Source organism: Duganella aceris, assembly GCF_011090165.1.
Classification (GTDB): Bacteria; Pseudomonadota; Gammaproteobacteria; order Burkholderiales; family Burkholderiaceae_D; genus Rugamonas; species Rugamonas aceris.
This window is the reverse complement of record NZ_JAADJT010000018.1, coordinates 2,254-59,486: the sequence shown is the minus strand read 5'-3', so window position 1 is coordinate 59,486 and position 57,233 is coordinate 2,254. Positions and strand designations below refer to the sequence as shown.

Here is a 57,233-nt window from a genome sequence, read left to right as displayed (position 1 = left end):
GCCGACGTATCGACGCGGATCGCATTCAGTTCGGCGCCCACGCCGCCCATGGCGCGGCGCAGCTGATCCAGGCCGCCGGCTTCGTCGGCGAAGGCCTGCTCGTGATAGAACAGCACATTGCCGTTGCCGACCGCGATCACGTCATTGTGGAACACACCCTGGTCGATCACGTCCGGATTCTGCTGGATATAGACGGTGCGCCCGGCCGACAGGCCGTGCAGGCGCGCGACGGCCTGGGACGCTTCCAGCGTCTGGCGGGCCGGATATTTTTTCGGCGCGCTGGCGGAGGCATCGAACTCGGTGCGGCCGTAGACGAACATCTCGACCGCGGCGCTGCCGTGGTCCTTGCACAGGCGCGTGTGATTGGCCGCGCCCTCGTCGCCGAAGGCCGGCGTGCCGGGCAGCGCGTCGTGCACCGCGAAGTGCTGCTCGTCCTTGAAGATGGCGCGCAGCGAACGCGCCGACTGCGCGTGCTCGAAAGCGCGGTGCAGCTTGTTGTTCAGGTTGGCGGCGGTGAAGTGCGCGCGGCCGTCGGCGCTGTCGGCGGACGGGCTGACCGTCGCCGCGTTCGCGGTCCACATCGGCGAAGCCGAATACGCGCAGGCCAGGATCACCGGCGCTTCCTTGGCCGCCTTGGCCAGCACCTCGGCATCGCTGCCGGTGAAGCCGATGCTGCGCAGCAGACGGAAGTTCGGACGATCCTGCGGCGGCAACAGCGCCTGGCCGAAACCGCGCGCCGCCAGCGCACGCATCTTGGCCAGCCCTTGCAACGCGGCCAGCTTCGGATTCGAAGCGCTCTTGACGTTGCTGAACGAGGCCACGTTACCGAACGACAGGCCGGCGTAGTTGTGCGATGGGCCGACCAGGCCGTCGAAATTGAATTCGCGTGCGCGCATGAAGCTATCCTTAGAAGTGCATGCCCGGCGACAGCTTCGCGGGCATTTCAAGTACGTTGTTTTCGATCGATGCCACCGGATAGGCGCAGTAGTCCGCCGCGTAGTAGGCGCTCGGGCGATGGTTGCCCGACTTGCCGACGCCGCCGAACGGCGCGCTGCTGGCGGCGCCGGTGGTCGGACGGTTCCAGTTGACGATGCCGGCGCGCGCGCGCACCTGGAACATCTTCCACAGGTTCTCGTCGTTGGAGATCAGCGCGGCGGCCAGGCCGAATTCGGTGGCGTTGGCGGCCTTGATCGCGCTGTCGAAATCGGCGACGCGCAGCACTTGCAGCAATGGGCCGAACCACTCTTCATCCGGAATGCCCTGCGCCTTGGTCACGTCGACGATGCCGGCCGAGACGAAACCGCTGTCGGCGTGCAGGTGCGTCATTTCCAGCAGCAGCTTGCCGCCCTTGGCGACCAGGTCGGCTTGCGCCTGCACCAGGCGCCTTGCGACCGCCGACGACACCACCGGTCCCATGAACGGCGCGGGTTCGGCGTTGGATGCGCCGATGGTCAGGCGGCTGGCCACATCGACCAGGCGCTTGACGATCGCATCGCCCTCGGCGCCTTCGCGCACGATCAGGCGGCGCGCGCAGGTACAGCGCTGGCCGGCCGAGATGAAGGCCGACGAAATCGCCATGAACACGGCGGCGTCGATATCCTTGACGTCCCACACCACCAGCGGGTTGTTGCCGCCCATTTCCAGCGCCAGCATCTTGCCCGGCTGGCCGCCGAACTGCTTGTGCAGCGCGGTGCCGGTCTGGCAGCTGCCGGTGAACAGCACGCCGTCCAGCAGCGGGTTCTGGCCCAGCGCCACGCCGGCGTCGCGGCCGCCGTTGACCAGGTTGATCACGCCTTTCGGCAGGCCGGCTTGCTCCCACAGCTGCACCGTCTTGACGGCGGTGCGCGGCGCGTACTCGCTCGGCTTGAACACCACGGTGTTCCCCGCGATCAGCGCCGGTACGATATGGCCGTTCGGCAGATGGCCCGGGAAGTTGTACGGACCGAACACGCCGAACACGCCGTGCGGACGATGACGCAGCACCGCCTCGCCGTCGGCGACCTTGCTCTGCGTCTCGCCGGTACGCGCGCCGTGGGCCTGAACCGAGATGTCGATCTTGTTGGCCATGGTGGTCACTTCGGTGCGCGCTTCCCACAGCGGCTTGCCGACTTCCTCGGCGATCAGCAGCGCCAGCTCCTCGGCGTCCTGCTTCAGCAGATCGCGGAAGCGGGTGCAGACGGCGATGCGCTCGGCCAGCGGCGTCAGCGCCCAGGCCTCGAACGCGCCACGCGCGGCGGCGCAAGCCTGGCCGACATCCTGCGCGGTCGACTCGTTGCTGCTCCAGGTCTGCTTGCCGTTCGACGGATCGATGGTCACCAGTTCGGCGCCGCTGCCGGCGAGCCATTCGCCGCCAATGAAATTGCTGATGTTAGCCATTGTTTTTCCTCGGGTTGAGAGTCAGTGTGCGCACGGTATCGCCGGTGTGGCAATGCAGGAGCTTCTGCTCCGCTTCCGGCAGCGCGACGGCGCCGGCGACCGGCATCGACTGCGACAGGATCATGCGAAAATCTTTGAGCGTGGTGTTCGACACCAGCATCGGCTCGGCGGCGACGCTCTCCGGCGCGCAGGCCGAATCCCAGTCGGTGGCCGGGCCGATCTCGGCCAGCGTGCTGTCGCGCATGGCGCGCAGCTCGGACACGCGCGCCTGCAGCACCGGGCCGGCGTCGAAGATGTCGACATAGCCTTCGAAGTACATGCCCTCCTGCTCCAGCAGGCGGCGCGCCGGCGCGGTCGAAGTGTGGACCTTGCCGATCACTTGCTGCGCGTCGTCCGGCAGGTAAGCCACGTACAGCGGCTGGCGCGGCATCAGCTCGGCGATGAAGGACTTCTTGCCGACCGCCGTCAGGTCGTCGACGTGGTCGAAATCCATCTTGAAGAAGTGCCGGCCCAGTCCTTCGTAGAACGGCGAACGTCCGCCCTCCTCCTGGTAGCCGCGCATTTCGGCGATCAGCTTTTCGGTGAACAGGTGCGGGAACTGGGCGATGAACAGGAAGCGGCTCTTCGACAGCAGCTTGCCGTTGTTGCCGGTGCGGTAGTCGGGATGCAGGAACAGCGAGCACAGTTCGGTGCTGCCGGTCAGGTCGTTCGACAGGTACAGCGTCTCCATGCGGGTGAACACATCCAGCTCGCGGCTGGAGTGCACCAGGGTGCCGATGCGGTAGTTGTAGAACGGCTCGTTCAGCCCCACCGCGCCCTTGATGGCGCACACGCCGGCCAGGCGGCCGCTGTCGGTATCCTCCATCACGAACATGTAGTCGCGCTTTTCCGGCGCGATGGTTTCGGCGAACGAGGCGACCGCGATCGCCAGGCGGTCGCCCATCATCTTCATGTCCGGCTTGAGGGTGGTCATGCCGCTGCCGACCTGCGTGGCCATCACGTACAGGGCGTCGAGGTCTTCGGCTTGGATTGCGCGTACTACTAGCATAGGGTGTCCGTTCTTAGATTCTGACGCAGATGACGGTATCGCCTTCGGCCACTTGCAGCGCTTCCTGTACGTCGACCGGCAGCGCCACGCTGAGTTGCGATTCCAGCGACGGGCAATGCGTGATCACGGCGCGGAAATTGTGTTCGGTGCCGGACGACACGGCGTAGCGCAGCTGCGGTTCGCGGCCCCGGTCCGGCTGTTCCACCGAGGTCGCGACGCGGCGCTGCAAGGCGCCGGTGAAGGTGCGCAGCGAATTCTTGTGCGCCTGCAAGATCGGGCCGCCGTCGAATATGTCGATGTAGTCGTCGGCCTCGAAGCCTTCGGCGGTCAGCAGGTTGAACGCCAGCTCGCCGGAAGGATGGATCTGGCCCATCGCCGCCTGCGCGTCGCCCGGCAGCAGCGGCACGTAGACCGGATAGTGAGGCATCAGCTCGACGATCAGCGTGCGGTTGCGCGCGCCGCCGATGACGCGTTCGGCGTCGAGGAAGTCCATCTGGAAGAATTTGCGGCCCAGCGCGTCCCAGAACGGCGAGCCGCCGTCGCCGTCGGTGACGCCGGCCAGCGGCACGAAGAAGCGGTCGGCGAAGCGGTGCGGCGCCAGCACCGCGAACATCAGCCGCGCGCGCGACAGCAGCGCCGCTTCCGGCGTGCCGTATTCGCGCTCGCCGACGTAAAAGCTGGACAGCTGTGAATAGCCGGTCAGCTCGGAGCACAGCGTCAGCGCGTGCACGCTGTGGCTGATGTTCAGGTCGCGCGAGACCTGCTGGATCACGTCGTTGCGGAAGGAGAAATAGGTGCCGTTGGAGCCGGCGGCGGCGAACATCGCGGCGGTGCCGGCGATGCTCTTGTCGGCCAGCGATTCGAGCACCAGCACATAGGACTCTTCGCTGGGGATGTCGACATGGGCGGCGAAGGACGCGATCGAACGCTCGATCATGGCGAGGATTTTCTCGCGCGTCTTCGGCAGGGTATGCACTCCCGGCATGGGCACGGCTGCCAGCGCTTCGAGGGCAGCGATATCCGCAAGTTCGACCGGACGGACTACATACATGTGGACTCCTTGAAAATGCGACTGGCCCGGCGGACGCCGGGCCAGAGTAACAACGGGGAAGCTTATGCCGCGTTGATCAGACCATCCAGCGACAGGCGCAGGATGCGGTCGGCTTCGCCGATCTGCGCGTCGGTGACGATCAGCGCCGGCGCCAGGCGCACCACATCCATGCCCGCGATCAGCACCATCATGCCGTTGCCTTCGGCGGCCTTCTGGATATCCTTCGAACGGCCCTTCCACGCGTCGGTCACGACCATGCCCAGCAACAAGCCGGCGCCGCGCACCTGCGCGAACACCTGCGGGTAGTCGGCGATCAGCTGTTCCATCGTCGAGCGCAGCTTGGCGCCGGCTTCCTTGACGCGCGCCAGGAAGGCCGGCTGGTTGATGGTCTCCAGCACCGTCAGCGCCACGGTCGCGGCCAGCGGGTTGCCGCCGTAGGTGGTGCCGTGCGAGCCGACGCTCAAGGTGGCGGCCAGTTCGTGCGTGGTCAGCATCGCCGCGATCGGATAGCCGTTGCCCAGCGCCTTGGCCGAGGTCAGCACGTCCGGCACGATGCCGTAGCTCATGTAGTTGAACAGATCGCCGGTGCGGCCCATGCCCGACTGCACCTCGTCGAAGATCAGCACGGCGCCGGTCTTGTCGCACAGGTCGCGCAGCTCTTGCAGGAAGGCCTTATCTCCAGGCACCACGCCGCCTTCGCCTTGCAGCGGTTCGACGATCACGGCGCAGACATCGTCGCCGATGGCGGCGCGCGCCGACTCGATATCGTTATAAACGATATGGTCGATCGACGGCGGCAGCGGCTCGAAGCCTTCGGTGTACTTCGACTGGCCGCCGACCGACACGGTGAACAGCGTGCGGCCGTGGAACGACTGGTAGCACGACACGATGCGCGACTTGTGCGGACCGAACTTGGTATGCGCGTATTTGCGCGCCAGCTTCAGCGCCGCTTCGTTGGCTTCGGCGCCGGAGTTGCAGAAGAAGGCGCGGTCGGCGAAGGTCGCTTCGGTGATCGCCAGGCCCAGACGCAGCACCGGCTCGTTGGTGTAGCCGTTACCGAGGTGCCACAGGGTGTTGGCCTGGCGCGTCAGCGCCTCGACCACGCCCGGGTGGCAGTGGCCCAGCGCCGCGACCGCGATGCCGGAGGTGAAGTCCAGGTAATGCTTGCCATTCTGGTCCCACAGGTCCAGGCCAGCGCCTCGGACCGGAACCATCGCCGCAGGTGCGTACGTAGGCACCAGGACGTCGTCGAAGGTCTGACGAGTCACAGGACGGGTGGCGGCGGTCGTATCGAGCTTGGCGTTCATGGCATTCCCTATCAATGTTGGGTACGTGCGGCACAGCGCCGCGGTGACCCATTATAAAAAGCGGCATGCTAAAACTCTTTTCTAATGGCGACAAGGATTTTCACTTTTAGCCGCGCCGCAACCTTGCCTGAAAGGCCATGCAATCGAGCAACAGTTAGCTTGTCATCATGCTCACTTGTCTTTATCCTATCCAAACACTCTGCAATTAATTGCCAGGAGAACTATGCGATACGGTGGACTGGTTCGGATGGCACGAATGCTCTGCGGCCTGCTGCTGGCGGCGCTGTGCGCGCCCGCGCCCGCCGCGTCGGGCCAGGGCCAGGTGTCGCTGACACCGGCCGAACAGGCCTGGCTGCAAGCCCATCCCGTCGTCACACTGGCACTGGACCAGAACAACCCGCCGCTGAACTTCCGCCGCAGCGACGCCGAAGGCGCCTCGTTCGCCGGCGTCTCGATCGACTACGCCAACCTGATCGCGGCCAAGACCGGCCTGACCATCCGCTTCGCCGGCAGCACGTGGGAAAAGGCGCTGGAGCAGGCGATGGCGCACCAGGTCGACGGCCTGCTGTGCGCGAACGACCGGCCGGAGCGCCGCGACAAGCTGGCGTTCTCGCTGCCCTACCTGGAATTGCCGATCGCGCTGGCGACCCGCCCCGGCCAGCAGGACATCCACACACTGTCGGCGATGGCCGGGCGCCGCATCGCCGTCATGCGCGACACGGCACGGGTGCCGTTGCTGCGCGCGCGCTGCCCGGACTGCGTGCTGGTCGAAGTCGACGACCCGCCGCAGGCCATGGCGCGCATCCAGGCCGGCATGGCGGACGCCTTTTTCGACGACCTGCCGGTGGTGCAGCGCGCCATCGCCGCCAGCGGATCGCGGCTCAGGATCGCGCTGCTGTACTACTACTCGGAGGCGGCCGCGACCCGCATCGGCCTGCGCAACGACGCGCCCGAACTGCTATCGATCGTCAACAAGGGCCTGGCCGCGATCACCGCCGCCGAGCAGGAACAGATCCACACCCGCTGGCTGTCGACCGCCAACGGCGTGCCGGTCGAGCGCGACCTGCAGTTGACGGCGGCGCAGCGGGCCTGGCTGGCCGCGCATCCGGTGATCCGGGTCGGAGTCGACGCCGCGCGCGCGCCGATCGAATCGGTCGGCGACGACGGCAAGCCGCGCGGCATCTCGCAGGAATACCTGCGCCGCGTCGAAGAGATGCTGGGCGTGCGCTTCGAGCTGGTGCCGATGCGCGATCCCGAATTGATACTGGGCCGGCTGGAACAGCACGAGGTCGACATGTTGTCGGCGATCTCGCAAACCGAGAGCCGGCAGCGTTTCATGACGTTGAGCGATCCCTTCCTCACCTCGCCGATCGTGATCTACACCGCCACCAGCGCGCCGCCGGCGCCCGGCCTGAGCAACCTGAACGGCAAGCGGGTGGCGGTCAGCACCCGCGCCGGCGTGGCCGAAATGCTGCCGCGCGACTGGCCCTCGATCGTGCCGGTGACCGCGATCAGCTTCAAGGTCGCGCTCGACCTGCTGCACCGCGACGAGGTCAGCGCGGTGGTGGCGCCGCTGCTGACCGGCACCCACCAGCTGGTCGAGCTGGGCACCAGCGACATCCGCGTCTCCGGCGAGACCGAATACAACTACAAGGTCGGCTTCGGCGTGCGCAACGACTGGGCCGAACTGCCGCCGATCCTGAATCTGGCGCTGGCCGCGATCCCGAAATTCGAGCGCGACGGCTTCAAGCAGAAATGGACCGTGGTGCGCTTCGACCACGAGACCGACTACCGCCCGCTGGGCGCGCTGCTGTTGGCGATCGCGATCGCGCTGGCCTTCATCTTCCAGCTGCGGGTGATGGTCAAGCGCCGCACCGCCGAACTGCAACAGGAGGTGAGCGCGCGCCGCGCCCGCGAAGCGGACATCCAGCGGCTGAACGCGGCGCTGGAACTGCGCGTCGAACAACGCACCGCCGAGCTGCGCCGCGCCAACGACGACCTGCGGGTCGCGGCCGACCAGCTGGTGCAGACCGAGAAGGTGGCGTCGCTGGGGCGGCTGGTGGCCGGCATCGCGCACGAGCTGAACACGCCGCTGGGCAGCACGCTGACGGCGTCGACCACGCTGAAGGCGCACCTGGTCACCTTCGGCCAGGCCGCGCTGGAAGGCAAGCTGAAGCGCTCCTCGGTGGAGGACTTCGTGGTGCAGAGCAAGCTGGCGTGCGAGATCATCGAACGCAACGCCCACCGCGCCGCCGGGCTGATCGACAACTTCAAGGAACTGGCGGTGGACCAGGCCAGCGCGCGGCGGCGCTTGTTCCCGCTGCGGCGCACGGTCGAGGAAGTGATCGCCAGCCACCACAACGCATGGAAGGCGACGCCGCACCGCATCGAGGTCGACATCGCGGAGACGCTGCAGATGGACAGCTTCCCCGGTCCGCTGGCGCAGGTGCTGTGCAATCTGCTGGAGAACACGCTGGTGCACGGTTTCGCCGGCAAGGATGCGGGGCGGGTGCGGATCAGCGCCAGCCTGCAGGACGAGCGGGTCGACATCCAGTACGCCGACGACGGCGCCGGCATCCCGCCCGAGCATCGCGGCAAGATCTACGATCCCTTCTTCACCACGCGGCTGGGCCAGGGCGGATCGGGGCTCGGCTTGTACATTGTGCAGACCATGGTCAGCGGCGTGCTGGGCGGCAGCATCGTGGTGCAAAGCAGTCCCGGCCAGGGCACCACCTTCCAGATCGCGCTGCCGCGTTCGGCCCCGCGCCTGACCGCCAGCACCGTCGCCGGCGCGCACGGCCTCGCCCCGCTACCCAGCTAACCCCACAGGTGTCAGTGCCGACATTCGGACACGAGCTCAACCGTGATGAAGCACCACGGTTGAGCTCGTGTCCGAATGTCGGCACTGACACCGAAGGTAGCTAACCGGCCGGTGGCATCAGCTTGCGCTGGCGTTCCTCGCGCGGCGTGTTGCCGAACAGCGCGCCGAAGGCGGTGGAGAAATGCGAGCCGGACGAGAAGCCGCACATCAAGCCCACCTGCACGATCGAATGATTGGTCTCCAGCAGCAGCTGGCGCGCGCGCTGCAGGCGCAGCTCCAGGTAGTAACGCGACGGCAGGCTGCCCAGGTATTGCTTGAACAGCCGCTCCAGCTGCCGCCGCGACAGCCCGACCAGGTTGGCGATGTCGTCGGTCGACAGCGGTTCCTCGATATTGGTCTCCATCAGCGTCACCGCCTCGGACAGGCGCGGCTGCAAGGCGCCGAAGCGCGCTTGCAACGCGACCCGCTGCCGCTCCTCCGGGCCGCGCACGCGCTCGATGCACAGGCCTTCCTTGATGTCGGCCTGCACCCCGGCGCCGAACAGGCTCTCGATCAGCGTCAGCGAAAAGTCGATCGACGCGGCGCCGCCGCAGCAGCTCAGGTGGCGGCCATCGAGTTCGAACAGATGCGGGGTCAGCAGCGCGCGCTCGGTGATGCTTTCGGTGTCGGCGTACAAGGCCCACGGCAGCGCGATGCGCACCCCGGCCATCAAGCCGGCGGACGCCAGCCACAAGACGCCGGCGCCGACGCCGCCCCAGTATTCGGCGGATCGGCAACGCTCGATGACGGCGCGCGCCAGCTCGGGCGCCAGCGGCGTCTGGTTCTCGTCGGCCACCAGCAGCGCGATGTGCCAGCCCGGCTGCGCCAGCACCACTTGCGCCGGGGTCATGGTTTCCAGGTGCAGCACCTCGCGGCCGAGCGCGGCAGCGGCCAGGCGCAGCGGCTGCACCAGGCCGGCCCAGGTGATCGCGTCGGCCTCGCCCGCGTTCACCAGCAGCAGGCGCAACGGTCGCTGCTGGGCGAGAGCGGAAAGATTAGCGAAGGACATCGGGCGGCAGGCGATCTTTATGATGATTAAGCGGGCCGGCTATTCCGGCGCCAGCGCGGCGGCGGGACGCTCGGTGCTCCACTGGCTCACTATCATACCGGAGATCAGCAAGGCCGCGCCGAGCAGGCCGTTCCAGGCCAGCGTCTCGCCCAGCCAGAAATACGCGAAGATCGCCGCGCAACCCGGCTCGAAGGCGTAGATCACCGCCGCCTCGTTGGCGCTGCTGTGGCTCTGGCCCCAGGTCTGCAGCGAGATGATGGCCGCCGTCGCGATCACGCCCAGGTAGACCAGGTTGACGCTGTACATCCGCAAGCCCTTGGAGATATAGGCGATGTAATCCGGCAGATCCTGGCTGCGCTCGGCCAGGCCCAGCGGCACTTCGCGGATCAGCAGCCACGCCGCCGCGCACAGCGCCACCGTGACGATCTGCGACGCGGTCAGCACCATCAGTTTGTCGGTCTTGCGGGTGAAGGTCTCCATCAGCTTGACGTAGAGGCCGAAGAACAGCGCGCACAGCAGCGCCAGCGTATCGCCGCGTCCCCAGTTGAAGCTGCCTTCCCAGCACAGCGCGAACAGCCCGGCCAGCGACAGCAGCAGCGCGACGAAGATGCGGCGCTCCAGCTTCGCCCCCAGCAGGATGCCCAGCAGCGGCGGCACCAGCACGTTGAGGCCGGTGATGAAGGCGTTGCGGTTGGAGCTGGTCAGCGCCAGCCCTTCGATCTGAAATACGTAGCACAGGAACAACACCACTCCGGCGACGATGCCCCAGCGCAGGTCTTGCCAGCGGGCGCGCCACAGGAAGGGCAACAGCAGCACGCTGGCCAGCGCGAAGCGGCACAGCACGATCCAGCTCGCCGACAGGTAGCCGGTCATATCCTTCATGGCGGGGAAGGTGGTGCCCCAGACGAGGGTGACGATCAACAGTGCGGCGATGCCGCGCAGGTGTGAAGGCATGGGTTTTCTTATCAATATTGTAGTTTGCCGTATCTTAACCCGGCGGGACGGCTGTGGCGAACCGGCTATAATCACGGTCTATGGGTGAACGATTCTTGAAAAGTATCCGGCTGCTGGCCGAATGCATGCAGGGCTACGAACGGCTCTCCGGCGAGTACGTGCGCCGGAGCGGCTTGACGCATCCCCAGTTCGACATCATCGCCACGCTGGGCAATACCTCCGGCATGTCCTATAAAGAACTGGGCGACAAGACGCTGATCACCAAGGGCACGCTGACCGGCGTGATCGAGCGGCTGGAACAAAAAGGACTGGTGGAACGTCAGCGCAGCGACTGCGATAAACGTTCCTTCTTCGTGCGCTTGACCAAGGAAGGCGAGCGGGTGTTTTGCACGGTGTTCCCGCATGTCATCGCGGAAAGCGGCAAGGCGTTCGCGGCATACAGCGACGACGATTTCGCCGACCTTGAAAAAAACCTGTCCAAGCTCAAAACTGTGATCATGGCCGGCGCTTCCGGATACCCGTCCACTCCCGACCCAACCAAGGAAATCATTTGAAAACCACTCTGCTCGAAGGCAAAAAGCCTGCCAAGTTCGACAAACACATTGTCGGCAACATCCTGCTCAACGTCGCGACGCCGGACGAAGTGCGCCAGGAAAAACTGCTGATCGGCGTCCGCAACGAAGCCGGCGAAATCTATCGCCTGATCGGCGCGACCAAGCACAACAGCTTCATGAATGCCATCGAAGAATTGTTCGACCTGGGCCTGGTCGACGAGCTGCAAGACACCGACGCCACCCAGGACGGCTGCGACGCCATCTTCAGCGAGCAGTAATCCCGCGCCGGAAGGCGTGCGTTGCGACACAAGAAAGTATTTTCTGGAAAAGTGCCCTACGGCAATATTCGGAGTATAATTTTTGGCAATGGACAGACTCGACGCCTTCAAGAACATCGCTGCTCAAGCGAGCCGGGGTGAACTGACGTTCCCGGCCAACGTCAATGCCTCGCTGCGCCTGCAACAGGCGCTGAGCGATCCCGATTGCCACGTCGAAGCGGCCGCCCGGCTGATCCAGGCGGACCCGTTGCTGGCGGCGCGCAGTGTCGCCATCGCCAACTCGGTGGCCTACAACCGTTCCGGTACTGAAATCTCCAGCGTGCGCGCGGCGGTGCAGCGGCTCGGCGTGCGCACCTTGCAATCGCTGGTCGCGGCGCTGATCGTGCGCCAGATCGGCAGCCAGGTCACCGACCCGGCGCTGCTGGCCAAGGTCAATCAATTGTGGGAACACACGGCGCATGTGGCGGCGCTGTCGCAGGTCATCGCGCGCCGCGTCACCCACGTCGATCCGGATACGGCGCTGTTCGCCGGCATCGTGCACGAGGTGGCGGGGTTCTACATGCTGTCCTGCGCCGGCGAGTATCCGGAGGTGATGGAGGGCGAGCCGGAGGATTGGGTCGAGCATGGCGAGATCGACATCGGTCGCGGCGTGTTGACCAAGCTGGGCGTGCCGGAGGGCGTGTACAAGGCGATCGAGGCGATGTGGATCGGCCTGCGCGCGCTGCCGCCGGAGACGCTGGGCGATACGCTGTTGCTGGCCAACGATCTGGCGCCGGTGCATTCGCCGCTGTATCAGCGGCCCGGCGCGACCACGCTGCAAGGGGCGCGCACCATCGACTTCGTGGTCGGCGAAGGGACGCTGCATGCGATCATGACCGAGTCGGCGCATGAGGTGCAGTCGCTGTATGCGGTGTTGATGTTGTAAAAAAAAGCCCGCTTGGTAGCGGGCGAAGTCCAAAACTAGGGATCTCCTCCAGAGGAGACAAGTACAGAATAGCCGCTGCCTCCCTTTTTCTCTGTGCGCCAGTTCACATAGCAGGCCATGCTCTCACTCCAGCAGGAAGTTACGCTGCGGCGCGTCCAGTGCGGCGCTTTCGTCTTCGGTTTCGTCTTTCAGGGCGACGCCGGATAGTTGGCGTTGGCGCGATTCGGCGAGCAGGTAGTGCAGCTTGAAGGCGGCGGCTTCGCAGGGCAGGCCGGCCGGGCGCACGTTCGAGATGCAGTTGCGGGCGGCGTCGGTGAGGCCTGGTTGTGGCGCCCAGGTCAGGTAGAGGCCCATGCTGTCCGGGGAGCTGAGGCCGGGACGTTCACCGATCAGCACGACGACGGCGCGCGCGTTCAGCAGGTACGCGATTTCGTCGCCGATCGCGACGCGGCCTTGCTGGACGATGGCCAGTGGCGCGATGCTCCATTGTTCCGCCGACAGCCGCGCCATCAGCGCGCGCAGGAATGGCGCCGCGTTTTGTTCGATCGCCAGGGCGGACAAACCGTCGGCAATGACAAATGCGAGGTCGTACTGCAGCGACGGCGCACCATCCGGCCGCAGCGCCTCCAGCGCTTGCCGCGACGCCTCATCCAGCCTACGGCCAAGGTCGGGGCGTTGCAGATAAACGTGACGATTCTCCGCCGCGCTGTGCAGGCTAAGACAAGCCAACGCGCGCGGCTGGCCGTCGGCCGGGGCGGCGGCCTGGGCATCGGAGGCAGGGGCCAGTGCGGCGGCGGCGGCCGGGGCGGCGGCGGCAGCCGGGGCGGCGGCGGCTGGGGCGGCGGCAGCGGCGGCTGGGGCATCGGCGACGGCAGCCATCGCGCCGTTGGGGGCGCGGGTCGGCTTGCACGCCTCGCGCAACTTGTCGGCCAGCGCTTTGTGGTCCAGCGCCAGGTGCACCGCGTCGCGCGCCTGGGCGTGGGCCAGCTGGAACGCCAATTGCGAATCGGTCGGCTGGCTCACGCCGCTGCGCCCCAACGCGATGCGCGCAGCGGTGAACCGGCGCAGCGACTGCCAAGGATTCTCCGTGACGCCCGCCGGCGCCGGTGCTGCCGCTGCTGCCGCCGTCACCGCGCCATCCACGCCCTCGCCCGCCGGCACGCCGCTACTCATGCGCCGCCAACCGCAACAAAGCATTGCTAAACGCCGTTGGCAGCCTGCCGCTCGGCGCATCGCCATCGAAGATCCCCATCGTCCGCAGCCAAGCCTCGAACTCCGGCGCCGGCCTCAAGCCCAGCGCCCGCCGCGCATACAGCGCATCATGAAACGACGTGGTCTGATAATTGAGCATGATGTCATCCGCCCCCGGCACCCCCATCACAAACGTGCACCCCGCCGCACCCAGCATGGTCAGAAGCACATCCATATCATCCTGATCCGCCTCCGCATGATTGGTATAGCAGACATCGCACCCCATCGGCAAACCAAGCAACTTCGCGCAGAAATGATCCTCCAGCCCCGCGCGCATGATCTGCTTGCCGTCATACAGATACTCCGGCCCGATAAACCCCACCACCGAATTCACCAACAGCGGCTGAAAGCGCCGCGCCACCGCATAAGCCCGCGCCTCGCAAGTCTGCTGATCGACGCCATGATGCGCATTGGCCGACAACGCACTACCCTGCCCCGTCTCGAAATACATCACATTGTCCCCGACCGTGCCACGCTTGAGCGACAACGCCGCCTGCCGCGCCTCCTCCAGCAGCGACAGCGTCACGCCGAAGCCCGCATTGGCCGCCTCGGTGCCGGCGATCGACTGGAACACCAGATCCACCGGCGCACCACGCTCGATGGCCGCGATGGTATTGGTCACATGCGTCAACACGCAGGACTGCGTCGGAATGTCATAGCGCGCAATGATCTCGTCCAGCATGGAGACGATACGGATCACCTGCGGCACATTGTCGGTCGCCGGATTGATACCGATGACCGCATCACCGCTGCCGTACAAGAGGCCATCGAGCAAACTGGCCGCGATGCCGCTCGCATCGTCGGTGGGATGATTCGGCTGCAAGCGCGTCGACAACCGCCCCGGCAGGCCGATGGTATTGCGGAAGCGCGTCGTCACGCTGCACTTGCGCGCCACCAGCACCAGATCCTGAATGCGCATGATCTTGGACACCGCCGCCGCCATCTCCGGCATGATCCCCGGCGCCAGCGCCGCCAGCGCGGCCGCATCGACCGCGTCGGACAACAGCCAGTTGCGGAAATCGCCGACCGTCAAATGCGCGACCGGCGCGAACGCCGCCGCGTCATGCATATCGACGATCAAGCGCGTCACCTCATCCTGCTCATACGGGATCACCGACTCGTTGACGAAGGTGGTGAGCGGCAGCGCCGCCAGCGTCATCTGCGCCGCCACCCGCTCCTCCGCGCTGGCCGCGCCAAGGCCGGCCAGGTAATCGCCGGAGCGCGCCGGCGTCGCCTTGGCCATCAAGTCCTTCAGATCGCGAAACTGATACGTCCTGTCGCCGACCATATGCGAAAAACTGCCCATCATTCCCCTTTCGACTACGCCACCAAGTGCTCCAGACGCTTGCTCTTGGTGGCGAGGAAGAACCCATAGCCACAAGCAAGGAAGGTCGCAAACAAAGCGAAGATCAGAGGATTGTAATAGATCATGGTCGCCATGCAGACCACGGCGCCCAACAGTGCGAAGGCCGGAAAGAAGGGAAAGAGCGGCGCGCGGAACGGCCGCACCATCTCCGGCTCCGCACGACGCAGCTTGAAGAGACTCAGCATGCTGATGATATACATCGTGATCGCACCGAACACCGACATGGTCACGATATTCGCGGTCAAGGTCTGGCCGCCGATCTTGATCAGCTCATCGCTGTAGATCGCCGCGATGCCGACCACGCCGCCGGCCAGGATGGCGCGATGCGGCGTCTTGAAACGCGGATGGATCTTGGCGAAGTACGGCGGCAGATAAGCCTCGCGCGCCAGCGCATAAATCTGCCGCGAGTAGCCGAGGATGATGCCGTGGAAGGAAGCGATCAAGCCGAACAGCCCAAGCCACACCAGCATGTGCAGCCAGTTGCTGTTCTCGCCGACGATGATCTTCATCGCCTGCGGCAGCGGATCGTTGATGTTGGCCAGCTTGGTCCAGTCGCCCGCGCCGCCGGCGAACACCATCACGCCCACCGCCAGCAGCACCAGCGTGATGATGCCGGCGATGTAGGCGATCGGGATCGAACGCTTCGGATCCTTGGCCTCCTCCGCCGCCATCGCCACGCCCTCGATCGCCAGGAAGAACCAGATCGCGAACGGAATCGCCGCGAACATGCCCGGCACCGCCGCCATGCTGAAATGATCCTGCCCCGACCAGCCGCCCTTGACGAAGTTGGCCGTCGAGAAGCCCGGCGACACCACGCCCATGAACACCAGCAGCTCGAAGATCGCCAGCAGCGTCACCAGCAACTCAAAAGTCGCCGCGACCTGCACGCCGAGAATATTCAGCGTCATGAAGACCAGATACGCGCCGACCGCCGCCAGCTTGGGATCGACCGTCGGGAATTGCACGTTCAGATAAGCGCCGATGGCCAGCGCGATCGCCGGCGGCGCGAAGACGAATTCGATCAGCGTCGCCGCGCCGGCGATGAAGCCACCGGTCGGCCCGAAGGCGCGCTTACTGTAGGCGAACGGCCCGCCGGCATGCGGAATGGAGGTGGTCAGCTCCGTGAAGCTGAAGATGAAGGTCGCATACATCGCCGCGATGAACAGCGCGGTGACGGTGAAGCCCAGCGTGCCGGCCGACGCCCAGCCGTAACTCCAGCCGAAATACTCGCCGGAGATCACCAGCCCTACCGCGATGCCCCACAGTTGAAACGTGCCCAGCGTTTTCTGCAAAGTTGGTGTCATAGTCCGCTCCTCCGAAGTATTAACCATTATGCAAGCAACATGCCAGCCAACGCCAGGGGCACACGCCAGCGCGGCCGCACGCGATTGGTGCAGCCGGGCCTACAACTGCGCCATGCCCAGTGCCGCGCCGACGGCGATCAGCAACACGGGATTCAGTTTGGTGCGCAGCAGGATCAGGGCGGCCAAGGCGGTCAGCACGTCCGCGCGCCAGTCCGGATTCGACATCCGCGCGAACAGCCAGCCGGTGGCGGCCAGGAAGCCGATCGATATCGGCGCGAAAGCCACGCCCAACGCCGTCGACAGCCGGCCGCTGAAGCGGGAAGTATTCATGCGCACCACCGACAACGTGAGCAGCGTCGATGGCACCAGCACCGCCAGCGTGGTCAGGATGGCGCCGGTCCAGCCGGCGATCAGCCAGCCGACCAGTGAAATGAACAGCAGGTTGGGCCCGGGCGCGGCCTGCGCGATCGCATACGCGGCGGCGAACTGCCCGCCCGTCAGCCAGTGCTGGACTTCAACCACGTACTGGCCGACCTGCGGACCAAGCAGCACCACGCCGCCGCCGACCGCCATAAGGGACATCACCGCGATGTGCAGCGACAATTCCCATACCGGTGATTGCTCATCCATTTTTTTCTCCGATCAGATATGCGGCGGCGGTGCCCAACGGCGCCAGCAGGCAAAACACCACCACCAGCTTCCACTGCAAGACGCCCAAGCCGACAAAGGCCAGCGCCAGCAACGCCGCTTTCAGGCGATAACGACGGTCGCGCCAGTCGGCCTTGGCGAACAGCGACTTCGCCATCTTCAGCGCCGTCGCCAGAATCAGGCCGGAGGCCACGGCGGCCATGCCGCTGATGGCGTTGCGGAACAAGGGCAACTCGCCGAACTGCTGGTAGAGGATGCCCAAGCCGATCACGATGAAGAACGGGCCGACGATCAAGCCGCCGACGGCGGCGAGCGCGCCGGCCACGCCCGCGTAGCGGTTCCCCACCATCAGGGAGACGTTGCAGATGCTGGGCCCCGGCAGCATCTGGCTCAGGGCGAGGTAGTGTGCGAACTCCTCGGCGGTCAGCCACTTCTGCTGCTCGACCAGCGCGCGGTAGGCGAACGGCATCACGCCGCCGAAGCCCATCAGCGCCAGCTTGGAGAAGACCAGGAAAATCGTAGTGGGTGTTGGCGTGTTCATGGGAAGAATTTTCGCCCTGCGACAAATATAAGTAAAATGAGTTTATTTAGACCATTCATTCATATTTCTGATGAAAATCGACATCCTCGGCGTACAGGCATTTGTCGCCATCGCGGACCACGGCGGCTTCCAGAAGGCGGCGGAAACGCTGTACGTGACGCAGACCGCAGTGACGCAGCGGCTGCGCAACCTGGAGGATTTTCTCGGTGTGAAGCTGGTCGAGCGCACCACCCGCTCGATCGCGCTGACCAGCATCGGCAAGGACTTCCTGCCGCAGGCGCGGCGCCTGTTGCTGGAGCTGTCGTCGACGCTGAACGAGATCCGCGAGACCGGCAAGGCGCGGCGCGGCGACGTCACGCTGGCCTGCGTGCCGACGGTGGGGATCCAGTATCTGCCGCAGATCATCCAGGAATACTCTGCGCTCTATCCGGACAATCGCATCAAGATTCTCGACCACGCGTCGGCGAGGGTGGCGGAAACGGTGTTGCGCCGGGAAGCGGAATTCGGCATCAACCTGGCCGGCACCAATCACCCGGAGCTGACCTCGGTCCCGCTGATGGACGACCAGTTCGTGCTGGTGTGCCGCGACGACCATCCGCTGGCGCGCCGCCGCTCGCTGACCTGGGCGCAGATCCAGCCCTATCCGCTGATCTTCTCCGGCGACGTCAACGGCAACCGCGCCGTGCTCGATAGCTACCTGGGCAGCAAGAGCCTGAACCTGACGCTGCACTTTCAGTACGAAGTGCAGCGCAGCTCCACCGCCGTCGGCCTGGTGGCGTCCGGCATCTCGGCCGCCATCGTGCCCAATCTCGGCATACAGAAAGGCAGCTACCCGCGCCTGCGCATCATCAAGCTGAAAGAGCCGGTGATCTCGCGCCAGCTGGCGCTGATCACACGCAAGGCCGGCCACCTGTCGCCGGCGGCGCAGGCGCTGTACGACATGATCCTCCGCGCCAAATGAAAAAATCCCGCCCGGCGCGAACGCGGGGCGGGATCTGTTGAAACCGGAGACGCTTAAACCACCGCGCCGTCCGTTTCGTCTTTTTCCTTGATCGGCTTGATCAGGTCTTCGCGCTTCACGCCCAGCCACATGGCCACGGCGGCGGCGACGAACACCGACGAGTAGATACCGAAGCAGATACCGATGGTCAGCGCCATCGCGAAGTAGTGCAGCGTCGGACCGCCCAGGAACAGCATCGACAGCACCATCATCTGCGTGCAACCGTGGGTGATGATGGTACGCGAGATGGTCGAGGTGATCGCGTTGTCGATCACTTCATGCACCGACGCCTTGCGCTGCTTGCGGAAGTTTTCGCGGATACGGTCGAAGATAACCACCGACTCGTTGACCGAGTAACCCAGCACCGCCAGCACGCCGGCCAGCACCGTCAGCGAGAATTCCCACTGGAAGAAGGCGAAGAAGCCCAGGATGATCACCACGTCGTGCAAGTTGGCGATGATCGCGGCGACCGCGAATTTCCATTCGAAGCGCACGGCCAGGTAGATCATCACACCGATGATCACCATCACCAGCGCGTTCAGGCCGTTCTGGGTCAGCTCATCGCCGACCTGCGGGCCGACGAATTCCACCTTCTGCAACGCCACCAGCTCGCCGCCGGCGGTGTCGGAGCAGGATTGCTTGACCACGTGCTCGCCCTTGGCGGTCACGGTGTCGATCTGCTTCATGGCGCCGGTTTCGGCCTTGCACAGCGCGTCGAACACCAGCGCCGATGCATCCTTGGAGCTGACGTTCTTCACCACCGGCAGACGCAGCATCACGTCGTGCGCGGTGCCGAAGCCGGTGGCTTCAGGCTGTTCGTAGCCGATGGTCTCCAGCGTGTGGCGTATCTTTTCCAGATTCGCCGCCTGCTGGTATTTCAGCTCCATCACGGTGCCGCCGGTGAACTCCACCGACAGATGCAGGCCACGGTGGAACAGGAAGAACACGGCCGCCACGAAGGTCAACGCCGAAACGACGTTGAACACCAGCGCGTGGCGCATGAACGGTATGTCTTTTTTGATGCGGAAAAATTCCATGTCGTGAGCCTCTAGTTATTTCGTCTGGCCAGGCACCCAGACGGTGCCGATAGCGATCGATTGCAGCTTCTTCTTGCGGCCGTACCAGAGGTTGACCACGCCGCGCGAGATGAACACGGCGGAGAACATCGACGTCAGGATACCCAGCGTGTGCACCACGGCGAAGCCGCGGATCGGACCGGAGCCGAACACCCACAGCGCCACGCCGACGATCAGCGTCGTCACGTTGGAGTCGATGATGGTGGCCCACGCGCGGTCGAAGCCGGCGGCGATCGCGCCTTGCGGCGTGGCGCCGGCGCGCAGCTCTTCACGGATACGCTCGTTGATCAGCACGTTCGAGTCGATCGCCATACCCAGCGCCAGCGCGATAGCGGCCATGCCCGGCAGAGTCAGCGTCGCCTGCATGAGCGACAGCAGCGCCACCAGCAGCAGCAGGTTGCAGGCCAGCGCCAGCACGCTGAAGAAGCCGAACATCATGTAGTAGAAGATCATGAAGATCGCGATCGCGGCGAAGCCGTACATCGTCGAGTGCAGACCTTTGTTGATGTTCTCGGCGCCCAGTTGCGGTCCGATGGTGCGTTCCTCGATCACTTCCATCGGCGCGGCCAGCGCGCCGGAGCGCAGCAGCAGCGCCAGTTCGTTCGAGTTCTCGGCGTTGCCCATGCCGGTGATCTGGAAGCGGCTACCCAGTTCGCTCTGGATGGTGGCGACCGACAGCACTTCCGGCTTGCCTTTTTCCTTCAACACGATGGCCATCTTCTTGCCCACGCGTTCGCGGGTGGCGTCGCGCATGCGGCGGCCGCCGTCGCCGTTCAGGTCGATGCTGACGGCAGGCTGGTTGTTCTGGTCCATGCTGGCGGTGGCGCTGGAGATGTAATCGCCGGTCAGCACCACGTCCTTGGTCAATACGACCGGCACGCCTTTGCCGACGGTGAACAGCTCCGAGTTGAACGGAATCGCCGCCGACAGTTCGGTGCCCGGGGTGACCGATTCGTCGACCATGCGCACTTCCAGCGTCGCGGTGCGGCCGATCACGGCGCGCGCGCGCGCCACGTCCTGCACGCCCGGCAGCTGGACCACGATGCGGTCAGGGCCTTGCTGCTGGATGATCGGTTCGGCCACGCCCAGTTCATTCACACGCTTCGACAGCGTGGAGATGTTCTGCTTGACGCCGTCGTCGATGGTTTGCTTCAGCGCGGCCGGTTTCAGGCTGACCACGGTTTTCAGCGCGTCGCCGCTTCCGGAGTCGGTGAACAGCAGGTCGGCCAGCTGGCCGGACAATACATCCTTGGCTTTCTGGCGCGTGGCTTCGTCGCGGAATTTGATTTCGACGGTGTCGCCGACCAGATCGATACCGGCGTGACGCACATTCTTGTCGCGCAGCGAGCTGCGGGCCGCGGCCTGGATACCCTGGACGCGCTTGGTCAGCACCGCCTTGGCGTCGACCTGCATCAGGAAGTGCACGCCGCCGCGCAAGTCGAGGCCGAGGTACATCGGCAGCGCGTGCAGGCTTTGCATCCATTTAGGAGTGTCCGATTGCAGGTTCAGCGCGACCAGGTAGGTCGGATCGGTCGGATCGGTGTTCAGGCCTTTTTCCAGCACCGACTTGGCGCGGAACTGGATGTCGGGGGTGGCGAAGCGGGCGCGCACGGACGCATAGGTGCCGGTGCCGTCGAAAGCGATGCCGTTGTTGGCGATGCCTTCCTTGGTCAGCACGTCGGCCACCTTGGCCGCCATGTCGGACGTCATCTTGACCGTCGACTTGCCGCTCGTGACCTGCACCGCCGGCGATTCGCCGAAGTAGTTAGGCGCGGTAAACAGCGCGCCCAGCAGGATGGCCACGGCGATAAGGATGTATTTCCAGACTGGATAGCGATTCATATTGTTCTAGCGTTCGATAGCAGACGTCGGAGGGCCCGCGCGGACGCGGGCCGGCGGGATTACAGCGTCTTCAGCGTGCCTTTAGGCAACACCATGGTGATCGCGCTCTTTTGAACCACCAGTTCCGTGCCGGTGGAGATTTCCAGCGTGATGTAGGCGTCGGCGATCTTCGAGATCTTGCCCAGAACGCCGCCGGCGGTGACCACTTCGTCGCCCTTGGCCAGCGCTTCCATCATGGCTTTTTGTTCCTTGGCGCGTTTTTGCTGAGGACGGATCATCAGGAAATACATCGCCACGAACATCAGAATCAGGAAACCATACTGGCCCAGGAAACCGCCGGCGCCGCCGAGCGATTCGAGTGGATTGGATTGGGCATAAGCATTGGAAATGAACACGGGTGACTCCGATATATATATGTGTAGTTTGAAAAAACAGCGCTGTATTCTAGCACTGGCGGCAAGCCGTTAGGACATTTACACCCCACGTGCCCTCTCGGCGTGGAATTGCAAGGTCCAGGCGTGAAAACGGTCCTCGTCCAGCGCTTCGCGCATCTGGCGCATGATATCCAGGTAGTAATGCAGGTTGTGGATGGTGTTCAGGCGCGCGCCCAGGATTTCCTGGGTGCGGTTCAGATGGTGCAGGTAGGCGCGCGAGAAATTGCGGCAGGCGTAGCAGGAACAGGTGCTGTCCAGCGGTTCCTTGTCATCCTTGTAACGCGCGTTCTTGATCTTGACGTCGCCGAAGCGGGTGAAGATCCAGCCGTTGCGCGCGTTACGGGTCGGCATCACGCAATCGAACATGTCGATGCCGTTGGAGACGCCGGCCACCAGGTCTTCCGGCGTGCCGACGCCCATCAGGTAGTGCGGCTTGTCGGCCGGCAGGCGCGGGCCGACGTGGGCCAGCATGCGCATCATGTCTTCCTTCGGCTCGCCGACCGACAGGCCGCCGATGGCGACGCCCGGGAAATCGATCTCCTGCAGGCCAGCCAGCGACTCGTCGCGCAGGTTCTCGAACATGCCGCCCTGGACGATGCCGAACAGCGCGTTCGGGTTCTCGCCGCGATGGAACTCGTCGTGCGAGCGTTGCGCCCAGCGCAGCGACATGCGCATCGACTTGGCTGCTTCATCCAGCGTTGCCGGGCGGCCATCGATTTCGTACGGGGTGCATTCATCGAACTGCATGACGATGTCGGAGTTCAGCACGCGCTGGATCTGCATCGACACTTCCGGCGACAGGAACAGCTTGTCGCCGTTGATCGGCGAGTTGAAGTGGACGCCCTCTTCGGTGATCTTGCGCATCGCGCCCAGCGAAAACACCTGGAAGCCGCCGGAGTCGGTCAGGATAGGCTTGTCCCAGGCCATGAAGTCGTGCAGGCCGCCGAATTTGGACATCACATCGTTGCCCGGACGCAGCCACAGGTGGAAAGTGTTGCCCAGGATGATCTGCGCGCCGATTTCCTTCAATTCCAGCGGCGACATCGCCTTGACCGAACCATAGGTGCCGACCGGCATGAAGATCGGGGTCTGGACTACGCCGTGGTTCAGTTTCACTTCGCCGCGACGCGCCTTGGTCAGGCCGCTGGTATCGGTCTTGTGCAGTGTAAATTCGAGCATGCTTATTCCTTGTTTTGCGTCGTCAGCAACATGGCGTCGCCATAGCTGAAGAAGCGGTATTCATTGGCGATCGCATGGGCGTAGGCCTTGCGGATCTCTACAAAACCGGCGAACGCCGACACCAGCATCAGCAGCGTCGACTTCGGCAGGTGGAAATTGGTGATCAGCCGGGTCACCGTCTTGAACCGGTAGCCGGGCGTGATGAACAGTGCGGTATCGGCGCTGCCCGCCTCCAGCTGCCCGCTCTGCGACGCCGACTCCAGCGCGCGCAGGCTGGTGGTGCCGACCGCCACCACATCGCGGCCGGCGGCGCGGGTCCCGCGCACGGCGTCCACGGTTTCCTGCGGCATGGTGTACCACTCGGTGTGCATCTTGTGCTCGGCCAGCACCTCGTTGCGCACCGGCTGGAAGGTGCCGGCGCCGACGTGCAGCGTCACATAGGCGAAGTTGACGCCCTTGGCCTTCAGCTCCGCCAGCAGCTTCTCGTCGAAATGCAGGCCGGCGGTCGGCGCGGCCACCGCGCCGGGCACCTTGTTGAACACCGTCTGATAGCGCGTCTCGTCGAACGAATCGGCATCGTGCTCGATGTAGGGCGGCAGCGGCAGCCGGCCGTGCGCCTCGATCAGATCGAAGACGTCGGCATCGAAGTGCAGCGTGAAGAACTCGCCGGCGCGCTCGCCGACGGTGACGTCGAAGGCATCGGCCAGGCGGATCTTCACGCCCGGTCCCGGCGACTTGGAGGCGCGCACCTGGGCCAGCACGGTGCGGCTGTCCAGCACGCGCTCGACCAGCGCCTCGACCTTTCCGCCGCTGTCCTTGACGCCGAAGAAGCGCGCCTTCAGTACGCGGGTGTCGTTCATCACCAGCAGATCGCCGGCCTGCAGCAGGCCGACGATGTCGGCGAACTGGCGGTCGATGATGGTCGCGCCGTCCAGGTGCAGGAGGCGGGAGGCGCTGCGGTCCGGCAGCGGGAATTGCGCAATACGTTCCTGCGGCAAGTTAAAATCAAAATCGGAGAGCGAATACATGGCTAACTTCTAAATACTGTTTAAAAACCCAGTTGAGGGCCTAAAGCCTTACAATACCGGCGTTGTTGCCGTCGTTTAATCGCGGCCAACCCTCTATTTTACGCTAGTGCTCGAAAAACGCTCCAATATGCCCGTTTCCCCGCCGAAAACCGTCAAAAAGACCGTCAGTCCCGAAGCCAAGCTGGCCAAGCTCGGGCTGCACACGGACATGGACCTGGTGTTGCACCTGCCGATGCGCTACGAGGATGAGACGCAAGTCATCACCATCGAGGAAGCGCGCCTGCACGGCGGCGACACCTCGCAGGTCGAGGGCGTGGTGATCAAGAACGAGATCAGCTACAAGCCACGCAAGCAATTGCTGGTGCACATCGCCGACGGGACCGGCGACTTGCAGCTGCGCTTCATGAACTTCTACGGCAGCCAGGTCAAACAGTTGGCCGAAGGCACGCGGGTGCGCGCGCGCGGCGAACTGAAACACGGCTTCTTCGGCGCCGAGATGGTGCACCCGGCCTACAAGGTGGTCAACGAAGGCGCGCCGTTGCCGACTTCATTGACGCCGGTGTATCCGGCCGGCGAAGGCCTGTCGCAGCCGATACTGCGACGCGCCATCGGCGACGCCATGAAGCGGGTCGACTGGACCGACACCTTGCCGGCCGAGCTGCGCGAGTCCATGCAGCTGTCCGACTTCGAACCGGCGGTGCGGCTGCTGCACTACCCGCCGCAACAGGTCGACGAACACGCGCTGGCCGACCGCTCGCATCCGGCGTGGACGCGCGTGAAGTTCGACGAGCTGCTGGCGCAGCAGCTGTCGCTGAAGCGCGCGCAGCGTGCGCGGCGCTCCAAGGGCGCGGCGGCGCTGAAGGTGGTGGGCGCGCTGTCGGAGCAGTTCCAGGCCGCGCTGCCGTTCAAGCTGACCGGCGCGCAGCAGCGCGTGCTCAACGAAATCCGCGCCGACCTGCGCCACCCGTATCCGATGCAGCGGCTGTTGCAGGGCGACGTCGGCAGCGGCAAGACCGTGGTGTCGGCGCTGGCGGCCGCGCAAGCGATCGACAGCGGCTTCCAGGCCGCGCTGATGGCGCCGACCGAAATCCTCGCCGACCAGCACTTCCGCAAGATCGCCGCGTGGATGGAGCCCTTGGGCGTCAAGGTCGCGTGGCTGACCGGCAGCTTGAAGAAAAAGGACAAGCTGGCCGCCTACGCGATGATCGAGTCTGGCGAAGCGCGGCTGGTGATCGGCACCCACGCGCTGATTCAGGAAGCGGTGATCTTCGCCAACCTGGGGCTGGTGATCGTCGACGAGCAGCACCGCTTCGGTGTCGGCCAGCGCCTCACCTTGCGCAACAAGGGCAATGAAGGCGCGACGCCGCACCAGTTAATGATGTCGGCCACGCCGATCCCGCGCACGCTGGCGATGACCTACTACGCCGATCTGGAAGTATCGGTGATCGACGAGCTGCCGCCAGGCCGCACACCGATCGTCACGCGCGCCATCGACCAGAACCGGCGCGACGAAGTGATCGAACGCGTGCACGCGGCCGCGCTGGAAGGCAAGCAGATTTACTGGGTCTGCCCGTTGATCGAAGAATCGGAAGCGCTGCAACTGCAAACCGCGACCGACACCCACGCGCTGCTGGCCGAAGCCCTGCCCGACCTGAACGTCGGCCTGGTGCACGGCCGCCTCAAGCCGGCGGAAAAGCAAGCGGTGATGGATGCCTTCAGCGCCAACGAGATGCAGGTGCTGGTTGCCACCACGGTGATCGAGGTCGGCGTCGACGTGCCGAATGCATCGCTGATGGTGATCGAGCACGCGGAGCGTTTCGGTTTATCGCAGCTGCACCAGCTGCGCGGCCGTGTGGGCCGGGGCTCGGCGGCCAGCGTGTGCCTGCTGCTGTATCAAAGCCCGTTGGGCGGCGTCGCCAAGCAGCGCCTGATGACGATGCGCGAAACCACCGACGGTTTCGAAATCGCTCGCCGCGACCTGGAGATACGCGGCCCCGGCGAATTCCTCGGCGCGCGCCAATCGGGCCAGGCGATGTTGCGCTTCGCCGATCTGGAAACGGACGGCTGGCTGGTCGACCAGGCGCGCGACGTCGCCCACGACCTGCTGCACGCCGACAGCCCGGAAAAAGCCGCCACCGTCGAAGCCCACCTCGCCCGCTGGCTCGGCGGAAGAGAAGAATTCCTCAAAGTCTAAAACCGTCATTCCCGCGCAGGCGGGAATCCATAGAACATAGCCACAGCCGCATGCCCACGCATACTCAGCATGGATTCCCGCTTTCGCGGGAATGACGGGGTGCTAGAAACACATATAGAAGCGGTTGGCCAGATCGACCAGGAAGTCCGGCCGCAGATACGCCGCGAACACCAGCGCCAGCACCACGGCGCCGGCGGCTCGCAGCAGCCAGGTCTTCATCATCACGCCGCCTTCAACTCGCCGCGCACCAGCGCGCGTTCGTTGATCGGCAGGTTCACCAGCGCCGCCATCACGCCCAGCGCGATCGCGATGCCCCAGACGATGTCGTAGCTACCCTGCTTCGCATACAGATACCCGCCCAGCCACACGCCGAGGAAGCTGCCCAGCTGGTGCGAAAAGAACACGATCCCCGCCAGCATCGACATGTGCTTGACGCCGAACACGCCAGCGATGATCCCATTCGTCAGCGGCACCGTCGACAACCACAACACCCCCATCGCCGCCGCGAACACATAGACCGAGAACGGCGTCAACGGCGCCAGCAGGAACAGGCTGATAACCACCGCGCGCGAGATGTAGATCGACGACAGCAAGTAACGCTTGGGCAGGCGCCCACCCAGCTTGCCCGCATAGTACGAGCCGAAGATATTGAACAATCCGATCAGCGCCAGCGCCATCACCGCGACGCCCGGATTGGCGATGCCCTTGTCCTTGAGGTAGGCCGGCAGGTGCACGCCGATGAACACCACCTGGAAGCCGCAGACGAAATAGCCGGCCACCAGCAGCAGGAAGGACCGGTTGCCCAGCGCCTCGCCGGCCGCCTCGCGGATGCTCTGCTGCGGACCATGCCCATGCTCGACCGCCGGCTCGCGCAGGTAGAATGACATCGGCACCATCAACAGCACGATCAAGCCGCCCAGCAGGAAGAAGGCGTGCTGCCAGCCGACCGCCGAGATCAGCTGCTGCTCGACCGGCATCATCATGAACTGGCCGAACGAGCTGGCGGCGCCGGAGATGCCGAACGCCCACGACCGCTTCTCGGCCGGCGCGACGCGGCCGATGATGCCGCTGACCGCGCCGAACGCGGTGCACGCCAGGCCGATGCCGATGAAGATCCCGGAGCCGATCACGAACAGCGTCGGATTGGTCATCGTCGCCATCCACACCAGCCCGATCGCGTAGCTGACCGCGCCGACCAGCACCACGCGCATGGTGCCGTAGCGGTCCGCCGCCATGCCGGCGAACGGGCCGACCGCGCCCCACAATAGATTCTGCATCGCCTGCGCCAGCGAGTAGGTTTCGCGCGTCCAGCCGTTGGCGCTGGAGATGGGCTGCATCCAGAAGCCGAAGCCGTGGCGCACGCCCATCGCCAGCGTCAGGACGACGCCGGTGGCGAGCAACACGGTTTTCAAAGAAGGCGCGCGGTTGGCGACGAACATGCTGTATCCCCGGTTGTTAAAATATTATCCGACGATTTTACCCAGTTCCGGCCACCCGCGCTTGGCGGATTACTCGTCGGCGCTGTAGCGCAGGCCGATCTGCGAGCGGATCTCATCCAGCGTGCCCATGATGGACAGCGTCTCCTCGTGCGGCATCACCGGGCTTTCGATCAGGCCGGCGCGGATGCAGCGGCCGACTTCCTGCGCCTCATGCGTGTAGCCGTTGCCGCTGCGCGGCAGGTTCAGCGTGCGCTCGTCGCGCGCGGCGCCGTTCACCACCGTGACGGTGATGGTCTCGGTGTTGTGGAAGCGGTCGTGCAGGCGCACGAAGCCCTTGGTGCCGGAAATCGTCAGCTCGGTCGGCGTGCGCGAACGCAGGCTGCAGGCGCACGACGATACGCCGCCGCCCTCATGTGACAGCGTGAACGCGGTCTGCATGTCGACGCCGGTCGGCGCCATCTCGGCCTGCGCCTTCACCGCCGTCACCGGGCCGAGGAAGAACGACGACATCGACAACGGATAAATGCCCAGGTCCAGCAGCGCGCCGCCGCCCAGCTCCGGCGCGAACAAACGGTGCTCGGGACCGGCGTCCGACGTGAAGCCGAAATCGGCGGTGACGTTGGCCGGCACGCCGATCTCGCCGCTGTCGACGATGCGCTTGGCTTCGACCACGGCCGGCATGAAGCGGGTCCACATCGCCTCCATGACGAACAGCTTCTTCGCGCGCGCCAGGTTGATGATGTCCTCGGCCTGGCGGCGGTTCATGGTAAACGACTTCTCCACCAGCACCGCCTTGCCGCCGTTGAGGCACATCAGCGCGTTCTCGTGGTGCATCGGGTGCGGCGTGCCGATATAGATCACATCCACTTCAGGATCGTCGGCCAGCGCCTGGTAGCTGCCGTGGAAACGCTCGGCGCCGTACTCCTGGCCGAACTTGGTAGCGCTATCTACAGTGCGCGAAGCAACAGCGGCCAGTTTTGCATCGGGCGTGTCGCGCAATGCCTCGGCGAAGGCCTTGGCGATCTTGCCGGTGCCCAGAATACCCCAGCGAATTACCTGCGTCATGGCATGCTCTTTCTGCCGCGTCGGCGGCGAATTGGTTGAAGTCGAAGTGGCTATTTTACTGCGGCGGTGCGCTTGGGGCGGAACACCGTTGCGTCGAGATAGAAATCGTCGTCCTGCTCCGGCCACCAGCCCGGCACACCCAGCACCTGCATCGGCGTGAAGTCGGCGGTGCTCAGGCCTTGCGCGGCCAGCTCGCCGGCGACTTGCTCGTCCAGCCAGGCGCGGCGCGCGTCGTGGTCCATCGCGAAGAAGTCGTCGCCGGCCACCACCACGCGGGTGTGCGCGGTGATCGCCTTGCGCGGCGCGACCAGTTTTTCCATCAGCGCGTGGCCGAACAGCCAGACCTGCGCATCGGGACCGAAGCTGGCGCGCATGCCGATGAAGGCTTGATGCCATTGATGATCGCGCAGCGCCCCGGTCAGCGCGTGGCCGGCGGCGCAGTCGCGCACCACCAGCAGCGCCGCGTTCTCGTCGAAGATGGTGGCGCCGTCACGCGCGGGGCCGCGCGATTTGCCGACGCCGTCGAGCGCGATCTGCGCCGCCTGCAAGGCGTTCAGCTGCACCTTGATGCGCGGGAAGCTGAGCCATACCAGGCCGTTGAAGAAGTCGTGCAGATTGTCGCGGGTGGGTACGCCACCCGTGGCGCCGATGAAGGCTTCATAGGCCGTGCCCTCGGGCAGCGCCTCCTGTGGCACGAAGGACAGCGGCAGGTCTTGGTGATTGCGCAGGCCGAGCGCGGCGGCCTGCCTGCTGAACTCATCGCGGAAGTGCGCATCCGCCGACAGCCGGTCCGCCGCGGTCCGCACGGACTCGTACCACGGGCGCGACCAGTCTATCGTTTGCAGCACTGCTTATACCATTTTCCAGTTGATGGTTTCGCCGGCGTTGAGCGGCACCACCTGCTGGTCAGCGAGCGGCAGGGTCGCCGGCAGCGTCCATTGCTCGCGCTTGAGGGTGATGGTGCCCTCGTTGCGCGGCAGGTTGTAGAAGGCCGGGCCGTTGAAGCTGGCGAAGGCTTCCAGCTTGTCCAGCGCGCCGGCGCGTTCGAAGGCTTCGGCGTACAGCTCCATCGCGTGCAGCGCGGTATAGCAACCGGCGCAGCCGCAGGCGGTTTCCTTGGCGCCCTGCGCGTGCGGCGCGGAGTCGGTGCCGAGGAAGAAGCGCTCGTCGCCGCTGGTGGCGGCGGTGACCAGCGCCAGGCGGTGTTCTTCGCGCTTCAGCACCGGCAGGCAGTAGTAGTGCGGACGGATGCCGCCCTTGAAGATGTCGTTGCGGTTGTAGAGCAGGTGATGCGCGGTGATGGTCGCGGCGATCGGGCCTTCGGCTTCCGCCACGTACTGCGCGGCGTCCTTGGTGGTGATGTGTTCGAAGACGATGTTCAGCGCCGGGAAGTCGCGGCGCAGCGGGCGCATCACGCGCTCGATGAAGACGGCTTCGCGGTCGAACAGATCGATGTCCTGGTCGGTGACTTCGCCGTGAACCAGGAAAGGCATGCCGACTTCCTGCATCATCTCCAGCGTCTTGTAGCAGTTGGACAGGTCGGTGACGCCGGCGTCCGAGTTGGTGGTGGCGCCGGCCGGGTACAGCTTGACCGCGTGCACGATGCCGCTTTCCTGAGCGCGCAGGATCTCGTCCGGCGGCGTGTTGTTGGTCAGGTAGAGCGTCATCAGCGGCTCGAACTGCATGCCAGCCGGCAGCGCGGCCATGATGCGGTCGCGGTAGGCGACGGCGGCGGCGGTGGTGGTGACCGGCGGCTTCAGATTCGGCATCACGATGGCGCGGGCGAACTGGCGCGCGCTGTGCGGAAGCACGCTGGCCAGCGTCGCGCCGTCGCGCAGGTGCAGGTGCCAGTCGTCGGGGCGGGCGATGGTGATGCTGTCGGGAGTTGGTTCGATGTCGGACATGGCGGCGGGCTCTCAAAGGTCGAATACCGGCATTTTACCCGTTTGCGCCGCTCGCTTGACAGCTCGTACGCGAAAGCGTACGTTTAATGATTATTCCCAAGGAGTCGTTATGGACACCATCTCTGCCAGCGACGCGCGCGCGCAACTATATAACCTGATCGATGAAACAGCGGCAAGCCACATCCCGGTCACCATCACCGGCAAGCGTAACAACGCCGTTCTTGTGTCTGCAGAAGATTGGGCTGCGATCCAGGAGACCTTGTATTTGTTGTCCGTCCCTGGAATGCGTGAGTCCATACAGGCCGCACGTGCCGAGCCGCCAGGCAGCGGCGACAAGGAATTAAGCTGGTGAGCTGGACGCTGGAATATTCGCGCCACGCACAGAAAGACTCAAAGAAACTGGCGACGGCCGGCCTGCAAGAACAAGCGCAGGCACTGCTCGACGTTCTGGCGAACGATCCTTTCGCACGCCCGCCGCCATTTGAAAAACTGGTTGGCGATTTGGCGGGCACTTACTCGCGCAGGATCAACATACATCACCGTCTCGTCTACGAGATATTCCCGGAACAACATATCGTCCGCATCCTGCGCATGTGGTCACATTACGAGTAGTTACGGCGCGGTGGTCTGCGCTGCCCAGGCTTTGGTTTCGGCCAGCATCTTGTCGAGGCGTTCGCGGTCGTAGACCTGGCCTCGGCTGACGACGGTGCGGATCTTGCGCGTGGCGGCAATGTCTTGCAACGGGTTCGCGTCCAGCACCAGCAGGTCGGCCGACTTGCCGGCTTCCAGGCTGCCGTAGCGATCCAGCTTGCCCAGGAAGCGCGGGCCGTTCACCACCGCCGTCTGCAAGGCCTGCTCCGGCGTCAAGCCGTAGCGTACGTACAAGCCGATTTCATCATGCAGCGCCTGCCCCGGATAATCGTAGGAATTCAAAAAACCCGCGTCCGTGCCGGCGATGATGCTGACGCCTTCCGCCGCCAGGATCGGCAGCAGCGACGCGGATTTCTCGAACACCGCCTTGCGCTGCGCGATCGCCGCAGCGTCGTCCTGCGCCGCGCGCTGCACGCGCCATTCGTAGGTCGCACGCAGACCCTTGCCGATGTACTGCAACGCCGCATCCTTCGAATGATCATCGACATCCAGATAGGCCACCACGCGCGACACCGACAAGGTCGGCACCACCGCCGTCCCCTTGGAAGCCATATAGCGGAACGACGCGCGCGCGGTCGCCTCGTCGTAGCTGGCCAGGCTTTGCTTCATCGCCTCCTTGCCGGTCAGCGTGCCGGCCGCCACCTGCGCGGTCAGTTCCTTTTCCTTCGGCGTCGAAGCGCGCAGCAGATACGATTGATGCTCCACCGTACCCAGGCCCGCGTCGAACATCTGCGCCAGCGTCAGCTGCACCGGAATGTGTCCCGAGGTGCGCATGCCGCGTTCCTTCGCCTGGCGCAGCGCCTCCAGATAGATTTCCGGCTTCAACGTGTTCTCGGTGATCTTGACGAAGTCCACCTTCTGCGCCTGCAAGCCATCGAGCGCCTTGCTCACCTCTTCCGGCGTACCGACTTCGATGGTGCCCTTCCACAGCGGCTTGTAGCCTTCCAGCTTGGCGCCGGAAGTGAAGATGGTCGGCCCCTCCAGCTGGCCGGCCTTGATCTGGTCGCGCCATTGCAGCACCGTGTCCGGAAGATCGCCGGCGCAATCGCGCACGGTGGTGATGCCGTTGGCGAGGTACAGCGCCAGCAGATGCTTGTTTTCTTCGATCAGCGCAGGACCGCCGCCGAAGTGCACGTGCGTATCCCACAGGCCCGGCATCAGATATTTTCCCGGCAGGCGGATGGTCTTCTTCGCCGCGTAGTCGGAAAGCTTGCGGTCGTCGACCACGGCGATGATGGTGTCGCCCTTGAGCACCACGGAATGGCCCTTGACGGCCTTGCCGCCGGCGACATCGATCAGCGTCGCTTGCGTCAGCACCAGGTCGGCGGCGATTTTATCGGCGGCGTGCGCGCTGTTGAGCAGTCCCAGCGCCAGCATCGCACCGGCTATTTTTTTCATGGTTGGCATGCGTGTCCCCTCTAAGAAGCGGGTACTTTATCAGAGACTAGCGCACGATGGCGACACGCTTTTGCAACTGCCGCGCCATCCAGGACAACAGACAGCACAACACAAAGTAAACCAGTGCCACAAAGGTGTACATTTCCACAAGCCGTCCGTCGCGCTGCGCCACTTTGCTCGCGGCGCCGACGAAATCCGGCACCGACAGCACGTACACCAGCGACACATCCTGGAACAGCACGATGGTCTGTGTCAGCAGCACCGGCAGCATGTTGCGGAACGCCTGCGGCAGCACGATGCGGCCCATCACCTGCCAGTAGTTCAGCCCCAGCGCCTGCGCCGCCAGCACCTGCCCGCGCGGGATCGCCTGGATCCCGCCGCGCATGATCTCGCAGTAGTAGGCCGCCTGGAACAAGGTGAAGGTGATCAGCGCCGACCAGAACGTGCCGACCTTGACCGGCTCGTGCGCGCCGATCACCCACGCCGCCAGATACGGCACCAGAAAATAAAACCAGAAGATCACCAGCACCAGCGGCACCGCGCGGATCAGGTTGACGTAGGCGGCCGCCGCCAGCGCCAGCGGCTTGAAGCTCGACATGCGGCCCAGCGCCAGCAGCGTCCCGAGCGCCACGCCGCCGAGCATCGCCAGCAGCGTCAGCTCCAGCGTGAACGCCATCCCGACCTTGAACAGGTAGACCCACGAGCGGCCGATGACGTCGAAGTCGAAATGCGCGAACATCACCGCGCTCCCAATGTGCCCGGCAGCGCCAGCCGCCGCTCCAGCAGGCGCATGGCGGTGATCACCGCCAGGTTGACCAGCACATAGATCAGCGTGGCCGCCGAAAACGCCTCAAACACCTGGAACGAAAACTCCTGGATCGCCCGCGCGCTGGCGGTCAGTTCCATCAGGCCGATGGTCAGCGCGACCGAACTGTTCTTGATGATGTTGAGGAATTCGCTGGTCAGCGGCGGCAGGATGATGCGCAGCGCCAGCGGCAGCAGTACGAAGCGATAGGTCTGCGGCAGGTCCAGTCCCAGCGCCAGCGCCGCGAGCCGCTGCCCGCCGGCCAGCGCCTGGATGCCGGCCGTGACCTGCACCGCCACGCGCGCCGAGGTGAAGAAGCCGAGACAGACCACTGCCGTGACGAAGGGCGCATTCGGCAGCGCCTTCAGCCACGCGCCTGCCGCCGCCGGCAGCAGTTCCGGCACGACGAAGAACCACAGGAACATCTGCACCAGCAGCGGCACGTTGCGGAACAACTCGACATAGGCGGTGCCGACCAGCGCCAGCCAGCGCGCCGGCAGCGTGCGCAACGCGCCCACCGCGAAGCCCAGCGCCAGCGCCATCCCCCAGCCGGCCAGCGACGTCGCCAGCGTCCAGGCGAGGCCGGACAGCAGCGTGTCCCAATAGGTATGCACGCCGTCCGGCGACAGCTCGCCGAAAATGCGCCAGTTCCAGTTATAGTTCATCGCGCGGCGGCGGGGCTGGCGGAATACGCGGCGGGGTCCGGCGAATCGGTGGGCTTGGCGATGACGGCCTTGAGCTGCGCCGACATCGGGAAGTTCAGGTTGATGCTCTTCGGCGGGATCGGACTTTGGAACCACTTGCGGTAAATTTGCTCGAACTCGGCGGACTGGTACACCTGCACCAGCGCCGCATCCACCACCGCCTTGAAAGCCGGATCGCCGCGCCGCATCATGATGCCGTAGGGCTCGACCGACAAGGCCTCCTTGCCGATCACGAAGTCGGCGGGATTGCGTGCGCCGGCGACCTGGCTGGCCAGCAGGATGTCGTCATTGGCCTCGGCGGCGGCGCGGCCGGTCTCCATCATCAGGAACGATTCGGGGTGATCCTTGCCGACCACGATGGTCATGCCCAGCTTGCGCTCGGCGTTCAACATCGTCATCTGCTTGAGGGTGGTGGTGCCGGCGGTGGCGACCAGGGTCTTGCCCTTCATGTCGGCCAAGCTGTTGATGTTGGCGGATTTCTTCGACAGCAGCCGGCTGCCGATCACGAACATGGTGGGCGCGAACGCCACCTGCTTCTGCCGCTCGGCGTTGTTGGTGGTGGAGCCGCATTCGAGGTCGATGGTGCCGTTGGCCATCAGCGGGATGCGGTTGGCCGAGGTGACCGGATTCATCACCACCCGCACCGCCATGCCGAGGTGCTTCTGCACCGCCTCCACGATCTTGGTGCACAGGTCGACCGAGTAGCCCTGGTACTGCTGCTGGTCGTCGAGGTAGGAGAAGGGAATCGAGCCGTCGCGCACGCCGAGCATGATGGTGCCGGTGCGCTTGATCTTGGCCAGCGTGCCGCCGGCCTGCTGCGCCGTGGCCTGGCCGGCGAGGCAAGCCAGGAACATGACGATGAGTACTCGCGGTAATGACATGATTCCTCCCTAAGCAGAAACGATGCACCGAGCGCCAGCCTGCTACATTTAGTGGATGATCCTCGCCAGGAAATCGCGCGCGCGCTCGGAACGCGGCGCACCGAAGAATTCATCCTTGCCGCAGTCTTCCAGGATGCGGCCCTTGTCCATGAACACCACCCGGTTGGCGACTTTCTTGGCGAAGCCCATTTCGTGCGTCACCACCATCATGGTCATGCCCTCTTGCGCCAGGCCGACCATCACGTCCAGCACCTCGTTGATCATCTCCGGATCCAGCGCCGACGTCGGTTCGTCGAACAGCATCGCGATCGGATCCATCGCCAGCGCGCGGGCGATCGCCACCCTTTGCTGCTGGCCGCCGGACAGCTGGTTCGGATACTTGTCCTGCTGCGCGAGCAGGCCGACCCGGTCCAGGTACTGCAAGCCGCGCGCATTGGCCTCGTCCTCGCTGCGGCCCAGCACCTTGATCTGGCCCAGCGTCAGGTTCTGCCGCACCGACAGATGCGGGAACAGCTCGAAATTCTGGAACACCATGCCGATCCGCGCCCGCAGCTTGGGCAAATCCGTGCCCTTGGCGCCGACCGAGACGCCGTCGACCAGAATCTCGCCCTCCTGGAACGGCTCCAGGCCGTTGACGGTCTTGATCAAGGTTGATTTGCCCGAGCCGGACGGTCCGCAAATCACCATCACGTCGCCTTTGGCCACGCTAGTGTTGCAATCCGCCAAAACCTGGAATTGGCCATACCATTTATTAAGATTTTTTATCGCGATCATATATACTGCGGAACTTGCTTAATGTTTCATCAGTTATCAGTTTACCAGCGTCCGAAGAGACACTACCACGGGAATTCAGAATATGCAGAAAAAAAGCCGACTGACCACTTACATCCTCCTGGGCCTGGGGCTGGGTATTATTACCGGTTATTTCGCCCATGACCACTTGGCCAATCCCCTCGGCTTTGCAGACACCCTCTCACTTGTCACCACGCTGTTCCTGCGGCTGATCAAGATGATCATCGCGCCGCTGGTGTTCTCGACCCTGGTGGTCGGTATCGCCCGCATGGGCGACGCCTCGGAAGTCGGCCGCATCGGCATCAAGACGCTGGGCTGGTTCTTCCTGGCCTCGATCATGTCGCTGACCCTGGGCCTGATCCTGGTCAACCTGTTCCGTCCCGGCGACGCGCTGCTGGGCCACATGGCCGCCACCGCCGCCAAGGCCGACCTGGCCACCTCCAGCCTGTCGCTGAAGGACTTCGTCACCCACCTGGTGCCGTCGTCCATCGTCGACGGCATGGCCAAGAACGAGATCCTGCAAATCGTGATCTTCTCGCTGTTCTTCGGCTCGGCCGCCGCGGCGATCGGCCCCAAGGCCAACGTGCTGGTCGAAGCGCTGGACGGTGTCGCACATGTGATGTTGAAGGTGACCGGTTACGTGATGAAGTTCGCGCCGTTCGCCGTGTTCGCGGCGGTGGCAGGCGTGATCGCCAAGAGCGGCCTGGGCGTGCTGTCGACCTACGGCGTGTTCATGGCCGAGTTCTACTTCGGCATCGCCCTGCTGTGGGCGCTGCTGATCTTCATCGGCTTCCTGTTCCTCAAAGGCCGCGTGTTCGACCTGATGAAAGAGATGCGCGGTCCGGCGCTGCTGGCCTTCTCCACCGCGTCGAGCGAAGCGGCGTATCCGAAGACGCTGGAAGGCCTGGAGCGTTTCGGCGTGCGCAACCGCATCGCCGCCTTCGTGCTGCCGATCGGCTATTCGTTCAACCTCGATGGTTCGATGATGTATTGCACCTTCGCCACCGTGTTCATCGCGCAGGCCTACGGCATCGAGATGTCGCTGGGCCAGCAGATGACCATGATGATGGTGCTGATGCTGACCTCCAAAGGCATGGCCGGCGTGCCGCGCGCCTCGCTGGTGGTGATCGCCGCGACGCTGAGCCAGTTCAACATTCCGGAAGCGGGCATGCTGCTGTTGCTGGGTATCGACCACTTCCTGGACATGGCGCGCTCCGCGACCAACGTCATCGGCAACGGCGTCGCCACCGCCGTGGTCGCCAAGTGGGAGGGCGAGCTGGTCGATCCGCTCAAGGTCGAGGAACTGGCGGAGGCGCCGCTGCCTTAACCGGCGCAGGCGCCACCCGCAATGCCGTTCAGTGCAGACTGAACGGCATTTTTTTATTGCGCTTTGGTGCTGACGTCCATGATCATGCGCGTCAACAGGTTCAGTCTTGGCGCGATGCTGTTCAGTTCGGCATACTCGTCCTCGGAGTGGATCGCGCCGCCGGCGATGCCGAAACCGTCGAGCACCGTCGCCCGATCCCCCCATCGTCAGCTTGAGCCCAAGCTCGCCGTAGATCGCTTGCGCCCGCGCCGCCAGCGCGTCGGTGCTCTTGGTCACGGGCATCGGCGCAATGCCGCGCGTCAGGCTGCTCTTGACCTCGGTTCCCGCGATCAGTTTGTTTTCGGACAGGCGCGCCATGTCTTTTTCTCTCGCTGCCGGTGCCGGAATCGATGTTGACCAGGCTTTCGAGCAGCTTCGGCAGCTCAGCCTTGACCGCGCCGGCGCGCTCATGCAAGTCCTTGTTTAACGGAGCCGCCGCCAAGCACGCTTTCTCGTTACAACCAGGTCCGCCGGCCCTGCGGCTTCGCGCCCATCTCCCGCAACCTGCGCCGCAGGCGGGCGTTGTCGATCAAGACCGACACCAGCGTCACCAAGACAATGACGCTGAAAGCCTCGCTGCCGAAAAACTTGAAAAACAGCGCCGCGCCACCCGCGCACAACACCCCGGCAATCAACAACATCAACCCATCTTTCATTTTCATCTCCCTGCGTGCAAGGCCCGACGCTTCTTATAAATCTCGGGATGACGCACCATGATGGCCGGCAGCCACGGGCGATGCAGATGATTCATCTGGGCGCTCAGCAGAACATCGGCGAGAGAAATTCCGCCCGCCAGACTACGCCCGGTAGCGACCGCGATACTGCCGATAACAGCGCCAGCATAGTAAGAGGCGCTCATCGCTCCAATAACTATCAATTTCTCGCTGCGAATCCCCGCACCGATCATCTCCGCCACCGTCACTTTCTTGCCGAATTTCTCGACCAGTCCAATAAACGTTGAAGCCGTTGCGATCGCCAATTGGGCGTTCCCAAAAAGACTTTCCGGCGCAGGCAAGCCTAAGGCATCCATATTTTCTTTGAAGTACTTGTAAAAGTCGGACATAGGACCTCCGCTAATGAATGTGTCACCGGAGGGTAGCCCGCGCGGCCATGATGCGCCTTGCGGAGGCTCATATCAAGCAAGCGGGGCCATTGGGTGGAATCGTTAGGGGGCTTGGCGGATTTCGTAATTGCGACCGGCCGGGGCTTGATGCACCATCTGGGCATAACGATGATCGGACGGAGACGATATGACCGCTTCACGGCGCACCGCGCTGAAGACTTTACTGGCCGGCGCCGCAGCGGCGCCGCAATTGGCGCACGCCGCGCACGCCGCCCCGAAATGGGGACGCGGCATCGAAGGCCAGCGCAAGGCCGACCTGGGCAACGGCACCTACCTCAACCCCATCCTCTCCGGCGACCACCCCGACCCCACCATCCTCAAGGACGGCGACGATTACTACATGACGTTTTCGTCCTTCCTGTCCTACCCGGGCGTCATCATCTGGCACTCGCGCGACCTGGTGAACTGGGCGCCGATCGGCCCCGCGTTGACCAAGCCGCTCGGCAGCGTCTGGGCCATGGACCTGATCAAGCACAACGGCTGCTACTTCATCTACATCCCCGCCGGCGACAGCATCCACGTCATCTGGGCCGACAACATCAAGGGACCATGGAGCGATCCGATCGACCTGCACATCGACGCCATCGATCCCGGCCACGCCGTCGGCGAGGACGGCAAGCGCTACCTGTTCGTCAACGGCGTGCGCCGCATCGGCCTGACCGACGACGGCCTGGCCACCGTCGGCAAACTGGAAAAGGTCTACGAACCATGGCGCTACCCCGCCGACTGGGTGGTCGAAATGTTCGCCCCCGAAGGCCCGAAGCTATTGCGCCGCAACGGCTGGTTCTACCTGGTGATGGCGGTCGGCGGCACCTCCGGCCCACCGACCAGCCACATGATCATCGCCGCCCGCTCGCGCTCCATCCACGGACCATGGGAGAACTGCCCGCAAAATCCGCTGGTGCGCACCAAGAGCGCCGAAGAACCGTGGTGGTCGCGCGGCCACGCCACGCTGGTCGAAGGCCCGGCCGGCGACTGGTGGATGGTCTACCACGGCTACGAGAACGGCTACCGTACGCTCGGCCGCCAGGCACTGCTCGAACCGATCGAGTGGACCGCCGACGGCTGGTTCAAAGCCAAGGGCGGCGACCTGTCGTCGCCGCTGCCGATGCCGAAAAAAGGCGTCGCCGGCCCGGCCGGTTTCGCCAAGTCGGACGACTTCACCACCGACAAATTCGGCGTGCAATGGAGCTTCTTCAATCCTGGACCGGACGAGATGAAACGCGCGCGCCTGGACCACGGCGCGATGACGATCGCCGGCAAAGGCAACTCGCCGTTCGACAGCTCGCCGCTGGCCTTCATCGTCGGCGACCGGAGCTACGAAGCCAGCGTCACGCTGCACATCAGCGGCGCCGGCCACGGCGGCCTGCTGCTGCACTACAACCAGAACATGTTCATCGGCGTCGGCTTCAGCGCCACGCATATGCTGACCTACAACTACGCACGGGAGCAAAGCTGGATGCGCGAAGCGGTGAAGGCGTCGAAGGTGCGCATCCGCGTCCGCAACGACAAGCACATCGTCACCTTCTTCTACGCGCTGGACGACGGCGCCTGGATCCAGCACCCGTGGCAGATGGAGACCTCGGGCATGCACCACAACGTCTTCGGCGGCTTCCTCAGCCTGCAGCCGGCGGTGTACAGCGCCGGCGAAGGCGCTGTACGCATGAGCGATTTCCAGTATCGCGCCCTGGTTTAAATCTGCTCGGCGTAAACCTTGACCAGCTCGTGCAGGAAGGTCCGGCCCTCCAGCAGCGACTGCACGCCGATGTACTCGTTCAGACCGTGGATATTGCCCAGGTCCGGCGTCAGGAAGATGCCGCTGATGCCGTAGGTCGGAATGCCGGCCGCGTTGAGGAACTGGCCGTCGGTGGCGCCGGACTGCAGGATCGGCATCACCGGCACGCCCGGCCACATCTTCGCGGTCTGCTTCTCGACCGGTTCCAGGATCGCCCTGGTCAGCTCCGGCGGCGCCGAATTCTCGCCGCGTATCTCCAGCGTCTCCACCTTCACCGCCGGATCGTTGATCGCGTTGGCCAGCGCCTGCCGCACCGTCTCCTGCGTCACGCCAGGGAAGATGCGGCAGTTGACGTTGGCGCGGGCGCGTTGCGGCAACGCGTTGGTGGCGTGGCCCGCGTCCAGCATGGTGGCGACGCAGGTCGTGTGCAGCATCGCCGCCCAGCTGGAATCGCTGGACGACACCAAGGCCACCGCCTTCTTATCGCCCGGATCCTTCACCACCGCCAGCATCGCATCGGCGATATCCTTGTGCCCCGCCGCCGCCTGGATCTTCGACATGCCTTTCAGGTAGCCACGGCTGCCGTCGGCCAGCTGGATCGGGAACTCAAACTCCTCGATCTTCTTCAGCGCACCGGCCAGGTGATAGATCGCGTTGTCCTTCACCGGACGCGAACTGTGGCCGCCGCGATTGGTCACTTCCAGCCGATAGTTCTGCGCCACCTTCTCGCCCGCCTGCACCGTCATCGAGACACGCTTGCCGGCCGCGTTCAACTCGCCGCCCGCGCCTTCGTTCAGCGCATAGCCGGCGTCGATCAGCTCACGACGGTTCTTGGTCAGCCACTCCGCGCCGTTGAAAGCGCCGGCGGTCTCCTCGCCGCAAGTCAGCGCCATCTTCAGCGTGTGGCGCGGCTTGTAGCCTTCCTGCTTGAAGCGCACCAGCGAGTCGGCCCAGATGGCCGCCTGCGCCTTGTCGTCCAGCGCGCCGCGCGCGAAGAACTTGCCGTCCTCCTCGATCAGCGTGAACGGATCGCGCACCCAGTCCTCGCGCTTGGCCTCGACCACATCGATGTGCGCCAGCAGCAGGATGGCTTTCGCCTTCGGATCGCGGCCCGGCAGGATGGCGACCAGGCCGCCCTCCTTCGGATGCGCCGGATCGGCGAAGGGGTGCAGGTCCGAGTCCGGGAAGCCGGCCGCCTTCAGCCGCGCGGCGATGCGCTCGGCGGCCAGCGTGCAGCTGCCCGCGGATAAGGTGGTGTTGGTCTCGACCAGCTCCTTGTAGAGGGCGCGGAATTGCTGTTCCGTCGGATCGGCGGCATAGGCGGTCTGCACGCAGGACATCAAGACGGTGACTGCACCCAGCACAAAACGAGACTTCATGGTCGGTTCCTTGTTCAAGTTTTAAACAGCATCCACGACATCGTCGGGCGACGACGCCAATTCTTCATCCGCCTTGGCCTGCTGGCGTTGCCACATCTGCGCATACAGCCCGTCCGCCGCCAGCAGCGACTGGTGCGTGCCGCGTTCGACGATGCGGCCGTGATCGAGCACGATGATCTGCTGCGCATCGGCCACCGTCGACAGGCGGTGCGCGATGACCATCGTGGTGCGGCTCTTGGCGATTTCCTTCAGCTGGGCCTGGATCGCCTGCTCCGCCTTGGAGTCCAGCGCCGACGTGGCCTCATCAAAGATCAGTATGGCAGGATTCTTCAGCAGCGTGCGGGCGATCGCCACCCGCTGCTTCTCGCCGCCGGACAGTTTGAGTCCGCGCTCGCCGACCATGGTCGCATAGCCGTCCGGCAGGCTGTCGATGAAATCGTGGATCGACGCGGCGCGCGCGACGGCGACGATCTCCTCGTGCGTGGCGCCCGGCTTGCCGTAGGCGATGTTGTATTCGATGGTGTCGTTGAACAGCACCGTATCCTGCGGCACGATGCCGATCGCGTGGCGCACCGAATCCTGCGTCAGCGAGCGCAGGTCCTGGCCATCGATGGTGATGCCGCCGGCGTTGACCTCATAGAAGCGGAACAGCAATCGCGACAAGGTCGACTTGCCCGAGCCGCTGTGGCCCACCACCGCCGTGGTGGTGCCCGGCGCGATGGTGAAATCGACGTCGAACAGGATCTGGCGCTTGGCTTCGTAGCTGAAGTCGACGTGGTTGAAGCGCACCTGCGCGCCGTGCGTGACCAGCGGCTGCGCTTCCGGCGCGTCGGCGATTTCCTTGTTCTGGTCCAGCAGCGCGAACAGCTTCTCCATGTCGGCCAGGCTTTGCTTGATTTCGCGGTAGATCACGCCGAGGAAGTTGAGCGGAATGTACAGCTGGATCATGAAGGAGTTGACCAGCACCAGATCGCCCAGCGTCATGCTGCCGTTCATGACGCCCAGCGTGGCGCGCCACAGGATCAGCGTGACGGCCACCGCAATGATCAGCGACTGTCCGGTGTTGAGCAGCGACAGCGATGTCTGCGATTTGACGGCGGCGCTTTCGTAGCTCTGCAAGCCCTGGTCGTAGCGCTTCGCCTCGTAGTCCTCGTTGCCGAAGTATTTGACGGTCTCGTAATTGATCAGCGAATCGATGGCCTTGGTATTGGCCTTCGAATCCAGCTCGTTCATGGTGCGGCGGAAGTGCGTGCGCCAGTTGGTGATGATGACCGTGAACGAGATGTACGACACCAGCGCCACGAAGGTGATCACCGAGAACCAGATGTCGTAGTGCGTGACCAGGTAACCCAGCACCAGCGCGATCTCCACCAGCGTCGGCAGGATGTTGAACAGCGTGTACGAGATCAGCGAACCGACCGCGCGCGTGCCGCGTTCGATATCGCGCGTCATGCCGCCGGTCTGGCGGTTGAGGTGGAAGCGCAGCGACAGCGCATGCAGATGGCGGAACACCTGCAAGGCGATGGTGCGCACCGCGCGCTGCGTCACGCGCGCGAACAGGAACTCGCGCAGCTCGGTGAACAGCGTGGTCGAGACGCGCAGCACGCCGTAGGCCACCAGCGCGCCCAGCGGCAGCACCAGCAGCGCCTGCGGATGGGATGGCGAGATGGTCAGGGCATCGATCAGCTTCTTCATCACCACCGGCACGCCGACGTTGGCCAGCTTGGCGCCGACCAGGCAGGTCAGCGCCAGCAGCACGCGCCATTTGTAGACCCACAGGTAAGGCAGCAGGGTTTTCAGGGTTGCGGTATCGCTGCGGGTCGGTTCGGGCGAGGCTTTGCTGGCGGAGGCTGGCGGGGAGTTCGGGTAACGGCGCATGGCGGATATCGGCTTTTTATGGTTCAATCCGGGTAATTGTAGCCCCTGAAGAGAATTCACGATGACCACGCCCGAAAATCCAACACCTATCGCCGTCAATACCGTCAACCGTGGCCTGCCGGCCGGGAAGATGCCGGAGCTGCGCATGATGCCCGCGCCGTCCGACGCCAACGTCTACGGCGACGTGTTCGGCGGCTGGATCATGGCGCAGGTCGACATCGCCGGCTCGCTGCCGGCCACGCGCCGCGCCAACGGCCGCGTCGCGACGATTTCGGTGAACTCTTTCGTATTCAAGAATCCGGTGTTCGTCGGCGACCTGCTGTCGTTCTATGCTGATATTGTCAAGGTTGGCAATACGTCCATCACCGTCAACGTCGAGGTGTATGCGGAGCGTAATCGCCTGCAGGCCGATACCGTCAAGGTCACCGAGGCCGTGCTGACCTACGTCGCCACCGACTCGGACCGCAAGCCGCGCAAGGTGCCGCCGATCGAAACGCTGATCAATTCCTGATCCGCAGCGGCGCGCCGACCGCATGGACGATCAACGCCGCATCTTCCTCGCCACCGCCGCTTTGGCTGCGCTTGGCGCCGCACGACCCGCACAGCCAACCGGGGTCGGACCCAAAGGGTCCGACCCCGGCCTCCGCTTGGGGGTGGTGGCGGAATATCCCTTCAGCCTCGGCGTCGCCTCCGGCTCGCCGCTGCCAGACGCGGTGGTCATCTGGACCCGCATCCTGTTCGATCCGCTCAACGCCGCCGCCATGCCGCCGCTGGCCTACGGCGTGCGCTGGGAGATGGCCGACGACGAACGCTTCAGCCGCATCGTCGCCAGGGGCACAGCCAGCGCCACGCCAGCGCTGGCGCACAGCGTCCATGTCGACGTCACCGGCCTGGCGCCGGACCGCTGGTACTGGTACCGCTTCATGCTGGGCGACGCCGTCAGCCCGGTCGGCCGCACCCGCACCGCGCCCGCCGCAAACGCCATGCCGGCGCGCCTGAAGCTGGCGGTGGCCTCGTGCCAGCACTGGGAGTTCGGCAGCTACGCCGCGCACCGCCACATCGCCGCCGCCGCGCCCGACCTGGTGGCTTTCCTCGGCGATTACATCTACGAATGGGGCCCCTACCAGCTCAGTCATCCCAAGAGCGCGGTGCGCAGCGCCGAATGCTTCACGCTGGCCGACTACCGCGCCCGCTATGCGCAATACAAGACCGACCGCGACCTGCAAGCCGCGCACCGCGCCGCACCGTGGATCGTGACCTGGGACGACCACGAAGTCGCCAACGATTACGCCAAGGACCGCGACGAGCGTCTCAACCCGCAATTCCTGCAACGCCGCGCCGCCGCCTACCAGGCTTTCTACGAACATATGCCGATCAGGCTGTCGCTGCCCAAGCCCGGCGACTTCGCCAACCTGCGCATTTACCAGCGCTATGACTGGGGCCGACTGGCGCGCTTCCATGTGCTGGACGACCGCCAATACCGCGCCTGGGAAGCTTGCTCGCCGCAGTCGCGCGGCGGCTCCAGCTCGGTCACGCCGCGCGACTGCCCCGCCATCAACGACGCCGGCCGCGTCATGCTGGGCGACGCGCAACAGCGCTGGCTGGCGGAGGGACTGGCCTCATCGAAGGCGCGCTGGAACATCCTGGCGCAGCAAACGCTGATGGCGCAGAACAGCCAACTGCCCATCCTCAAGCCGGGCGACGGCCGCTTCTGGACCGACGGCTGGGACGGTTATCCGATGGCGCGGCAAAAACTGTTCGACGCGCTGCACACCAGCCGCGCCGCCAATCCGCTGGTGCTGTCGGGCGACGTGCACAGCTTCTTCGCATGCGAGCTCAGCCGCAATCCGACGCGGCCGCCTTCGCCGACCAATCCGCTGCTGGCGACCGAATTCTGCGGCACGTCGGTGACCTCGTCGTCGCGGCCGCAGGCGCGCACCGACCAGATGGTGGCGATGAATCACGCGATCAAATTCGGCCGCAGCGACAGGCGCGGCTTCATGCTGCTGGACGTGACGCCGGAGGCGACGACGACGCTGTTCCAGGCGCTGGACGATGTGCACGACGCCGGCAGCGCGCTCACCACGCTGACCAGCTTCGTGGTCCGCGACGGCAAGCCCGGCTTGAATTGAGCGTGGCGCGGCCTATACTGGATGGGCAACACATTTCCAGGAGGCGCTCCATGTTGAAAGTCACAGAGAGTGAGATAGCGCGCGAGCTTGACAGCTATCTGCATCGCGCGCTGACGCAAACCATCATCGTCGAAAAGCCCGACCGCGAGCCGGTGGTCGTGCTGTCGCTGGCCGAGTTCAATCGCTTGCAGGAAGTGGACGACGAGCACTGGGCGGCGTGTGCCCGTCAAGCCAACACCGAAGGCTATCTCGACCACACCCACGAAGTACGACAGCGGCTGGCCGCTGCGCTGCGGCAAAAGCGGCTGGCCTGTGTAAAACTTCGGGGTCAGGTCTGACATTCGGACACGAGCTCTGCCGTAGCGCGCTACGGCAGAGCTCGTGTCCGAATGTCAGACCTGACCCCACCTTTAGGCGGCGGCTTTTTCGTCGCGCAACTGGCGGCGCAGGATCTTGCCGACGTTGGTCTTCGGCAGCTCATCGCGGAACTCGATGTACTTCGGCTTCTTGTACGCCGTCAGCTCATGCTTGCAGAAATCCAGGATCTGCTCGGCGGTCAGGTTCGGATCCTTACGCACCACAAACAACTTCACCGCCTCGCCCGAATTCTTGTCCGGCACGCCGATACACGCCACCTCCAGCACGCCCGGATGCGCCGCCACCACGCCCTCGACCTCGTTCGGATACACGTTGAAGCCCGACACAATGATCATGTCCTTCTTGCGGTCGACAATCTTGGTGTAGCCGCGCTCGTCCATGATGCCGATGTCGCCGGTCTTGAAGAAACCGTCGGCCGTCATCGACTTCGCGGTCTCGTCCGGACGGTTCCAATACCCGGCCATCACCTGCGGACCCCGGATCGCGATCTCGCCGGCCGACCCCAGCGGCAGCGGATTGCCGTCGTCGTCCAGGATCGCCACCTCGGTCGACGAAATCGGCAAGCCGATGGTGCCGGTGAATTCCTTGATGTCGACCCGGTTGACGGTCACCACCGGCGACGTCTCCGACAAACCATAGCCTTCGATGATCGGGGTGCCGGTCAGCTTCAGCCAACGGTCGGCGACCGCCTGCTGCACCGCCATGCCGCCGCCGTTGCAGACCTTGTAGCTGGAGAAGTCCAGCTTCTGGAAATCGGCATTGTTCAGCAGCGCGTTGTACAGCGTGTTCACCGCCGGGAACACCGTCACCTTGTACTTGGCCAGCTCCTTGACGAAGCCCGGAATGTCGCGCGGATTCGGCACCAGCAGGTTCAGCCCGCCCATGCGCGCGCCCATGAAGGCGCTGACCGTCAGCGAATAGATGTGGTACAGCGGCAGCGCGCAGACGAACACCATCTGCTCCGCCTGCGGCTTCATGTTGAGCCAGGCTTCGTTCTGCAGCACGTTGGCGATCAGGTTACGGTGCAGCAGGATCGCGCCCTTGGACACGCCGGTGGTGCCGCCGGTGTACTGCAGGAACGCGATGTCGTCGTGCCCCTGCTTCGACGGCTGCAAGGTCATGCCCGAACCTTCGGCAATCACGCGCTTGAAGGACACCGAACCCGGCAGCGAAAACGCCGGAACCATCTTCTTGACCTTGCGCACCACCAGGTTGACGATCGCGCCCTTCAGCAGGCCCAGCATGTCGCCCATGGTGGCCACGATCACATGCTTGACCTGGGTCTGCGCCAGCACCTGCTCCACCGTGGTGGCGAAGTTCTCCAGCACGATGATGGCTTCCGAACCGGAGTCCACCAGCTGGTGTTGCAGCTCGCGCGGCGTGTACAGCGGATTGACGTTGACCACCGTGTAGCCGGCGCGCAGGATGGCCACCATCGCCACCGGATATTGCAGCACGTTCGGCAGCATGATGGCGATGCGCGCGCCAGGTTGCAGGCCCTTGCTCTGCAACCACGCGCCCATTTTCTGCGACAGTTGATCCAGCTCGCCGTAGGTCAGGAACTTGTCCATGCACACGTAGGCGTTGCGGTCGGCATACTTGCGGAAGGAATCTTCCAGCAGATGCGTGACCGAACGATATTGCGTGGCATCGATTTCCGCAGGGACGCCTTCGGGGTACGACTTGAGCCAAATCTTTTCCATCTTATGCAGCCTTTTTCTTTTCGCCGGGTTGCTCGTCGCGCAGCACGCGGCGCAGGATTTTCCCGACATTGGTTTTTGGTAATTCCTCGCGGAACTCAATATATTTCGGCTTCTTATAGCCGGTAAATTGTTCCTTGCAGTACGCCATCAATTGTTCGGCGGTCAGGTTCGGATCCTTGCGCACCACGAACACCTTGACCGCTTCGCCCGAATGCTCGTCCGGCACGCCGATGCAGGCGCACTCCAGCACGCCGGGATGCGACGCGATCACGCCCTCCAGCTCGTTCGGATAGACGTTGAAGCCGGACACCAGGATCATGTCCTTCTTGCGGTCGACGATCTTGACGAAGCCGTTCGCATCCATCACGCCAACGTCGCCGGATTTGAAGTAGCCGTCCGGCGTCATCACCTTGGCGGTCTCATCCGGACGGTTCCAGTAGCCGGACATCACCTGCGGACCACGGATCGCGATCTCGCCCGGCTCGCCCAGCGCCACCTCGTTGCCGTCGTCGTCCAGGATGGCGATCTCGGTCGACGGCACCGGCAGGCCGATGGTGCCGGTGAACAGTTTGTTGTCGGCGCGGTTGCAGGTCGCCACCGGCGAGGTTTCGGACAAGCCGTAGCCCTCGATGATCGACACGCCGGTGACCTTCATCCACTTGTCGTTGACCGCCTGCTGCACCGCCATGCCGCCGCCGTTGCAAATTTTCAGCCCGGAGAAATCCAGCGCCGCGAAATCCGCGTGGTTCAGCAGCGCGTTGTACAGCGTGTTCACCGCCGGCAGCATGTTGAACTTGTACTTGCCCAGTTCCTTGATGAAGCCGCCGATGTCGCGCGGATTCGGAATCAGGATGTTCAGCGCGCCGACCCGCGTGCCCCACATCGCGCAGCAGGTCAGCGCGAAGATGTGGTACAGCGGCAGCGCGCAAACGATGGTGGTCTGCTGCGCCGACCCGCCCAGCGCCGGCTCCGACCACGCCTCGCTCTGCAACAGGTTGGCGACGATGTTCTTGTGCGTCAGCGTCGCGCCCTTCGACACGCCGGTGGTGCCGCCGGTGTACTGCAGGAAGGCGGCGTCGGACTCGATCAGTTCCACCGGCGTCAGCTTCATGCCGCCGCCCTGCGACAGCGCATCCTTGAAGCGCACCGCGTTCGGCAGCGAGAACGGCGGCACCATCTTCTTGACGTTGCGCACCACGAAATTCACCAGCAAGCCTTTCACGCCGCCGAGCATCTCGCCCATGCTGGCGACCACGATATGCTTGACCTGGGTCTTGCCCAGCACCTGCTCCAGCGTGGTGGCGAAGTTTTCCAGGATCAGGATCGCCTCGCTGCCCGAATCGTTGAGCTGATGCTCCAGCTCGCGCGGCGTGTACAAGGGATTGATGTTGACCACGGTGTAGCCCGCGCGCAGGATCGCGGCGATCGCGATCGGATACTGCAACACGTTCGGCATCATGATGGCGACCCGCGCGCCCTTCTTCAGGCCACGGCTTTGCAGCCAGGCGCCGAGCCGCTTCGAATGCGCGTCGACTTCGGCATAGGTCAGGAATTTATCCATGCAGACGTAGGCGTTGCGATCTGCGAATTTGTGGAAGGACTCTTCCAGCAACTGCACCAGCGAGCGATACTGACTTGTATCGATCTCGGTCTGCATGCCGGGCGGATACGACTTCAACCAGATTTTTTCCATCCTGTGCCTCTTTGTCTCGAATATTATCGTTGTAAGGTCCGGCGCACAGTGCCGGTGCAGGGGCGGTCTTTCGTCTATGCGAGCGATCCTAGCCTACTGATGATGCGATGCTATCGGGCAGCAGGCGTGGACGCAAGGGCATTTAACCATAATTAGAACGACGCTTCTAACGGCTTTTTATGCTGCATTGCGGTATCAATGCCCGCCTTCCGGCGCCGCCGCCTGCTCCTTGCCGGTTTCCGCATTGAGCATTACCGGGCGGCCCAGTTGATCCAACTGCTGCCGACGTTGAACTAGATCAAGAGTTGCGATTTTTTGCACCGCAGCATAAAAACGCACGAACGTTCGCTCCTGCTTTAGCAGGGTGCGGAAGGCTGGCAGATAATCGTGATAAGTTGCCACCGCGCTCAGGTTGGCGTTGGTCAGCGGCTCGGCGAACCAGCGGTCGTAGCCGGCATAGCCGCCCCAGCTGTCCTTCAACTTCAGGTAGTCGGACTTGAGGTGCGCGAAGATGCGCTGCTTTTCCGCGCGCTTGTGGCGGGTGCTGCTCTTGCTGGCGTACAGGTCGGCCAGCATCTGCCGATGCCGCACCAGCAGCGCCAGGAAATCCTGCCGCCGCGCGTTGTAGCGGGTATAGGCTTCGCGCATCGGATCGGTGCCGTACAGTTCCAGCCAGCGCGCCACGCCGGCCTCCTCGACCGCCGTGGCGAAGCCCTCGTTGAATTGCGAATCGCCCTGCACGTAGACGACCTGGTGCGCCAGCTCGTGGAACACCATGCGCGCCAGTTCGGCGTCCGAATAGTTGATGAAGGTCGACAGCAGCGGATCGCTGAACCAGCCCAGCGTCGAATACGCCGGCACGCCGCCGACCTGCACGTCGTTGCCTTCCTTGCGCAGTTCGTCGGCGTAGGCGCTCGCATCGTCCTTGCTGTAGTAGCCGCGATAACTGACGCAGCCGGCGATCGGGAAGCACCACTGGATCGGCCGCAGCGACAGCTCCGGCGTCGCCACCACGTTCCACAGCACGAAGGGCCGCGACAGCGCGGCGTAATTCTTGTAGCTGGCGTTATCGGGCAGGCCCAGTTCCTTGACCGCGAACTTGCGGATCAGCAGGGCTTTTTCCAGGCGGGCTTTGAGCTGCGGATCGGTCGACGGATCGCCGAGCCAGTCGTCGATCGGGCGCGCGTCGGACCACAGCGCGTACTGGCCCTGCGCCGCCTGCATATAGTATTTCAGTTGCGCGCAACCCGCCAGCAGCAAGACTGCTCCCGCCGCCGCCAACCAATACCTGGCGCGGTTGATACTGCGGACAAGATTGCGCATACGTTACCTTCAAGCAGCGACTCTTTCGACTTGTACCAGTGTATCGTAAAAAGTTGGCGCACGGCCCATATCGGTCAGGCGCTGGCTGGTGACCTCGTTGGCGTTCTTGCCATCCCGTCCCAGCTTCTTCCACCACACCGACAAGCCCACCACCAGCCCGGCGCGCGCCTTGTCGGTGACGCGCGCCTTGGCGACGAAACTGCCGCGATCGTTGAAGATGCGCACCATCTCGCCATCGGCGATGCCGCGCGACGCCGCGTCGCCGGGATGGATGTCGAGATGCGGCTCGCCCTCGGCCGAACGCAGGCTCTTGACGTTGACGAAGGTGGAGTTGAGGAAATTGCGCGCCGGCGGCGAGATCATCGCCAGCGGATAGCGCGCCGCCAGTTCCGGGTTGCTGGCCACCGACTCATACGGCGGCAGATACGCCGGCAGCGGATCGAGGCCGTCGGCCAGCATCTGCGCCGAATAGAATTCGCACTTGCCGGACGGCGTCGGGAAGCCGCCGTGCGCGAACGGCGCGTCCGGCACATTCAGCTTTTGCCAGCCCTTCAGCTTCAGCGCCTCCCAGTCGAAGTGGATGGCGCGTGCGTCCTGCGGATTGAAGGCCACCGCCGCCAGCTGGTCGTCGCTGTCCTTGAAACACGGATCGTCGAAACCCATCGCCGCCGCCAGCAGGCGGAAGATCTCAGTGTTGGCCTTGGCCTCGCCCATCGGCGCGATGGCGGCGTTGTTGGCCATCATGTACAGGTGGCCGTAGGAGGTGTGCGCGTCGACGTGCTCCAGCTGCGTGGTGGCGGGCAGCACGATGTCGGCGTAGTCGACAGTGTCGGTCTGGAAGTGCTCCAGCACCACGGTGAACAAATCCTCGCGCGCGAAGCCGGCCATCACTTTGGCCGAGTCCGGCGCGATCGCCAGCGGGTTGGCGTTGTAGACGATCACCGCCTCCACCTCCGGCCCGAACGATGGCGACGACGGCCGCAGCAGATCGTCGCCGATGGTGGTCATGTTGATGGTGCGCGGGATTTTCTTCAGCAGGTCCGGCCGTTGCAGGGCCGCCTTCTGCGTCGGGAACGAGCCGCCGGACGACAGTTGTATGCCGCCGGCCGCGTGGCGCCAGGCGCCGACCAGCGCCGGCAGGCAAGCCATGTTACGCACCGACATGCCGCCGCCGCGCACGCGCTGCACGCCGTAGTTGGTGCGGATCGCCACCGGCTCGCCGGCCTTGGCCAGGCCGCCGTACAGCCGCGCCAGGTCGACCACCTCGGCCACGCTGATGCCGCAGGTGTCGGCGGTGCGTTCCGGCGTCCACTCGGCGGCGCGCTGCTTCAGTTGCTCGAAGCCCAGCGTGTGGTTGGCGATGTAGTCATGGTCCAGCAGATCCTCGGCGATCAGCACATGCATCAGGCCCAGCGCCAGCGCGGCATCGGTGCCCGGCAGCAGCGCGATGTGCTGATGGCATTTCTCCGCCGTCAGCGAGCGGTAGGGATCGATGGCGATCAGCTTGGCGCCGTTGCGCTTGGCTTCTTGCGCGCGGGTCCAGAAATGCAGGTTGGAGGCGATCGGGTTGCCGCCCCAGATCAGGATCAGCTTGGCGTTCTGGAACTGCTCCATGTCGACGCCGATCGAGCCGCCGATGGTGTACTTGTAGCCGGTGAAGCCGGCGGTGGCGCAGATGGTGCGGTCCAGCAGCGAAGCGCCGATCTGGTTGAAGAAGCGCGACGACATCGACTCGCCCTGCACCAGCCCCATCGTGCCGCAGTAGCTGTACGGCAGGATCGCTTCCGGCGCGCGTTCCGCAATCGGCTTGAGCCGGGCCGCGATGGTGGCGATCGCCTCGTCCCAGCTGATGCGCTCGAACTTGCCCTCGCCTTTCTTGCCGACGCGGCGCAGCGGATGCAGCAGCCGCTCCGCGTGGTAGGTGCGCTCGGTGTAGCGCGACACCTTGGTGCACAGTACGCCGGCGGTGGTCGGATGGTCCGGGTCGCCCTTGACGGCGGTGGCGACGCCGTTCTCCACCGTCACCAGCAACGCGCAGGTATCGGGGCAGTCGTGCGGGCAGACCGCGCGAACTTGTGTGGTTGTCATGGGAATCCAAAAAAGCGATGTCTAAAAGCAGTATCGTAAACCATTCCAGGCATGCCCATGCGGTCGTGGTAGGCGCTACAATGGCTGTTCTCGATGCTTAAAAAGCAAGCGAACCAAAATTGGAGAAGCAAATGAAACTTGTAGATCCCATCATTGCATTTCAATCCGAATTGCAGCAAATCCGGCGCGACCTGCACGCCCATCCAGAACTCTGTTATGAAGAACAGCGCACCTCCGACGTGGTCGCCGACAAGCTCAGCGAATGGGGCATCCCGGTGATCCGCGGCATGGGCATCACCGGCGTGGTCGGCATCATCAAGCACGGCACGTCGAAACGCGCCATCGGCCTGCGCGCCGACATGGACGCGCTGCCGATGCAGGAGACCAACACCTTCGCCCACGCCTCGCGCCATCCGGGCAAGATGCACGCCTGCGGCCACGACGGCCACACCGCCATGCTGCTGGGCGCGGCCAGGCACCTGGCGGAACACCGCAACTTCGACGGCACGGTGTACCTGGTGTTCCAGCCGGCCGAGGAAGGCGGGGCCGGCGCCAAACGCATGATCGAGGACGGCCTGTTCGAGCAATGCCCGATGGACGCCATCTACGGCATGCACAACTGGCCCGGCATCCCGGCCGGCCACATGAGCGTGGTCGAAGGGCCGATGATGGCCTCCAGTAACGAGTTCTATGTCACCGTCAAGGGCAAGGGCGCGCACGCGGCCCAGCCGCACAAAGGCATCGACCCGGTGATGACGGCGGTGCAGATCGCGCAAAGCTGGCAGACCATCATCAGTCGCCAGAAGAGTCCGCTCGACACGGCGGTGCTGTCGATCACGCAGATCCATGCCGGCAGCGCCACCAACGTCATCCCCGACGAGGCCAAGATGGTCGGCACGGTGCGCACCTTCACCACGCCGGTGCTGGACCTGATCGAACAACGCATGGAGGAGATCGCCACGCACACGGCGGCCGCGTTCGGCGCCGAGGTCGAGTTCAAGTTCCGCCGCAACTATCCGCCGCTGGTCAATCATCCGAAGGAAACCCGCTTCGCGGTCGAGGTCATGAAGGCCGTGGTCGGCGCCGACAAGGTCGACGACAACGCCGAACCGACCATGGGCGCGGAAGACTTCGCCTACTTCCTGCAAGCCAAGCCGGGCTGCTACATCTTCATCGGCAACGGCGAGGGCGACCACCGCGACGGCGGCCACGGCCTCGGCCCGTGCGTGCTGCACAACGGCAGCTACGACTTCAACGACAACCTGTTGCCGGTCGGCGCCAGCTTCTGGGTGCGGCTGGTCGAGACCAGCCTGGCAAAAGAAGTCTAGGCCAGCCGGTCCGGGGCGGTGCCGACGCGCTGCCCGGGATTCAAGGCTTCCAATCCCAACAGCGCCGCCGAGTGGTCGGCCTGCGGCATGGTCTGCGCCAGCGTCTGATAGCGCGCGGTCACCAGCTCGGTCAACGGCAAGGTCACGCCGGCCGCCTCGGCCGCCGCCAGGATGTTGCGCTGATCCTTCAGCTGCGTCGCCACCTTGCCGCCGGCGACGAAATTCCGCTCCAGCATGCGCTGGCCATGCACCTCCAGGATTTTGCTTTCCGCGAAACCGCCACGGATCGCCGCGCGCATCGCCGCCGGATCGGCGCCGGCCGCCTGCGCCAGCAGCATCGCCTCGGCCACGATGTTGATGGTGGCGCCGACGATCAACTGATTGCACAGCTTGGCCACCTGGCCGCTGCCGGCCGGCCCGACCAGGGTCGCGCGGCCCATCGCCGCCAGCACCGGCTCGGCCTCGGCGAAGTCTTCAGTCGCGCCGCCGGCCATGATCGCCAGCGTGCCGGCCGCCGCGCCGCCGACGCCGCCGGACACCGGGGCGTCGACGAAGCGCCGGCCCCGCGCCGTCAGCAGCGCGTGGAAAGCCTGCGCTTCGGCTTGCTGCGTCGAACTCATGTCGATCCACAGCGCGTTGACGGCCAGCGACGGCAAGGCGTCATGCAGCACCAGGCCGACGGTCGGACCGGCCTCCAGCATCGAGATGACGAGCTGCGCCTCGCGCACCGCGTCGCCCAAGGCGGCCACCGGATAGGCGCCGATGGCGGCCAGCGCTTCGGCCTTGGCATGCGTCCGGTTCCAGACGGTCACGGCATGGCCCGCAGCCAGCAGACGCCGCACCATCGGCTCCCCCATCAAGCCGATACCGAGAAAAGCGATTCGCATGGACACTATGTCTCCTGATCTAATCAAAATGTCAGCCCGCCGGAATAATTTCAAGAACCCCGGTACAATCTCGGGCAGCCGTATAAAACCGAAATACAGCATTAACTTGCAAGGATACTATGTTCACTAAAAAAATGATCGCGGCAGCCGCCGCATTGCTGGTCACCCAGGTCGCGTTTGCCGACGACAAACTGGTCGACTCCGTCTCGTTCGACGTGGGCGCAGGCGAAAACGTACAAATGATTCGCCTCAACGCGGCCAAGGACTGGGATGTTCGCTGGTTCCAATCGAACGGCACCCACCTGAGCGGCTACTGGGAAGCCAGCACCGGCGTCTGGCGCGAAAACCGCTACATGAACCGCGTGGGCGACGAGCACAAGCTGTGGGATATCGGCTTCACGCCAGTGTTCCGCTTCGAGAACGACAACAAGAAGGGTATCTACTACGAAGGCGGCATCGGCGTGCACATGCTGTCCAAGCTGTACAACAACAGCGACAACCGCCTGGGCACCCACTTCCAGTTCGGCGACCACATCGCGATGGGCTATGTGTTCGACAATAACTGGGAAGCGGCGGTCAAGCTGCAGCACTTCTCGAACGGCGGCTACAAGAAACCGAACTCGGGCGTGAACTTCGTCGAACTCAAAGTGGCTTACCACTTCTAAATACCAAAGCCCCTCACGGGGCTTTTTTTATATGCTGACGACAGACGAAAAAAAGCCCGCTCAGATCACTGAGCGGGCTTTTTTAATATAACTAGCTTGACGATAACCTACTTTCACACTGGTTGCAGCACTATCATCGGCGCAGAGTTGTTTCACGGTCCTGTTCGGGATGGGAAGGGGTGGGACCAACTTGCTATGGTCATCAAGCTTTGACTTGTAAGAGCGGCGTGCCTTGCGGCCCGCCTGTCTCGGAATCTGGGAGAAGTAAGTAATGGGGTAATGAAGTTGTATCAACGAACGTTCCAACGTACTTCTCATTCACCATAACCTGCTAAGGTTATAGGGACAAGCCATACGGGCAATTAGTATCAGTTAGCTTAATGCATTACTGCACTTCCACACCTGACCTATCAACGTCCTGGTCTCGAACGACCCTTCAAAGAGCTCAAGGCTCTGGGAAATCTCATCTTAAGGCAAGTTTCCCGCTTAGATGCTTTCAGCGGTTATCTCTTCCAGACTTAGCTACCCGGCAATGCCACTGGCGTGACAACCGGTACACCAGAGGTCTGTCCACTCCGGTCCTCTCGTACTAGGAGCAGCCCCCTTCAAATTTCCAACGCCCACGGCAGATAGGGACCAAACTGTCTCACGACGTTTTAAACCCAGCTCACGTACCACTTTAAATGGCGAACAGCCATACCCTTGGGACCGGCTACAGCCCCAGGATGTGATGAGCCGACATCGAGGTGCCAAACTCCCCCGTCGATATGAACTCTTGGGAGGAATCAGCCTGTTATCCCCAGAGTACCTTTTATCCGTTGAGCGATGGCCCTTCCATACAGAACCACCGGATCACTATGTCCTACTTTCGTACCTGCTCGACTTGTCAGTCTCGCAGTTAAGCACGCTTATGCCATTGCACTATTAGCACGATGTCCGACCGTACCTAGCGTACCTTCGAACTCCTCCGTTACACTTTAGGAGGAGACCGCCCCAGTCAAACTGCCTACCATGCACTGTCCCCGACCCGGATAACGGGCCAAGGTTAGAACCTCAAATGAACCAGGGTGGTATTTCAAGGTTGGCTCCACGAGAACTGGCGTCCCCGCTTCAAAGCCTCCCACCTATCCTACACAGATTGATTCAAAGTCCAATGCAAAGCTACAGTAAAGGTTCATGGGGTCTTTCCGTCTAGCCGCGGGTAGATTGCATCATCACAAACACTTCAACTTCGCTGAGTCTCGGGAGGAGACAGTGTGGCCATCGTTACGCCATTCGTGCAGGTCGGAACTTACCCGACAAGGAATTTCGCTACCTTAGGACCGTTATAGTTACGGCCGCCGTTTACTGGGACTTCAATCAAGAGCTTGCACCCCATCATTTAATCTTCCAGCACCGGGCAGGCGTCACACCCTATACGTCCACTTTCGTGTTTGCAGAGTGCTGTGTTTTTATTAAACAGTCGCAGCCACCAGTTTATTGCAACCCGTTCACCCTACTGAAGTAAATCAGCCAAGCTACAAGGGCGTACCTTTTCCCGAAGTTACGGTACCAATTTGCCGAGTTCCTTCTCCCGAGTTCTCTCAAGCGCCTTAGAATACTCATCTCGCCCACCTGTGTCGGTTTGCGGTACGGTCTCGTATGACTGAAGCTTAGAGGCTTTTCTTGGAACCACTTCCGATTGCTTCAGC

51 protein-coding genes and 2 rRNA genes (2 of these 53 only partly in view) are annotated in these 57,233 nt (G+C 64.1%); 15 read left to right on the top strand and 38 right to left on the bottom strand.

Translation table 11 applies throughout. The annotated features are described in order from the left end of the window. The 5 genes from astB to GW587_RS28640 form a co-directional block, all read right to left on the bottom strand. A protein-coding gene (gene astB, locus GW587_RS28660; protein WP_166108318.1) for an N-succinylarginine dihydrolase crosses the window boundary here: on the bottom strand, positions 1-896 show its 5' portion. 442 nt of this gene lie to the left of the window's left edge; the window shows 896 of its 1,338 coding nt (coding positions 1-896); its start codon is at positions 894-896; its stop codon lies off the left edge, out of view. Between the two features lie 10 nt (positions 897-906). Next, complete coding sequence (gene astD, locus GW587_RS28655) at positions 907-2,376, bottom strand: succinylglutamate-semialdehyde dehydrogenase (RefSeq protein ID WP_166108317.1); 1,470 nt, start codon at positions 2,374-2,376, stop codon at positions 907-909. Then, on the bottom strand, positions 2,369-3,424 hold the full coding sequence (gene astA / locus GW587_RS28650) for an arginine N-succinyltransferase (RefSeq protein WP_166108316.1): 1,056 nt from the start codon (positions 3,422-3,424) through the stop codon (positions 2,369-2,371). Before astA ends, astD begins: the two co-directional genes overlap by 8 nt. Positions 3,425-3,437: 13 nt before the next feature. Beyond that, positions 3,438-4,475 carry an arginine N-succinyltransferase gene (locus GW587_RS28645; protein WP_166108315.1) on the bottom strand — a complete coding sequence of 346 codons (1,038 nt, stop codon included), beginning with the start codon at positions 4,473-4,475 and terminating at the stop codon, positions 3,438-3,440. 62 nt (positions 4,476-4,537) lie between these two features. Next, positions 4,538-5,782, bottom strand: coding sequence for an acetylornithine/succinyldiaminopimelate transaminase (locus GW587_RS28640; RefSeq protein WP_166108314.1), 1,245 nt, complete (start codon positions 5,780-5,782; stop codon positions 4,538-4,540). Between the two features lie 247 nt (positions 5,783-6,029). On the opposite strand from GW587_RS28640, the gene GW587_RS28635 reads away from it, so the two are divergent. Further along, positions 6,030-8,603, top strand: coding sequence for a transporter substrate-binding domain-containing protein (locus tag GW587_RS28635; protein ID WP_166108313.1), 2,574 nt, complete (start codon positions 6,030-6,032; stop codon positions 8,601-8,603). A 100-nt stretch (positions 8,604-8,703) separates the two neighbouring features. Here GW587_RS28635 and GW587_RS28630 read toward each other — a convergent pair whose 3' ends face one another. Both GW587_RS28630 and GW587_RS28625 read right to left on the bottom strand, forming a co-directional pair. After that, positions 8,704-9,651 carry a GlxA family transcriptional regulator gene (locus GW587_RS28630; RefSeq protein WP_166108312.1) on the bottom strand — a complete coding sequence of 316 codons (948 nt, stop codon included), beginning with the start codon at positions 9,649-9,651 and terminating at the stop codon, positions 8,704-8,706. Between the two features lie 39 nt (positions 9,652-9,690). Further along, positions 9,691-10,605, bottom strand: a complete 915-nt coding sequence (locus GW587_RS28625) for a DMT family transporter (RefSeq protein WP_166108311.1) — start codon at positions 10,603-10,605, stop codon at positions 9,691-9,693. Between the two features lie 80 nt (positions 10,606-10,685). Between GW587_RS28625 and GW587_RS28620 the strand changes: the two genes are divergently transcribed. From GW587_RS28620 to GW587_RS28610, 3 genes are all read left to right on the top strand, one after another. Next, positions 10,686-11,159, top strand: a complete 474-nt coding sequence (locus GW587_RS28620) for a MarR family winged helix-turn-helix transcriptional regulator (RefSeq protein ID WP_166108310.1) — start codon at positions 10,686-10,688, stop codon at positions 11,157-11,159. Continuing rightward, positions 11,156-11,437, top strand: a complete 282-nt coding sequence (locus GW587_RS28615; RefSeq protein ID WP_166108309.1) for a hypothetical protein — start codon at positions 11,156-11,158, stop codon at positions 11,435-11,437. Before GW587_RS28620 ends, GW587_RS28615 begins: the two co-directional genes overlap by 4 nt. Positions 11,438-11,525: 88 nt before the next feature. Then, complete coding sequence (locus GW587_RS28610) at positions 11,526-12,362, top strand: HDOD domain-containing protein (RefSeq protein WP_166108308.1); 837 nt, start codon at positions 11,526-11,528, stop codon at positions 12,360-12,362. 123 nt (positions 12,363-12,485) lie between these two features. Here GW587_RS28610 and eutC read toward each other — a convergent pair whose 3' ends face one another. The 5 genes from eutC to GW587_RS28585 form a co-directional block, all read right to left on the bottom strand. Next, positions 12,486-13,535 (bottom strand): ethanolamine ammonia-lyase subunit EutC, encoded by a 1,050-nt coding sequence (gene eutC, locus GW587_RS28605; protein WP_166108307.1) that lies wholly within the window; start codon positions 13,533-13,535, stop codon positions 12,486-12,488. After that, entirely contained in the window at positions 13,528-14,919 is a 1,392-nt protein-coding gene (locus GW587_RS28600) for an ethanolamine ammonia-lyase subunit EutB (protein ID WP_166108335.1), read from the bottom strand. The genes eutC and GW587_RS28600 overlap by 8 nt, the downstream gene beginning before the upstream one ends. Positions 14,920-14,933: 14 nt before the next feature. Then, on the bottom strand, positions 14,934-16,283 hold the full coding sequence (eat, locus tag GW587_RS28595; protein WP_166108306.1) for an ethanolamine permease: 1,350 nt from the start codon (positions 16,281-16,283) through the stop codon (positions 14,934-14,936). 99 nt (positions 16,284-16,382) lie between these two features. Then, positions 16,383-16,913, bottom strand: a complete 531-nt coding sequence (locus GW587_RS28590) for a chromate transporter (protein ID WP_166108305.1) — start codon at positions 16,911-16,913, stop codon at positions 16,383-16,385. Next, positions 16,906-17,472: a chromate transporter gene (locus GW587_RS28585; protein WP_166108304.1), complete on the bottom strand. Its 567-nt coding sequence runs from the start codon at positions 17,470-17,472 to the stop codon at positions 16,906-16,908. The genes GW587_RS28590 and GW587_RS28585 overlap by 8 nt, the downstream gene beginning before the upstream one ends. 70 nt (positions 17,473-17,542) lie before the next feature. Between GW587_RS28585 and GW587_RS28580 the strand changes: the two genes are divergently transcribed. Continuing rightward, a complete protein-coding gene (locus GW587_RS28580; protein WP_166108303.1) occupies positions 17,543-18,433 on the top strand; it encodes a LysR family transcriptional regulator in 891 nt (296 codons plus the stop codon). A gap of 53 nt (positions 18,434-18,486) precedes the next feature. Here GW587_RS28580 and secF read toward each other — a convergent pair whose 3' ends face one another. From secF to queA, 5 genes are all read right to left on the bottom strand, one after another. Continuing rightward, complete coding sequence (gene secF, locus GW587_RS28575; RefSeq protein ID WP_166108302.1) at positions 18,487-19,509, bottom strand: protein translocase subunit SecF; 1,023 nt, start codon at positions 19,507-19,509, stop codon at positions 18,487-18,489. A gap of 15 nt (positions 19,510-19,524) precedes the next feature. Continuing rightward, the gene (secD, locus tag GW587_RS28570; RefSeq protein ID WP_166108301.1) at positions 19,525-21,390 is read right to left on the bottom strand and encodes a protein translocase subunit SecD; all 1,866 of its coding nucleotides are present in this window, start codon (positions 21,388-21,390) and stop codon (positions 19,525-19,527) included. Positions 21,391-21,449: 59 nt separating this feature from the next. Next, positions 21,450-21,785: a preprotein translocase subunit YajC gene (yajC, locus tag GW587_RS28565; RefSeq protein ID WP_166108300.1), complete on the bottom strand. Its 336-nt coding sequence runs from the start codon at positions 21,783-21,785 to the stop codon at positions 21,450-21,452. A gap of 78 nt (positions 21,786-21,863) precedes the next feature. After that, positions 21,864-23,003 carry a tRNA guanosine(34) transglycosylase Tgt gene (gene tgt / locus GW587_RS28560; protein ID WP_166108299.1) on the bottom strand — a complete coding sequence of 380 codons (1,140 nt, stop codon included), beginning with the start codon at positions 23,001-23,003 and terminating at the stop codon, positions 21,864-21,866. Positions 23,004-23,005: 2 nt separating this feature from the next. Beyond that, entirely contained in the window at positions 23,006-24,031 is a 1,026-nt protein-coding gene (gene queA / locus GW587_RS28555; RefSeq protein ID WP_166108298.1) for a tRNA preQ1(34) S-adenosylmethionine ribosyltransferase-isomerase QueA, read from the bottom strand. 127 nt (positions 24,032-24,158) lie between these two features. On the opposite strand from queA, the gene recG reads away from it, so the two are divergent. Further along, positions 24,159-26,225, top strand: coding sequence for an ATP-dependent DNA helicase RecG (gene recG, locus GW587_RS28550; RefSeq protein ID WP_166108297.1), 2,067 nt, complete (start codon positions 24,159-24,161; stop codon positions 26,223-26,225). A gap of 221 nt (positions 26,226-26,446) precedes the next feature. Here recG and GW587_RS28545 read toward each other — a convergent pair whose 3' ends face one another. The 4 genes from GW587_RS28545 to pyrC form a co-directional block, all read right to left on the bottom strand. Further along, positions 26,447-27,664, bottom strand: a complete 1,218-nt coding sequence (locus tag GW587_RS28545) for an MFS transporter (RefSeq protein WP_166108296.1) — start codon at positions 27,662-27,664, stop codon at positions 26,447-26,449. A 69-nt stretch (positions 27,665-27,733) separates the two neighbouring features. After that, positions 27,734-28,729 carry a Gfo/Idh/MocA family protein gene (locus tag GW587_RS28540; protein ID WP_166108295.1) on the bottom strand — a complete coding sequence of 332 codons (996 nt, stop codon included), beginning with the start codon at positions 28,727-28,729 and terminating at the stop codon, positions 27,734-27,736. A 50-nt stretch (positions 28,730-28,779) separates the two neighbouring features. Beyond that, a complete protein-coding gene (locus GW587_RS28535) occupies positions 28,780-29,577 on the bottom strand; it encodes a DUF3025 domain-containing protein (RefSeq protein ID WP_166108294.1) in 798 nt (265 codons plus the stop codon). 3 nt (positions 29,578-29,580) lie between these two features. Continuing rightward, positions 29,581-30,633 (bottom strand): dihydroorotase, encoded by a 1,053-nt coding sequence (gene pyrC, locus GW587_RS28530; RefSeq protein ID WP_166108293.1) that lies wholly within the window; start codon positions 30,631-30,633, stop codon positions 29,581-29,583. Positions 30,634-30,742: 109 nt separating this feature from the next. On the opposite strand from pyrC, the gene GW587_RS28525 reads away from it, so the two are divergent. Next, a complete protein-coding gene (locus GW587_RS28525; protein ID WP_166108292.1) occupies positions 30,743-30,985 on the top strand; it encodes a type II toxin-antitoxin system Phd/YefM family antitoxin in 243 nt (80 codons plus the stop codon). After that, positions 30,982-31,245 carry a Txe/YoeB family addiction module toxin gene (locus GW587_RS28520; protein ID WP_166108291.1) on the top strand — a complete coding sequence of 88 codons (264 nt, stop codon included), beginning with the start codon at positions 30,982-30,984 and terminating at the stop codon, positions 31,243-31,245. The genes GW587_RS28525 and GW587_RS28520 overlap by 4 nt, the downstream gene beginning before the upstream one ends. Here GW587_RS28520 and GW587_RS28515 read toward each other — a convergent pair whose 3' ends face one another. Genes GW587_RS28515 through GW587_RS28495 form a run of 5 tightly spaced genes read right to left on the bottom strand, consistent with a single transcriptional unit; the run spans position 31,246 to position 35,846 of the window. Next, positions 31,246-32,682: an amidohydrolase family protein gene (locus GW587_RS28515; RefSeq protein WP_166108290.1), complete on the bottom strand. Its 1,437-nt coding sequence runs from the start codon at positions 32,680-32,682 to the stop codon at positions 31,246-31,248. 46 nt (positions 32,683-32,728) lie between these two features. Next, positions 32,729-33,421, bottom strand: a complete 693-nt coding sequence (locus GW587_RS28510; RefSeq protein WP_166108289.1) for an amino acid ABC transporter permease — start codon at positions 33,419-33,421, stop codon at positions 32,729-32,731. Next, positions 33,421-34,152 (bottom strand): amino acid ABC transporter permease, encoded by a 732-nt coding sequence (locus tag GW587_RS28505; RefSeq protein WP_166108288.1) that lies wholly within the window; start codon positions 34,150-34,152, stop codon positions 33,421-33,423. Before GW587_RS28505 ends, GW587_RS28510 begins: the two co-directional genes overlap by 1 nt. Beyond that, positions 34,149-35,072, bottom strand: a complete 924-nt coding sequence (locus GW587_RS28500; RefSeq protein WP_166108287.1) for an amino acid ABC transporter substrate-binding protein — start codon at positions 35,070-35,072, stop codon at positions 34,149-34,151. Before GW587_RS28500 ends, GW587_RS28505 begins: the two co-directional genes overlap by 4 nt. A 48-nt stretch (positions 35,073-35,120) precedes the next feature. Continuing rightward, positions 35,121-35,846, bottom strand: coding sequence for an amino acid ABC transporter ATP-binding protein (locus tag GW587_RS28495; protein ID WP_166108286.1), 726 nt, complete (start codon positions 35,844-35,846; stop codon positions 35,121-35,123). A gap of 82 nt (positions 35,847-35,928) precedes the next feature. Here GW587_RS28495 and GW587_RS28490 point away from each other — a divergent pair, with 82 nt between their 5' ends. After that, positions 35,929-37,191 (top strand): dicarboxylate/amino acid:cation symporter, encoded by a 1,263-nt coding sequence (locus GW587_RS28490; protein WP_166108285.1) that lies wholly within the window; start codon positions 35,929-35,931, stop codon positions 37,189-37,191. 53 nt (positions 37,192-37,244) lie between these two features. Here GW587_RS28490 and GW587_RS31710 read toward each other — a convergent pair whose 3' ends face one another. From GW587_RS31710 to GW587_RS28480, 3 genes are all read right to left on the bottom strand, one after another. Then, the gene (locus tag GW587_RS31710; protein WP_267878141.1) at positions 37,245-37,376 is read right to left on the bottom strand and encodes a hypothetical protein; all 132 of its coding nucleotides are present in this window, start codon (positions 37,374-37,376) and stop codon (positions 37,245-37,247) included. A 309-nt stretch (positions 37,377-37,685) separates the two neighbouring features. Then, positions 37,686-37,886 (bottom strand): hypothetical protein, encoded by a 201-nt coding sequence (locus GW587_RS28485; protein ID WP_166108284.1) that lies wholly within the window; start codon positions 37,884-37,886, stop codon positions 37,686-37,688. 2 nt (positions 37,887-37,888) lie between these two features. Continuing rightward, positions 37,889-38,293, bottom strand: a complete 405-nt coding sequence (locus GW587_RS28480) for a hypothetical protein (protein WP_166108283.1) — start codon at positions 38,291-38,293, stop codon at positions 37,889-37,891. 187 nt (positions 38,294-38,480) lie between these two features. Here GW587_RS28480 and GW587_RS28475 point away from each other — a divergent pair, with 187 nt between their 5' ends. Then, entirely contained in the window at positions 38,481-40,049 is a 1,569-nt protein-coding gene (locus tag GW587_RS28475; protein ID WP_166108282.1) for a family 43 glycosylhydrolase, read from the top strand. Here the strand turns inward: GW587_RS28475 and GW587_RS28470 are convergent. After that, positions 40,046-41,467: a M20/M25/M40 family metallo-hydrolase gene (locus GW587_RS28470; protein WP_166108281.1), complete on the bottom strand. Its 1,422-nt coding sequence runs from the start codon at positions 41,465-41,467 to the stop codon at positions 40,046-40,048. The genes GW587_RS28475 and GW587_RS28470 overlap by 4 nt on opposite strands. Positions 41,468-41,488: 21 nt before the next feature. Further along, positions 41,489-43,345, bottom strand: coding sequence for an ABCB family ABC transporter ATP-binding protein/permease (locus GW587_RS28465; RefSeq protein ID WP_166108280.1), 1,857 nt, complete (start codon positions 43,343-43,345; stop codon positions 41,489-41,491). A 61-nt stretch (positions 43,346-43,406) separates the two neighbouring features. Between GW587_RS28465 and GW587_RS28460 the strand changes: the two genes are divergently transcribed. From GW587_RS28460 to GW587_RS28450, 3 genes are read left to right on the top strand one after another with little or no spacing between them, the layout of a single operon-like run. Next, positions 43,407-43,856 carry an acyl-CoA thioesterase gene (locus GW587_RS28460; protein WP_166108279.1) on the top strand — a complete coding sequence of 150 codons (450 nt, stop codon included), beginning with the start codon at positions 43,407-43,409 and terminating at the stop codon, positions 43,854-43,856. 22 nt (positions 43,857-43,878) lie between these two features. Continuing rightward, on the top strand, positions 43,879-45,477 hold the full coding sequence (locus GW587_RS28455) for an alkaline phosphatase D family protein (RefSeq protein ID WP_166108278.1): 1,599 nt from the start codon (positions 43,879-43,881) through the stop codon (positions 45,475-45,477). 50 nt (positions 45,478-45,527) lie between these two features. Next, positions 45,528-45,815, top strand: coding sequence for a hypothetical protein (locus GW587_RS28450; protein ID WP_166108277.1), 288 nt, complete (start codon positions 45,528-45,530; stop codon positions 45,813-45,815). Between the two features lie 72 nt (positions 45,816-45,887). Here GW587_RS28450 and GW587_RS28445 read toward each other — a convergent pair whose 3' ends face one another. From GW587_RS28445 to GW587_RS28430, 4 genes are all read right to left on the bottom strand, one after another. Then, positions 45,888-47,558 (bottom strand): long-chain fatty acid--CoA ligase, encoded by a 1,671-nt coding sequence (locus GW587_RS28445; RefSeq protein WP_166108276.1) that lies wholly within the window; start codon positions 47,556-47,558, stop codon positions 45,888-45,890. 1 nt (position 47,559) lies between these two features. Continuing rightward, positions 47,560-49,251, bottom strand: a complete 1,692-nt coding sequence (locus GW587_RS28440) for a long-chain-fatty-acid--CoA ligase (RefSeq protein ID WP_166108275.1) — start codon at positions 49,249-49,251, stop codon at positions 47,560-47,562. A gap of 195 nt (positions 49,252-49,446) precedes the next feature. Beyond that, entirely contained in the window at positions 49,447-50,574 is a 1,128-nt protein-coding gene (locus GW587_RS28435) for an aminopeptidase (RefSeq protein WP_166108274.1), read from the bottom strand. A gap of 9 nt (positions 50,575-50,583) precedes the next feature. Beyond that, entirely contained in the window at positions 50,584-52,662 is a 2,079-nt protein-coding gene (locus GW587_RS28430; protein ID WP_166108273.1) for a molybdopterin-containing oxidoreductase family protein, read from the bottom strand. A gap of 131 nt (positions 52,663-52,793) precedes the next feature. Here GW587_RS28430 and GW587_RS28425 point away from each other — a divergent pair, with 131 nt between their 5' ends. After that, complete coding sequence (locus GW587_RS28425) at positions 52,794-53,990, top strand: M20 aminoacylase family protein (protein ID WP_166108272.1); 1,197 nt, start codon at positions 52,794-52,796, stop codon at positions 53,988-53,990. Here the strand turns inward: GW587_RS28425 and GW587_RS28420 are convergent. Further along, positions 53,987-54,877, bottom strand: a complete 891-nt coding sequence (locus tag GW587_RS28420) for an NAD(P)-dependent oxidoreductase (protein WP_166108271.1) — start codon at positions 54,875-54,877, stop codon at positions 53,987-53,989. The genes GW587_RS28425 and GW587_RS28420 overlap by 4 nt on opposite strands. A 119-nt stretch (positions 54,878-54,996) precedes the next feature. Between GW587_RS28420 and GW587_RS28415 the strand changes: the two genes are divergently transcribed. Beyond that, positions 54,997-55,542 carry an acyloxyacyl hydrolase gene (locus GW587_RS28415; protein ID WP_166108270.1) on the top strand — a complete coding sequence of 182 codons (546 nt, stop codon included), beginning with the start codon at positions 54,997-54,999 and terminating at the stop codon, positions 55,540-55,542. A gap of 94 nt (positions 55,543-55,636) precedes the next feature. On the opposite strand, the gene rrf is transcribed toward GW587_RS28415, so the two are convergent. Both rrf and GW587_RS28405 read right to left on the bottom strand, forming a co-directional pair. Next, positions 55,637-55,749 (bottom strand): 5S ribosomal RNA (gene rrf / locus GW587_RS28410). Between the two features lie 134 nt (positions 55,750-55,883). Then, positions 55,884-57,233 (bottom strand): 23S ribosomal RNA (locus tag GW587_RS28405) (it continues 1,588 nt past the right edge of the window).

Bases quoted from the DNA above. Each gene is read 5' to 3' on its own strand.
- GW587_RS28630 (WP_166108312.1), bottom strand. From the start codon at position 9,651: ATGTCCTTCGCTAATCTTTCCGCTCTCGCCCAGCAGCGACCGTTGCGC.
- eat (WP_166108306.1), bottom strand. From the start codon at position 16,283: ATGACACCAACTTTGCAGAAAACGCTGGGCACGTTTCAACTGTGGGGC.
- GW587_RS28485 (WP_166108284.1), bottom strand. From the start codon at position 37,886: ATGAAAGATGGGTTGATGTTGTTGATTGCCGGGGTGTTGTGCGCGGGT.
- GW587_RS28430 (WP_166108273.1), bottom strand. From the start codon at position 52,662: ATGACAACCACACAAGTTCGCGCGGTCTGCCCGCACGACTGCCCCGAT.
- GW587_RS28515 (WP_166108290.1), bottom strand. From the start codon at position 32,682: ATGAAAAAAATAGCCGGTGCGATGCTGGCGCTGGGACTGCTCAACAGC.
- GW587_RS28495 (WP_166108286.1), bottom strand. From the start codon at position 35,846: ATGATCGCGATAAAAAATCTTAATAAATGGTATGGCCAATTCCAGGTT.
- GW587_RS28600 (WP_166108335.1), bottom strand. From the start codon at position 14,919: ATGGGCAGTTTTTCGCATATGGTCGGCGACAGGACGTATCAGTTTCGC.
- GW587_RS28610 (WP_166108308.1), top strand. From the start codon at position 11,526: ATGGACAGACTCGACGCCTTCAAGAACATCGCTGCTCAAGCGAGCCGG.
- GW587_RS28585 (WP_166108304.1), bottom strand. From the start codon at position 17,472: ATGAACACGCCAACACCCACTACGATTTTCCTGGTCTTCTCCAAGCTG.
- GW587_RS28505 (WP_166108288.1), bottom strand. From the start codon at position 34,152: ATGAACTATAACTGGAACTGGCGCATTTTCGGCGAGCTGTCGCCGGAC.
- GW587_RS28445 (WP_166108276.1), bottom strand. From the start codon at position 47,558: ATGGAAAAGATTTGGCTCAAGTCGTACCCCGAAGGCGTCCCTGCGGAA.
- pyrC (WP_166108293.1), bottom strand. From the start codon at position 30,633: ATGTCCGACATCGAACCAACTCCCGACAGCATCACCATCGCCCGCCCC.
- GW587_RS28415 (WP_166108270.1), top strand. From the start codon at position 54,997: ATGTTCACTAAAAAAATGATCGCGGCAGCCGCCGCATTGCTGGTCACC.
- GW587_RS28420 (WP_166108271.1), bottom strand. From the start codon at position 54,877: ATGCGAATCGCTTTTCTCGGTATCGGCTTGATGGGGGAGCCGATGGTG.
- recG (WP_166108297.1), top strand. From the start codon at position 24,159: ATGCCCGTTTCCCCGCCGAAAACCGTCAAAAAGACCGTCAGTCCCGAA.
- astD (WP_166108317.1), bottom strand. From the start codon at position 2,376: ATGGCTAACATCAGCAATTTCATTGGCGGCGAATGGCTCGCCGGCAGC.
- GW587_RS28490 (WP_166108285.1), top strand. From the start codon at position 35,929: ATGCAGAAAAAAAGCCGACTGACCACTTACATCCTCCTGGGCCTGGGG.
- eutC (WP_166108307.1), bottom strand. From the start codon at position 13,535: ATGAGTAGCGGCGTGCCGGCGGGCGAGGGCGTGGATGGCGCGGTGACG.
- GW587_RS28635 (WP_166108313.1), top strand. From the start codon at position 6,030: ATGGCACGAATGCTCTGCGGCCTGCTGCTGGCGGCGCTGTGCGCGCCC.
- GW587_RS28435 (WP_166108274.1), bottom strand. From the start codon at position 50,574: ATGCGCAATCTTGTCCGCAGTATCAACCGCGCCAGGTATTGGTTGGCG.
- GW587_RS28645 (WP_166108315.1), bottom strand. From the start codon at position 4,475: ATGTATGTAGTCCGTCCGGTCGAACTTGCGGATATCGCTGCCCTCGAA.
- queA (WP_166108298.1), bottom strand. From the start codon at position 24,031: ATGTATTCGCTCTCCGATTTTGATTTTAACTTGCCGCAGGAACGTATT.
- GW587_RS28545 (WP_166108296.1), bottom strand. From the start codon at position 27,664: ATGTTCGTCGCCAACCGCGCGCCTTCTTTGAAAACCGTGTTGCTCGCC.
- GW587_RS28500 (WP_166108287.1), bottom strand. From the start codon at position 35,072: ATGTCATTACCGCGAGTACTCATCGTCATGTTCCTGGCTTGCCTCGCC.
- secF (WP_166108302.1), bottom strand. From the start codon at position 19,509: ATGGAATTTTTCCGCATCAAAAAAGACATACCGTTCATGCGCCACGCG.
- GW587_RS28465 (WP_166108280.1), bottom strand. From the start codon at position 43,345: ATGCGCCGTTACCCGAACTCCCCGCCAGCCTCCGCCAGCAAAGCCTCG.
- GW587_RS28640 (WP_166108314.1), bottom strand. From the start codon at position 5,782: ATGAACGCCAAGCTCGATACGACCGCCGCCACCCGTCCTGTGACTCGT.
- GW587_RS28580 (WP_166108303.1), top strand. From the start codon at position 17,543: ATGAAAATCGACATCCTCGGCGTACAGGCATTTGTCGCCATCGCGGAC.
- GW587_RS28620 (WP_166108310.1), top strand. From the start codon at position 10,686: ATGGGTGAACGATTCTTGAAAAGTATCCGGCTGCTGGCCGAATGCATG.
- GW587_RS28590 (WP_166108305.1), bottom strand. From the start codon at position 16,913: ATGGATGAGCAATCACCGGTATGGGAATTGTCGCTGCACATCGCGGTG.
- tgt (WP_166108299.1), bottom strand. From the start codon at position 23,003: ATGCTCGAATTTACACTGCACAAGACCGATACCAGCGGCCTGACCAAG.
- GW587_RS28625 (WP_166108311.1), bottom strand. From the start codon at position 10,605: ATGCCTTCACACCTGCGCGGCATCGCCGCACTGTTGATCGTCACCCTC.
- GW587_RS28525 (WP_166108292.1), top strand. From the start codon at position 30,743: ATGGACACCATCTCTGCCAGCGACGCGCGCGCGCAACTATATAACCTG.
- GW587_RS28450 (WP_166108277.1), top strand. From the start codon at position 45,528: ATGTTGAAAGTCACAGAGAGTGAGATAGCGCGCGAGCTTGACAGCTAT.
- GW587_RS28440 (WP_166108275.1), bottom strand. From the start codon at position 49,251: ATGGAAAAAATCTGGTTGAAGTCGTATCCGCCCGGCATGCAGACCGAG.
- GW587_RS28460 (WP_166108279.1), top strand. From the start codon at position 43,407: ATGACCACGCCCGAAAATCCAACACCTATCGCCGTCAATACCGTCAAC.
- GW587_RS28455 (WP_166108278.1), top strand. From the start codon at position 43,879: ATGGACGATCAACGCCGCATCTTCCTCGCCACCGCCGCTTTGGCTGCG.
- GW587_RS28510 (WP_166108289.1), bottom strand. From the start codon at position 33,421: ATGTTCGCGCATTTCGACTTCGACGTCATCGGCCGCTCGTGGGTCTAC.
- secD (WP_166108301.1), bottom strand. From the start codon at position 21,390: ATGAATCGCTATCCAGTCTGGAAATACATCCTTATCGCCGTGGCCATC.
- astA (WP_166108316.1), bottom strand. From the start codon at position 3,424: ATGCTAGTAGTACGCGCAATCCAAGCCGAAGACCTCGACGCCCTGTAC.
- GW587_RS28470 (WP_166108281.1), bottom strand. From the start codon at position 41,467: ATGAAGTCTCGTTTTGTGCTGGGTGCAGTCACCGTCTTGATGTCCTGC.
- GW587_RS28475 (WP_166108282.1), top strand. From the start codon at position 38,481: ATGACCGCTTCACGGCGCACCGCGCTGAAGACTTTACTGGCCGGCGCC.
- GW587_RS28480 (WP_166108283.1), bottom strand. From the start codon at position 38,293: ATGTCCGACTTTTACAAGTACTTCAAAGAAAATATGGATGCCTTAGGC.
- GW587_RS28425 (WP_166108272.1), top strand. From the start codon at position 52,794: ATGAAACTTGTAGATCCCATCATTGCATTTCAATCCGAATTGCAGCAA.
- GW587_RS28540 (WP_166108295.1), bottom strand. From the start codon at position 28,729: ATGACGCAGGTAATTCGCTGGGGTATTCTGGGCACCGGCAAGATCGCC.